The 57,671-nt window shown below is 35.7% G+C and carries 60 protein-coding genes, 2 pseudogenes and 1 riboswitch (2 of these 63 running past the window's edge); of the genes and pseudogenes, 44 read left to right on the top strand and 18 right to left on the bottom strand.

Annotation, left to right across the window (positions count from 1 at the left end):
- A pseudogene (locus MKX66_RS18785) lies at positions 1-185 on the top strand (hypothetical protein) (it extends 28 nt beyond the left edge of the window).
- 45 nt (positions 186-230) lie between these two features.
- On the opposite strand, the gene MKX66_RS18780 reads toward MKX66_RS18785, so the two are convergent.
- The 4 genes from MKX66_RS18780 to proC all read right to left on the bottom strand — a co-directional run bounded on the left by MKX66_RS18780 (position 231) and on the right by proC (position 6,044).
- Positions 231-1,871, bottom strand: a complete 1,641-nt coding sequence (locus tag MKX66_RS18780; protein ID WP_341086907.1) for a peptide ABC transporter substrate-binding protein — start codon at positions 1,869-1,871, stop codon at positions 231-233.
- Between the two features lie 505 nt (positions 1,872-2,376).
- On the bottom strand, positions 2,377-4,017 hold the full coding sequence (locus tag MKX66_RS18775) for a peptide ABC transporter substrate-binding protein (RefSeq protein WP_341086905.1): 1,641 nt from the start codon (positions 4,015-4,017) through the stop codon (positions 2,377-2,379).
- Positions 4,018-4,152: 135 nt separating this feature from the next.
- A riboswitch (SAM riboswitch) is annotated at positions 4,153-4,257 on the bottom strand.
- Positions 4,258-4,405: 148 nt separating this feature from the next.
- Positions 4,406-5,239 carry an aldo/keto reductase gene (locus MKX66_RS18770; protein ID WP_002063472.1) on the bottom strand — a complete coding sequence of 278 codons (834 nt, stop codon included), beginning with the start codon at positions 5,237-5,239 and terminating at the stop codon, positions 4,406-4,408.
- Position 5,240: 1 nt separating this feature from the next.
- Positions 5,241-6,044, bottom strand: coding sequence for a pyrroline-5-carboxylate reductase (gene proC / locus MKX66_RS18765; protein WP_002091431.1), 804 nt, complete (start codon positions 6,042-6,044; stop codon positions 5,241-5,243).
- A gap of 196 nt (positions 6,045-6,240) precedes the next feature.
- On the opposite strand from proC, the gene pnuC reads away from it, so the two are divergent.
- Positions 6,241-6,891, top strand: a complete 651-nt coding sequence (gene pnuC, locus MKX66_RS18760; protein WP_088038181.1) for a nicotinamide riboside transporter PnuC — start codon at positions 6,241-6,243, stop codon at positions 6,889-6,891.
- 66 nt (positions 6,892-6,957) lie between these two features.
- On the opposite strand, the gene MKX66_RS18755 is transcribed toward pnuC, so the two are convergent.
- From MKX66_RS18755 to modA, 3 genes are all read right to left on the bottom strand, one after another.
- On the bottom strand, positions 6,958-7,809 hold the full coding sequence (locus MKX66_RS18755) for a GRP family sugar transporter (RefSeq protein WP_002140141.1): 852 nt from the start codon (positions 7,807-7,809) through the stop codon (positions 6,958-6,960).
- A gap of 297 nt (positions 7,810-8,106) precedes the next feature.
- Positions 8,107-8,781 (bottom strand): molybdate ABC transporter permease subunit, encoded by a 675-nt coding sequence (gene modB / locus MKX66_RS18750; RefSeq protein WP_002029397.1) that lies wholly within the window; start codon positions 8,779-8,781, stop codon positions 8,107-8,109.
- Positions 8,782-8,786: 5 nt separating this feature from the next.
- Positions 8,787-9,584: a molybdate ABC transporter substrate-binding protein gene (gene modA / locus MKX66_RS18745; RefSeq protein ID WP_002140142.1), complete on the bottom strand. Its 798-nt coding sequence runs from the start codon at positions 9,582-9,584 to the stop codon at positions 8,787-8,789.
- 131 nt (positions 9,585-9,715) lie between these two features.
- Between modA and MKX66_RS18740 the strand changes: the two genes are divergently transcribed.
- Positions 9,716-10,663, top strand: a complete 948-nt coding sequence (locus tag MKX66_RS18740) for a substrate-binding domain-containing protein (RefSeq protein WP_061674536.1) — start codon at positions 9,716-9,718, stop codon at positions 10,661-10,663.
- 65 nt (positions 10,664-10,728) lie between these two features.
- Here the strand turns inward: MKX66_RS18740 and MKX66_RS18735 are convergent.
- Together MKX66_RS18735 and MKX66_RS18730 are read right to left on the bottom strand one after the other, a co-directional pair.
- Positions 10,729-10,809, bottom strand: a pseudogene (locus MKX66_RS18735) (DUF3948 family protein); the annotation flags it as partial.
- 427 nt (positions 10,810-11,236) lie between these two features.
- A complete protein-coding gene (locus MKX66_RS18730; protein ID WP_002063480.1) occupies positions 11,237-12,103 on the bottom strand; it encodes a LysR family transcriptional regulator in 867 nt (288 codons plus the stop codon).
- A gap of 127 nt (positions 12,104-12,230) precedes the next feature.
- Between MKX66_RS18730 and MKX66_RS18725 the strand changes: the two genes are divergently transcribed.
- Together MKX66_RS18725 and MKX66_RS18720 are read left to right on the top strand one after the other, a co-directional pair.
- Positions 12,231-13,199, top strand: coding sequence for a DMT family transporter (locus MKX66_RS18725; protein ID WP_098635040.1), 969 nt, complete (start codon positions 12,231-12,233; stop codon positions 13,197-13,199).
- Positions 13,200-13,220: 21 nt separating this feature from the next.
- Positions 13,221-13,361 carry a YrzO family protein gene (locus MKX66_RS18720; RefSeq protein ID WP_002063481.1) on the top strand — a complete coding sequence of 47 codons (141 nt, stop codon included), beginning with the start codon at positions 13,221-13,223 and terminating at the stop codon, positions 13,359-13,361.
- 69 nt (positions 13,362-13,430) lie between these two features.
- Here the strand turns inward: MKX66_RS18720 and MKX66_RS18715 are convergent, their stop codons facing one another.
- Positions 13,431-13,526: a DUF3948 family protein gene (locus tag MKX66_RS18715; protein WP_002124767.1), complete on the bottom strand. Its 96-nt coding sequence runs from the start codon at positions 13,524-13,526 to the stop codon at positions 13,431-13,433.
- Between the two features lie 336 nt (positions 13,527-13,862).
- Here MKX66_RS18715 and MKX66_RS18710 point away from each other — a divergent pair, with 336 nt between their 5' ends.
- The gene (locus MKX66_RS18710) at positions 13,863-14,468 is read left to right on the top strand and encodes a lysophospholipid acyltransferase family protein (RefSeq protein WP_002091412.1); all 606 of its coding nucleotides are present in this window, start codon (positions 13,863-13,865) and stop codon (positions 14,466-14,468) included.
- A 165-nt stretch (positions 14,469-14,633) separates the two neighbouring features.
- Here the strand turns inward: MKX66_RS18710 and MKX66_RS18705 are convergent, their stop codons facing one another.
- A complete protein-coding gene (locus tag MKX66_RS18705) occupies positions 14,634-14,726 on the bottom strand; it encodes a DUF3948 family protein (RefSeq protein ID WP_012260201.1) in 93 nt (30 codons plus the stop codon).
- Positions 14,727-15,031: 305 nt separating this feature from the next.
- Here MKX66_RS18705 and MKX66_RS18700 point away from each other — a divergent pair, with 305 nt between their 5' ends.
- From MKX66_RS18700 to MKX66_RS18680, 5 genes are all read left to right on the top strand, one after another.
- The gene (locus MKX66_RS18700; RefSeq protein ID WP_341086901.1) at positions 15,032-16,009 is read left to right on the top strand and encodes a LacI family DNA-binding transcriptional regulator; all 978 of its coding nucleotides are present in this window, start codon (positions 15,032-15,034) and stop codon (positions 16,007-16,009) included.
- Positions 16,010-16,169: 160 nt separating this feature from the next.
- Positions 16,170-16,499 carry a PH domain-containing protein gene (locus MKX66_RS18695; protein WP_341086899.1) on the top strand — a complete coding sequence of 110 codons (330 nt, stop codon included), beginning with the start codon at positions 16,170-16,172 and terminating at the stop codon, positions 16,497-16,499.
- 117 nt (positions 16,500-16,616) lie between these two features.
- Entirely contained in the window at positions 16,617-17,453 is an 837-nt protein-coding gene (locus MKX66_RS18690) for a YitT family protein (RefSeq protein ID WP_002009911.1), read from the top strand.
- Positions 17,454-17,713: 260 nt separating this feature from the next.
- Positions 17,714-18,070: a YxeA family protein gene (locus MKX66_RS18685; RefSeq protein WP_002029403.1), complete on the top strand. Its 357-nt coding sequence runs from the start codon at positions 17,714-17,716 to the stop codon at positions 18,068-18,070.
- 745 nt (positions 18,071-18,815) lie between these two features.
- Positions 18,816-19,586, top strand: coding sequence for a TatD family hydrolase (locus tag MKX66_RS18680; RefSeq protein ID WP_002140148.1), 771 nt, complete (start codon positions 18,816-18,818; stop codon positions 19,584-19,586).
- A 31-nt stretch (positions 19,587-19,617) separates the two neighbouring features.
- Here the strand turns inward: MKX66_RS18680 and MKX66_RS18675 are convergent, their stop codons facing one another.
- Positions 19,618-21,267, bottom strand: coding sequence for a polysaccharide deacetylase family protein (locus MKX66_RS18675; protein ID WP_341086898.1), 1,650 nt, complete (start codon positions 21,265-21,267; stop codon positions 19,618-19,620).
- A 248-nt stretch (positions 21,268-21,515) separates the two neighbouring features.
- Here MKX66_RS18675 and MKX66_RS18670 point away from each other — a divergent pair, with 248 nt between their 5' ends.
- Positions 21,516-22,049 carry a transglycosylase SLT domain-containing protein gene (locus MKX66_RS18670; RefSeq protein ID WP_000713256.1) on the top strand — a complete coding sequence of 178 codons (534 nt, stop codon included), beginning with the start codon at positions 21,516-21,518 and terminating at the stop codon, positions 22,047-22,049.
- An 11-nt stretch (positions 22,050-22,060) separates the two neighbouring features.
- On the opposite strand, the gene MKX66_RS18665 is transcribed toward MKX66_RS18670, so the two are convergent.
- Together MKX66_RS18665 and MKX66_RS18660 are read right to left on the bottom strand one after the other, a co-directional pair.
- On the bottom strand, positions 22,061-22,855 hold the full coding sequence (locus MKX66_RS18665) for a DUF4931 domain-containing protein (RefSeq protein ID WP_434087980.1): 795 nt from the start codon (positions 22,853-22,855) through the stop codon (positions 22,061-22,063).
- A 135-nt stretch (positions 22,856-22,990) separates the two neighbouring features.
- Positions 22,991-23,119: a hypothetical protein gene (locus MKX66_RS18660; protein WP_002029408.1), complete on the bottom strand. Its 129-nt coding sequence runs from the start codon at positions 23,117-23,119 to the stop codon at positions 22,991-22,993.
- Positions 23,120-23,539: 420 nt separating this feature from the next.
- Here MKX66_RS18660 and MKX66_RS18655 point away from each other — a divergent pair, with 420 nt between their 5' ends.
- From MKX66_RS18655 to MKX66_RS18625, 7 genes are all read left to right on the top strand, one after another.
- Positions 23,540-23,674: an RAxF-45 family protein gene (locus MKX66_RS18655; protein ID WP_002139888.1), complete on the top strand. Its 135-nt coding sequence runs from the start codon at positions 23,540-23,542 to the stop codon at positions 23,672-23,674.
- Between the two features lie 124 nt (positions 23,675-23,798).
- Complete coding sequence (gene abc-f, locus MKX66_RS18650) at positions 23,799-25,685, top strand: ribosomal protection-like ABC-F family protein (protein WP_002140152.1); 1,887 nt, start codon at positions 23,799-23,801, stop codon at positions 25,683-25,685.
- Between the two features lie 153 nt (positions 25,686-25,838).
- Positions 25,839-27,032 (top strand): sensor histidine kinase, encoded by a 1,194-nt coding sequence (locus tag MKX66_RS18645; RefSeq protein WP_000902013.1) that lies wholly within the window; start codon positions 25,839-25,841, stop codon positions 27,030-27,032.
- The gene (locus MKX66_RS18640; RefSeq protein ID WP_326997238.1) at positions 27,029-27,685 is read left to right on the top strand and encodes a response regulator transcription factor; all 657 of its coding nucleotides are present in this window, start codon (positions 27,029-27,031) and stop codon (positions 27,683-27,685) included. The genes MKX66_RS18645 and MKX66_RS18640 overlap by 4 nt, the downstream gene beginning before the upstream one ends.
- Before the next feature lie 138 nt (positions 27,686-27,823).
- Entirely contained in the window at positions 27,824-28,756 is a 933-nt protein-coding gene (locus MKX66_RS18635) for an ABC transporter ATP-binding protein (RefSeq protein ID WP_000960163.1), read from the top strand.
- 15 nt (positions 28,757-28,771) lie between these two features.
- The gene (locus MKX66_RS18630) at positions 28,772-29,968 is read left to right on the top strand and encodes an ABC transporter permease (RefSeq protein ID WP_113770469.1); all 1,197 of its coding nucleotides are present in this window, start codon (positions 28,772-28,774) and stop codon (positions 29,966-29,968) included.
- Positions 29,969-29,979: 11 nt separating this feature from the next.
- Positions 29,980-31,125, top strand: coding sequence for an ABC transporter permease (locus MKX66_RS18625; protein WP_326997237.1), 1,146 nt, complete (start codon positions 29,980-29,982; stop codon positions 31,123-31,125).
- Positions 31,126-31,140: 15 nt separating this feature from the next.
- Here MKX66_RS18625 and MKX66_RS18620 read toward each other — a convergent pair whose 3' ends face one another.
- Complete coding sequence (locus tag MKX66_RS18620; RefSeq protein WP_000369259.1) at positions 31,141-31,338, bottom strand: hypothetical protein; 198 nt, start codon at positions 31,336-31,338, stop codon at positions 31,141-31,143.
- A 347-nt stretch (positions 31,339-31,685) separates the two neighbouring features.
- Here MKX66_RS18620 and MKX66_RS18615 point away from each other — a divergent pair, with 347 nt between their 5' ends.
- The 5 genes from MKX66_RS18615 to MKX66_RS18595 all read left to right on the top strand — a co-directional run bounded on the left by MKX66_RS18615 (position 31,686) and on the right by MKX66_RS18595 (position 37,363).
- A complete protein-coding gene (locus MKX66_RS18615; protein WP_061689744.1) occupies positions 31,686-33,413 on the top strand; it encodes an ABC transporter substrate-binding protein in 1,728 nt (575 codons plus the stop codon).
- 107 nt (positions 33,414-33,520) lie between these two features.
- Complete coding sequence (locus tag MKX66_RS18610; RefSeq protein ID WP_061689743.1) at positions 33,521-34,477, top strand: ABC transporter permease; 957 nt, start codon at positions 33,521-33,523, stop codon at positions 34,475-34,477.
- Positions 34,478-34,489: 12 nt separating this feature from the next.
- Positions 34,490-35,410: an oligopeptide ABC transporter permease gene (opp4C, locus tag MKX66_RS18605; protein WP_078176781.1), complete on the top strand. Its 921-nt coding sequence runs from the start codon at positions 34,490-34,492 to the stop codon at positions 35,408-35,410.
- A gap of 10 nt (positions 35,411-35,420) precedes the next feature.
- Positions 35,421-36,401 carry an ABC transporter ATP-binding protein gene (locus MKX66_RS18600; protein WP_326997235.1) on the top strand — a complete coding sequence of 327 codons (981 nt, stop codon included), beginning with the start codon at positions 35,421-35,423 and terminating at the stop codon, positions 36,399-36,401.
- Positions 36,398-37,363: an ABC transporter ATP-binding protein gene (locus tag MKX66_RS18595; RefSeq protein WP_341086893.1), complete on the top strand. Its 966-nt coding sequence runs from the start codon at positions 36,398-36,400 to the stop codon at positions 37,361-37,363. Before MKX66_RS18600 ends, MKX66_RS18595 begins: the two co-directional genes overlap by 4 nt.
- 182 nt (positions 37,364-37,545) lie before the next feature.
- Here MKX66_RS18595 and MKX66_RS18590 read toward each other — a convergent pair whose 3' ends face one another.
- Positions 37,546-38,418, bottom strand: coding sequence for a Cof-type HAD-IIB family hydrolase (locus tag MKX66_RS18590; RefSeq protein WP_000766416.1), 873 nt, complete (start codon positions 38,416-38,418; stop codon positions 37,546-37,548).
- Positions 38,419-38,891: 473 nt separating this feature from the next.
- On the opposite strand from MKX66_RS18590, the gene MKX66_RS18585 reads away from it, so the two are divergent.
- The 13 genes from MKX66_RS18585 (at position 38,892) to uvsE (ending at position 50,520) form a co-directional block, all read left to right on the top strand.
- Positions 38,892-39,002 carry a DUF3948 family protein gene (locus MKX66_RS18585; protein ID WP_001058532.1) on the top strand — a complete coding sequence of 37 codons (111 nt, stop codon included), beginning with the start codon at positions 38,892-38,894 and terminating at the stop codon, positions 39,000-39,002.
- Positions 39,003-39,045: 43 nt separating this feature from the next.
- The gene (locus MKX66_RS18580) at positions 39,046-39,156 is read left to right on the top strand and encodes a DUF3948 family protein (protein WP_001058534.1); all 111 of its coding nucleotides are present in this window, start codon (positions 39,046-39,048) and stop codon (positions 39,154-39,156) included.
- Positions 39,157-39,191: 35 nt separating this feature from the next.
- Positions 39,192-39,308 (top strand): DUF3948 family protein, encoded by a 117-nt coding sequence (locus MKX66_RS18575; protein ID WP_000654250.1) that lies wholly within the window; start codon positions 39,192-39,194, stop codon positions 39,306-39,308.
- A gap of 44 nt (positions 39,309-39,352) precedes the next feature.
- A complete protein-coding gene (locus MKX66_RS18570) occupies positions 39,353-39,460 on the top strand; it encodes a DUF3948 family protein (RefSeq protein WP_000664237.1) in 108 nt (35 codons plus the stop codon).
- Between the two features lie 42 nt (positions 39,461-39,502).
- Positions 39,503-39,613 carry a DUF3948 family protein gene (locus MKX66_RS18565; protein ID WP_001083697.1) on the top strand — a complete coding sequence of 37 codons (111 nt, stop codon included), beginning with the start codon at positions 39,503-39,505 and terminating at the stop codon, positions 39,611-39,613.
- 310 nt (positions 39,614-39,923) lie between these two features.
- Complete coding sequence (gene hppD, locus MKX66_RS18560) at positions 39,924-41,042, top strand: 4-hydroxyphenylpyruvate dioxygenase (protein WP_002140158.1); 1,119 nt, start codon at positions 39,924-39,926, stop codon at positions 41,040-41,042.
- 66 nt (positions 41,043-41,108) lie between these two features.
- The gene (locus MKX66_RS18555; protein WP_002140160.1) at positions 41,109-42,065 is read left to right on the top strand and encodes a fumarylacetoacetate hydrolase family protein; all 957 of its coding nucleotides are present in this window, start codon (positions 41,109-41,111) and stop codon (positions 42,063-42,065) included.
- Positions 42,031-43,203, top strand: coding sequence for a homogentisate 1,2-dioxygenase (locus tag MKX66_RS18550; protein ID WP_002140161.1), 1,173 nt, complete (start codon positions 42,031-42,033; stop codon positions 43,201-43,203). Before MKX66_RS18555 ends, MKX66_RS18550 begins: the two co-directional genes overlap by 35 nt.
- Before the next feature lie 232 nt (positions 43,204-43,435).
- Positions 43,436-44,710 carry an MDR family MFS transporter gene (locus MKX66_RS18545; protein ID WP_088293680.1) on the top strand — a complete coding sequence of 425 codons (1,275 nt, stop codon included), beginning with the start codon at positions 43,436-43,438 and terminating at the stop codon, positions 44,708-44,710.
- 300 nt (positions 44,711-45,010) lie between these two features.
- Complete coding sequence (locus tag MKX66_RS18540; protein ID WP_326997234.1) at positions 45,011-46,099, top strand: D-alanine--D-alanine ligase; 1,089 nt, start codon at positions 45,011-45,013, stop codon at positions 46,097-46,099.
- Between the two features lie 60 nt (positions 46,100-46,159).
- Positions 46,160-47,536, top strand: a complete 1,377-nt coding sequence (gene murF, locus MKX66_RS18535; protein ID WP_044440768.1) for a UDP-N-acetylmuramoyl-tripeptide--D-alanyl-D-alanine ligase — start codon at positions 46,160-46,162, stop codon at positions 47,534-47,536.
- A 306-nt stretch (positions 47,537-47,842) separates the two neighbouring features.
- Complete coding sequence (locus tag MKX66_RS18530; protein WP_341086890.1) at positions 47,843-49,465, top strand: DEAD/DEAH box helicase; 1,623 nt, start codon at positions 47,843-47,845, stop codon at positions 49,463-49,465.
- Positions 49,466-49,557: 92 nt separating this feature from the next.
- Positions 49,558-50,520: a UV DNA damage repair endonuclease UvsE gene (uvsE, locus tag MKX66_RS18525; RefSeq protein WP_326997233.1), complete on the top strand. Its 963-nt coding sequence runs from the start codon at positions 49,558-49,560 to the stop codon at positions 50,518-50,520.
- Here the strand turns inward: uvsE and MKX66_RS18520 are convergent.
- The gene (locus MKX66_RS18520; protein ID WP_002167128.1) at positions 50,513-51,085 is read right to left on the bottom strand and encodes a rhomboid family intramembrane serine protease; all 573 of its coding nucleotides are present in this window, start codon (positions 51,083-51,085) and stop codon (positions 50,513-50,515) included. The genes uvsE and MKX66_RS18520 overlap by 8 nt on opposite strands.
- 92 nt (positions 51,086-51,177) lie before the next feature.
- Between MKX66_RS18520 and acpS the strand changes: the two genes are divergently transcribed.
- From acpS to MKX66_RS18490, 6 genes are all read left to right on the top strand, one after another.
- Entirely contained in the window at positions 51,178-51,537 is a 360-nt protein-coding gene (acpS, locus tag MKX66_RS18515) for a holo-ACP synthase (RefSeq protein ID WP_088034763.1), read from the top strand.
- 156 nt (positions 51,538-51,693) lie between these two features.
- On the top strand, positions 51,694-52,644 hold the full coding sequence (locus MKX66_RS18510) for a LolA family protein (protein WP_002124820.1): 951 nt from the start codon (positions 51,694-51,696) through the stop codon (positions 52,642-52,644).
- A gap of 117 nt (positions 52,645-52,761) precedes the next feature.
- The gene (gene alr, locus MKX66_RS18505; protein ID WP_215590580.1) at positions 52,762-53,931 is read left to right on the top strand and encodes an alanine racemase; all 1,170 of its coding nucleotides are present in this window, start codon (positions 52,762-52,764) and stop codon (positions 53,929-53,931) included.
- Between the two features lie 311 nt (positions 53,932-54,242).
- The gene (locus tag MKX66_RS18500) at positions 54,243-54,530 is read left to right on the top strand and encodes an antitoxin EndoAI (protein ID WP_000004570.1); all 288 of its coding nucleotides are present in this window, start codon (positions 54,243-54,245) and stop codon (positions 54,528-54,530) included.
- A gap of 4 nt (positions 54,531-54,534) precedes the next feature.
- Entirely contained in the window at positions 54,535-54,885 is a 351-nt protein-coding gene (gene ndoA / locus MKX66_RS18495) for a type II toxin-antitoxin system endoribonuclease NdoA (protein WP_000635965.1), read from the top strand.
- 68 nt (positions 54,886-54,953) lie between these two features.
- Positions 54,954-57,122: a Tex family protein gene (locus MKX66_RS18490; protein ID WP_002029442.1), complete on the top strand. Its 2,169-nt coding sequence runs from the start codon at positions 54,954-54,956 to the stop codon at positions 57,120-57,122.
- 58 nt (positions 57,123-57,180) lie between these two features.
- Here the strand turns inward: MKX66_RS18490 and cmpA are convergent, their stop codons facing one another.
- A complete protein-coding gene (cmpA, locus tag MKX66_RS18485; RefSeq protein ID WP_001143642.1) occupies positions 57,181-57,297 on the bottom strand; it encodes a cortex morphogenetic protein CmpA in 117 nt (38 codons plus the stop codon).
- 210 nt (positions 57,298-57,507) lie between these two features.
- Between cmpA and MKX66_RS18480 the strand changes: the two genes are divergently transcribed.
- A protein-coding gene (locus MKX66_RS18480; RefSeq protein WP_016095131.1) for a SprT family protein crosses the window boundary here: on the top strand, positions 57,508-57,671 show its beginning. It continues 292 nt past the right edge of the window; only the first 164 of its 456 coding nucleotides appear in the window; its start codon is at positions 57,508-57,510; its stop codon lies beyond the right edge, outside the window.

Raw genomic sequence — 57,671 nt, 5'->3', positions numbered from 1 at the left:
GTGGATTATTTCCCGCAACATATGCAGCGAATGGTTATTACACAATAATATTTAGTGGAGTTAATTTAGTGGAAAATATTATTTCGTTATTACTTATTATACTAGTTACACAATTGGTAGCGGGAATCACTATAGGTATAAAAGGAATAGTAAAGAGGAGAAGTTCTGTAGTTAAAGAAGCATAAAGTAAAAAGGTATCCTTCGTGGGATACCTTTTTTACTAGCGTTTATTATTTTGCAACTTCTGTCCACTTGTAGTTAAACTCACCGCCGAAGTCTGTTGTTACAAGTCCTTTAATAAATCCGCGTTGTAAGTAAGAACGGCCTTGTTGGTATAAAGGAGCGACAGCACCATCTTGTAATAAGGTTTTTTCAGCTTGCTTCATTGCCTCCCAGCGACCTTTTTCATCACCAGCCAAATCAGTTTTCACTTTACGAATAAGCTCGTCGTACTCTTTGTTAGAGTATTTATCGAAGTTATAAGCACTATCTGTTGTGAATAGATCTAAGAATGTAATAGGATCTGCGAAGTCAGGGCCCCAGCCATCGATTCCAATTTCGTAATCACCACTTAATAGTAGTTTTAACTGTTGTTTACGTGGTTGAGGTTTTAAATTCACTGTTAATCCATCTAGATTCTTTTCTAATTCACCTTTTAAATATTCACCAGTTTTCTTAGCTAAAGCATTATCACTTGTTAATAGTTCAATTGTTACTTTGTCAGTACCAAGTTCTTGTTTCGCTTTTTTCCAGTTTTCTTTTGCAGATTTCACATCATCTTTGACTAGATTTCCATTCTCTTTACGGAAGTCATTACCGTCGGGACTTTTTGCGAATTTCGCAGGAACCATTCCTTCTGCTGGGATTGCACCGTTATTTAAAATTGTTTCTACGTACGCTTTTTTATTCATTGCTTCGTTAATAGCGAGGCGTGCATGTTGATTTTTTAATACTGCATTTTTCTGATTTAGTCGTAAGAATTGGATACCGACTTCAGCGCGTTCCTTGAAGTTGGAATCGTTCTTATACTTATCAACAAACTCCGCAGTTAAAGCAACACGATCAATTTGTCCTGAATCATATAAGTTAACTTCTGTAGATTTATCTTTAACGACATTGAAGTTGATTTCTTCTAGTTTTACAGTTTTAGCATCCCAATAGTTAGGGTTCTTCTTCAATTGGAAGCTTTGTTCATGTTTCCAGTTATCTAATGTGAAAGCACCATTGTAAATTAAATGATTTGTTTCTAAACCGTATTTATCGCCTTGAGATTTTAAATACTCTTCATTGATTGGTAAGAATGTTGCAAATGTCGTTAAGCTTAAGAAGTAGGGAACAGGGCGGTCCAGTTGTACTTCTAAAGTTTTATCGTCAAGAGCTTTAACGCCTAATTGATCGATTGCTACTTCTTTTTGGTTTATTTGTTTCGCATTTTTTATATCAAAGAATAAGAATGCATATTCAGCAGCTGTTTCAGGGTTAACGGCACGTTGCCAAGCGAAAATAAAATCTTTTGCTGTAACAGGAGTACCGTTTGACCATTTTGAATCACGAAGATGGAAAGTATACTTTGTTTTATCCGGACTAATGTCAACCGATTCAGCAACACCAGGGATCGGTTTATTATCTTCTCCTATAGCATATAAACCTTCAAAAACATTTCTCATTACATTCATGGATTCCCCATCCGTCGCTTTTGCAACATCCATTGTTGGAATTTCTGAAGCAAATGATAAGTTAATCGCTTGTTTATCAGGTGCTTTATCGTTCGCTTTTGCTCCGCCTGCATTATCTTTATTTCCCCCGCAAGCAGTTAGTAGTAGACTTGCCCCTAAAACAGATGCAACAACAGGTACAACTTTTTTCTTCATTGTTCTTTCCTCCCTAAATGTGTTGTTCGTAACGTCATAATGTCCATGTCTTGAAGTGTAGCTATAGAAGGAGAGAAAACCTATTATAAATATGTGTATATAGGTAATCAGGTATTCTATATGTATATACATGTTGAACTATAATCTATCGTTATATGTTTCAACTTAGTAGACATTACATTTTGATGGTAAAATATTTTGTTTCTTTGATTATTTAGAATATTAACACTGGAAAGAACTATATGTCAATAATAAAAAGTGGAGTGTTAATTTCTTGGAATAATATATTGAAAAAGCAGATTTCCTCATATTAGGGAATCTGCTTTTAATATATTTTGCTAAAAAAACAATGGGTGTGGGTGAGAACACGATGATCTAAGTTGCATTTTATCCCGCATTAACGGGCAGTAAGATCCTCACCTCAAAATTCAGTGAAAGCAAAGAAGTTAGGGGGGATCAACTGCCCGTAAAAGCCCGATTGGTGAGGGCTGATTAAAGTTTCACTTTATTTTTCAATTTTTGCCCATTTGAAGTTTAATTGACCTGCAAAGTCTACTTGTACAATGCCTTTCACATAAGAACGCTCTAAATAAGATTCTCCTTTTTGGTAAAGAGGAGCAATAACAGAGTCCTTAAATAAGATTTTTTCTGATGCTAGTAACGCTTCCCAGCGAGCTTTTTCATCACCAGCCAAAGTAGTTTTAACTTTTTCAATTGTGTCATCAAACTCTTTATTAGAGTAATGATCTAAATTGTAAGGGTTATTCGTCGTAAATAGTTCAAGGAATGTAATTGGATCAGCAAAGTCAGGGCTCCAACCGTCAATTCCAATCTCGTAGTCACCTTTTAATAAGAGTGAAACTTGTTGTTTACGTGGTTGCGGTTTTATATTTACCGTTAAGCCATCTAAATTCTTTTCTAGTTGTCCTTTTAGAAACTCACCAGTTTTCTTCTCAAGGTCACCATCACTTGTTAATAATTCTAATGTTATCTTTTCAGAACCAAGTTCTTTTTTTGCTTTCTTCCATAATTCTTGTGCAGATGTTGTATCAACTTTTGTTAAATCACCGTTTGCAGTACGGAAGTCTTTTCCATCAGGCCCTTTTGCAAAGTTTTTCGGCACGAGACTAAAGGTTGGTGTAGAGCCATCATTTAATAACGTATTTACAAAAGATTTTCGATCAATTGTTTGATCGATTGCTTGGCGTGCAGAAACGTTTTGAAGTACTTTGTTTTGCTGATTCATACGTAAAAACTGTACCCCTACGTTCGGACGTTCTTTAAAGTTAGCATCCTTTTTATATTTATCAACGAAGTCAGATGTTAGTTTTATACGGTCTAATTGTTTGGATTCGAATAAATTTACTTCTGTTGATTTCTCTTTCACAACGTTGAAATTGATTTCTTCGAGTTTGACATTATCTTTATCCCAATAGTTAGGGTTTTTCTTGAATTTAAAGCTTTGTTCATGCTTCCAATCACTTAGTGTAAAAGCTCCGTTGTACAAGATTTTGTTATCTTCTAAAGCGTACTTATCACCTTGTGCTTTAAAGAATTCCTCGTTGATTGGTAGAAATGTTGGGAACGCCGTTAAGCTAATAAAATACGGAACAGGGCGCTCTAATTCTACTTCAAACGTATGGTCATCAACTGCTTTTATACCAAGTTGATCGGATGGGAGTTCTTTGCTATTAATTTTTTTAGCGTTTTTAATATCCAGGAATAAAAAAGCATATTCAGAAGCTGTTGCTGGATCGACAGCTCTTTGCCAAGCGAAGACAAAATCTTTCGCTGTTACAGTTGTGCCGTTCGACCATTTTGAATCTCGTAAATGGAATGTGTATTTCGTTTTATCAGCACTTACTTCATGAGATTTCGCAACGCCAGGAACAGGTTTATTACCTTCACCAAGATTGTATAAACCTTCAAATACGTTTCTCATTACTTGACCAGAATCAGTATCTGTAGCACGAGCCGTATCCATTGTTCGAATCTCAGTAGGTGAAGATAAGTTTAAAACTTGCTTACTAGGTGCCTCATCTTTTGCATTTGCTCCGCTCGCTTCGTTTTTATAACTACCGCAACCAGATAATAAAATACTTACTCCTACAACTGATGCAATACCGGGTACAAACTTCTTTTTCATTTGATTTTCCTCCTAAATAGTTAATAAGATTGGATGATGATGAGGGAAATGAAAAACAAAAAATCCCTCTTTTCGTATTGAGAAAGAGGGATTTTTACGTACAAGTTATGCACCCGTATATAAACGAAGTCCCTCATTCTATCTTTCAAGCACAAAGCTTGCAGGAAGTGGCACAGTATTCAAAATGAACCTGCTGCCGAGGTTTCAAAGGGCCAGTCCCTCCACCTCTCTTGATACAATGAGAATAAATTTTATTAATTTTTGTGTTTCTTTGATAATTCAAAATCTTACACCTTAGATAATGAAGTGTCAATCAAATGGAATATAGTTCAAATTTTCAGTTTTATTAAAAATAAAAAAACCACTGCATATGGCAGTGGTTTCCCTACTAGAAGTTAAAGTTATCTGGATCTGGACCAACGCGATGATTTTCGTTTAAAGCCTGAATTGCTTTCATATCATCCGAGCTTAATTCAAAGTCAAAGATGTTTGCATTTTCAATAATGCGGTGTTCTTTAATAGACTTAGGGATTGTTACAACTTCATTTTGTAGATCCCAACGTAAAATAACTTGTGCAGTCGATTTATTATATTTCGTAGCGATTTCTTGTAATGTTGGGTGATTAAGTAGCTGCCCCTGCATTAATGGTGACCAAGCTTCAAGCTGGATGTTATGTTCTTTACAGAAGGCATGTAATTCTTCTTGTGCTAAACGTGGGTGGTATTCCACTTGGTTAACCATTGGTTTAATTTCTGCAATTTCAAATACGTCTTGCAAATGGTGAATATGGAAATTACTCACACCGATAGCACGAACACGACCATCTTTATAAAGCTGCTCTAAAGCTTTCCATGATTCAGTGTATTTTCCTTTTACAGGCCAATGTACTAAATATAGATCTAAATATTCTAGACCTAATTTTTCTAATGTAGTTTCAAATGCTTGTAGTGTTGACTCGTAACCTTGATCACTATTCCACACTTTTGAAGTGATGAATAACTCTTCACGAGGAATACCAGATTCTTGAATTGCCTGTCCAACGCCTTCTTCGTTTTTATATATCGCAGCAGTATCGATACTACGGTATCCATTTTTTATAGCTGCTTTTACAGAATCAATTACTTCTGTACCATCTTCAACTTTAAAAACACCCAAGCCGAACCAAGGCATTTTCACGCCGTTATGTAATGTTGTATAGTCGTTTAAACTTGTTAAAGTCATATTAATTCCCCCTAGCTTTTTTATTGGTCGCTTCAACTGCTTGTTGAATGACTTCTGAAAAATTATTTTCATATAGAACTTTTAAGCCTTCAGCCGTTGAACCTCCTGGTGTTGTTACTTGTTCGCGGAGCATAGCTGGATCCTGATTTTGCTGGAGCATAGCGGCAGAGCCAGCAATCATTTGAATGACAAGGTGTTTTGCTGTTTCCTCATCAATACCATAGCTTTTCGTTGCTTCAATTAAACCTTCAGCAAAGTGATAGAGAAAAGCGGGTGCACTACCAGTAACTGCGGTAAGTTGGTGAACTTCCTCTTCGGTACAAAACTGTGAGGTACCGATACCTTTTAAAAGAAGTTGTAACGTTTCTTGATGTGTTTCATCTACGGAATGTCCCGTCGTATATAAGGAGATAGACTTTCCAATCCCAGCAGCTGTATTTGGCATAATCCAAGCAACAGGTGTCCCTTGGGGAAGTCTTTCTTCTAGATAAGATGGTCCGATTCCGGCAGCAACTGTCACGACAAATTGATTAGTTAGAAGAGGGGATAAATCCGCTAATAGCTGTTCATGTGCGACAGGCGGCATTGCTAAAACGATTGTATCTACAGATTTAATATGCTGTTTCCAATCTGTTGTAATCGATAGATCATATTGAGTTTGTAATTGCGTTAGTTTTTCTATGTTACTTCGGTTGGAAACAATAATTTCTTCGATGTATTCTTTACTTGTTGTAAGTAGTCCAGCAAATATAGCTTCTGCCATACGACCGGCACCAATAAATAAAATTCGATGTTTATTAGGCATATCCTTTATTCCTTTCTGATGAGAATATGTTATAAAAAACGATAACATTTTTAAGAGAATTTTGTAAAAAGAAACGGCTTATCGTAAGTGGAATAGATGAGTGGGGAGTTTTACAGGAGAAAATTTATAGTAAGTATAAGAGTTATTTCTTATACTGTTGATAGGGAGTTTATTACATATCTGGGGAGAGATAAATATGGTTAGAAGTCCACTTTTTTTACTCATTTCTAGTATTATTTGCATATTAGTTGGGTTCTATATCCGATCAAGTTATATTGAAATTTTCGCATCGGTTATGGGGATTATTAATGTTTGGTTACTTGCAAGGGAAAAGGTATCAAACTTTTTATTTGGGATGATTACAGTTGCGGTATTTCTGTATATTTTCACTACACAAGGCTTATACGCAATGGCAGTATTAGCAGCCTTCCAATTTATATTTAATGTGTACGGTTGGTATTACTGGATTGCGCGTAGTGGGGAGGAGAAGGTAAAACCGACAGTTCGCTTAGATTTGAAAGGATGGATTATTTATATATTTTTTATTTTAGTTGCTTGGATTGGTTGGGGATATTATCAAGTCCGTTATTTAGAATCGACAAGTCCATATTTAGATGCTTTAAACGCTGTATTAGGATTAGTAGCTCAATTTATGCTGAGCCGAAAAATCTTAGAAAATTGGCATTTATGGATTTTGTATAACATAGTTAGCATTGTGATTTATATTTCAACGGGCTTATACGTCATGTTAGTATTAGCTATTATTAATCTATTTTTATGTATCGATGGCTTGCTAGAATGGAAGAAAAACCATAAAGAGCGAGAACGTGTAAAAAATTATATTTAGAAAATAATTGTAATCAAAAACCCCCTGAAGCATATACGTTTCAGGGGGTTTAAATATAGTGTGAATTTATGCTTTTGTCATACCAAGCAATACAGCGCCGCCGATAATTAAAACACTACCTAGGGCAATAAAGATCAATTGACGTTTTGTTTTCTTTTCACCTAAGAAGACAATCGCACCGAATGTTGAGATAACGATTCCAGTTTGAGATAATGGGAAGCTTGTCGCTACTCCGACACGTGGTAATGAAAGAAGTAAGAATAAGTTTCCTGTTCCCCAAAGTAAACCAGATACAGCATTACGAATTGCATATTTGTTAAATGGTTTATGTTTAGACGTCAGTACAACCGCACCAACGAACATACCAACTGCCTGTGGTAAAATAGCAGACCAACCATCGATATTATACCAACGAATAATAATTACATATACAAGATAGCCGAAAGTAGAAACAATTAAAGTAAGAAGTCCCTTTTTCAATTGTCCTGGTGGCTGTGCATTTTCTTTATCATCTAGTGATGTGAATACTACACCAATTACGATTAATAGGATTGCAATCGTTCCCAGAACAATCGTTGTAGTAGTAGTCCACTCACGAAAAGCGATAACTCCAAAGATAGAAGTTGCAACAAGTTGCATACCAGTAGAAATAGTTACAGTAGTTGAAACACCTAGTTTTTCAACTGTTTTTAATTGGTTTACTTGTCCTAAAGCCCAGAATAAACCTGAAATAAAGCCAACAATCAAGACTGTCATTGTTAAAGTTGGTTGAGTAAATACATACATAGTTGTTGCGAAGAATAGAGCACCGATTGTCATACCTACCGTTTGGCTATATGCACCACCGCCCATTTTTACGCTTACTAATAAGATGTTTCCCCATGCGATTGCAGGAAGAAGCGCTAATAAAATGTCCATTACAAGACTCCCTTCGGTTTTCTATACCAATATAATTACATAGCGTTCTAACGATCGGTAATGCCCCACTAATAGAGTAGAAGATTACCGATCGCTAAAACAGGATGAAGAATTTACGATATAAATGCGTTTTCATTTCTTCATTTTTTGAAACACTTTCATATAATAACAGGAAATTACCTATTTTAGAAAGTGAATTCAAATAAAATGTATATTTAAATAAGATAAAAAATTCAGTTATTAATCAAATCATTTTATTTTCCGGGAAATAAAAAGCAACTTTTGTCGAAAGTTGCTTTAAGAAGTAGTAATTCTTCTATTAATGAGTTGAATGCATAGTAAGAATAGAAGGGACATACTAATCGTTATGATTACAAGCGTCCAAGCTAGTTGCATATTACTCGCATCAATAGCCATATAAATCGCCGTTGGAATCGTCTGAGTTTTGCCAGGTATATTTCCTGCAAACATTAAAGTTGCACCAAATTCACCGAGTGCGCGAACAAAGCTTAAAATCATACCGCTAAGTAGTGCGGGGAATGCAAGCGGGAGTGTAACATGTAGAAAAACTTGATATTCACTTGCACCAAGATCGCGCGCGCCATCTTCAATTTGTACATTTGCGATAGAAAATCCTGTTTTTGCTGATTGGTACATGAGCGGAAATGCAACGACTGTAGAAGCAATGATAGCAGCAGTAGATGTAAACATAATGGACTGCTGAAATAATGATTCAATCCACTTTCCAATGGGACTGTTATTTCCAAAAATGATAATTAGAAAAAAGCCGATAACAGTTGGTGGAAGCACCATTGGTAATAAGAAAATAGTTTCTAGTAGTACTTTATATCGCCACGAGGAGCGCGCTAATGCTCGTCCAATAATCGTTCCTAAGATCGTAACGATTATTGTGGCGCACGCAGCTACTCGCAAGGATAGAAAGACAGGTGACAAAATTGCATCAAAGCTCATAGCGATTATGGCAGGATTGTAAATCCATATTTCTTAAAGATAGATTGTGCATCTTTTGATTGTAAATACTCATAGAATGAAGTCGCCTCTTTCTTATGCTTAGATTCCTTTATAACACCTAAAGGATAGTGGATTGGCTCATGAGAATTAGCTGCTACCGCTTCTACAATTTTTACCTTGTCTGAAACGAGAGCGTCTGTTTTATATACAATACCAGCATCAACATTACCTGTTTCTACATATGTTAACACTTGGCGAACATCTTTTGTAAATACGATTTTATTTTGAACGTCATTCCAAAGATTTTCATATGTGAGAGAAGCTTTTGCATATTTTCCTGCAGGTACAGATTCGGGTGTACCAAGTGCGATTTTCTTGATTTTCTCATCCTTTAAATCTTGAAGTTTTGTAAGAGCACTATCTTTTGGAATGACTAGAACTAGTTCATTTCCAAGAAGGTTTTTCCCTTCTTTTTCATTAATAAATCCTTTTTTAACAAGAGTTTGGAATTTATCCTCTGCTGCAGAGAAGAATAAATCAGCAGGTGCACCTTGCTCAATTTGTTGTTGAAGTGCACCAGAAGCACCGAAGTTAAAAGAAAGTTGAATAGTTGGTTCTTTCTCTTTATATTGCTTTTCAATTTCTTTTAATGCATCTTGTAAACTTGCAGCAGCTGATATAGTCAGCTCCACTGATTCTCCCTCTTTAGCAGCTGACTTTTCTTCACTTGAACAAGCTACACTGAATATAAGAAGAAAAGAAAGTATAAGTACCCCAATGGATCGTAAAGTAAATTTGTTCATAAAAAATCTCCCTTCGTTTACTAAAATAATTATAACTAATTATAACTAAATATAACTAGTTATAATTGAATATAATTTGAACGATATAGTTGTTTTTAAAAACTAGGAGAAATATTCTTTTCTTTGTTACAATGAAGGAAGAAAGTGAGGAATCGTCTATGGATCATCATTCCTACACAACGGAAGAAGTAGCAAAGCGATTAAAAGTATCAAAATTAACTGTATACGACCTAATTAAAAAAGGAGAACTTCCTTCTTATAGGGTTGGTAGACAAATGCGCATTGATGCAGCTGATTTAGAACAATATATAAAGCAAATGAAAACAGGGAAGGTACAATTTACTCCTGTAAAGAAGGACGAAATTAGTAGTTCGAATACACGTATCATTAGTGGTCAAGAACTAACGTTAGATATGTTGGCAAAGCATATAGAAAATCGATTGCCAAATTCTAATATATTGAGAGCGTATCAAGGTAGTTTAACGAGTTTAGTGAAGATGTACCAAGGAGAAGGAAGCGTCGTTAGTTTACACTTATTTGATGGTGAAACGGGTACATATAATGTTCCTTACGTAAAACGTATTTTAGTTGGACAACCATATATTATGATGAATTTATTAGCAAGAAATGTTGGGTTTTATGTGCAAAAAGGGAATCCACAAAATATAAAAACATGGGCTGATTTAGCTCAGTCATCTATACGATTTGTAAATCGAGAAAAAGGTTCTGGTATTAGAGTGTTAGTGGATGAGCAATTGCGAATTCAAAAATTAAGTAAAGAAGATATTAACGGGTATGAATGGGAAGAATCGAATCACCTTGGCGTTGCCTCGCAAGTCGCGAATGGAAAAGCTGATATTGGGGTAGGATCAGAAAAGTTTTCCCAAATTGTGAACGTAGACTTTATTCCAATAATGAAAGAACAGTATGATTTAGTACTTCTGAAGAATAAAGAAAATGATGAACTTATTGAGGTTATAAAAGGAATTTTGCAATCTGAAGAGTTTCACAATGAATTAAAAGCAATTGGTGGATATGATATAAGCAAAACAGGCCAAATTATATATGAAACAAACTAAAAAGCTGCTTGTCTATAAGACGAGCAGCCTTTTCTATATATAAAGGGGTTGGGGGAAACAAAGTGTTAAATAAGACTTTGAGCAAGTGCATAAATGAATGCAGTAAGAAGAGTAGCTCCACTTGCAAGTCCGATAAAGTGAAACTTTAATCAGTGAGGGCGGGGTATCCCTCGCTGATTATTAGCCCTCACCAATCGGGCTTTTACGGGCAGTTGATCCCAAACCTAACTTCTTTGATTTCGCTGAATTTTGAAGTGGGAGTCTTACTGCCCGTTAATGCGGGATAAAGTCTGATTTGTTGAAAGTAATGTTGTTCATTATAATCTCTCCTTATTTGTTTAATGTAGTTGCGACTGCTTTTGCATCGACAAGTGCGGATAGCACCATGCCCATTGTATTGAAAAATTTGTTTGATTTCATTTTGTTCATCATGCGTATCCGCTCCTTTTCGAATTGTTGTTGCCCTGCTTTCTGTCTTAATTATATGAAATATAGCAGCCTGCAACTATCGAATTGGCTTACGTAAGACTTACACTTTTGTAAGAAAAAAAGACATTCGTGTAAGAATGTCCTTCAAAGCATATTGATATGATGGTGCTCTTTAATTGTTTTTAAAAAGCTGCGCATCGAATTGGTCATGTAACTATCTTTACGGCGTATGAAAACAGTTGAAATACTGCCGTATTTCTCCGGAATTGGATGGCAGTGGACTTTACCTGCTGTAGAAAGGTGCTGCACCGCAGACTGGGGGACGAGTGTAATCCCAAGACCGAGCGCTACGCTATTTAATATAGTTTCTAATATGTTAAATTCCATAATTCTTTTTGGTAGCAAACCTTCATCTTTAAGCCATCGTTCAAGTTTGGAACGGTATCCACATCCTTGATTAAAAACGAGTAGGGGCGTCGTAGTGAATTCTTCTATATGAAAAGCTTTATTTTGTGTAACAAGCATTAATTTCTCAGTACTAACATCGTATTGTTCAATTAGTGGATGTTTAATAGGACCTGATATAAAGGCGCCATCTAATTGATGATCAAGTACTTCTCTAATAAGTTCTTCCGTTAGACCGGCTTGTAATGATAAATCGACATTTGGATAGCTTTTATAGTAAGAAGACAAGATGGTAGGTAATGTACTGACTGTTTCGACTGTACCGATTTTTAATATACCAGATGGTGTTTCACTATCTAAAAACACTTGTTTTAGCTCTTCAACATCTTGCAAAATTTTATGAACGTAAACGAGCATTTTTCTTCCTTCAGCTGTTAAAGTCATGCCTCGCTTATGACGGTAAAAGAGAGGTGTTTTCAGCTCGTTTTCTAATTGTTTAATACGTGCGGTTACATTTGATTGTACGTAATTTAATTCCTTTGCTGCGCCGCTTACACTACCGCGGTCGGCAACGCTCTGGAAGATTTGTAAGTCTCGTAATTCCATTTTATGCTCCTCCTTGATGTTAACTATCATTATAAATGATAGTTAACATCATTTTGAATCATTTTACGTGATATATTTTTTCTTTTACAATTCTCTTTGTGCAAATAGAAAGAAGTGGGGGATTGTGGTGAGAAAAGGTCAAATGATAATAGGTGCTTTGGCATGTTTAATTGCAAGTATGTCATGGGGAGCGATGTTTCCGGTTGCTGATCATGCTCTAGAATACATAGATCCATTTTATTTTTCGTTTATTCGTTATGGTGCGGTAGCAATTGTATTGATTGTATTATTGCTAATGAAAGAAGGAAAGAAGGCATTTCGCTTAGAAGGAAGAGGGAAGTTACTCGTCTTTTTTGGAACAATGGCTTTTACCGTATATAATGTATTAATTTTTCTAGGACAAATGTTAATGGGAAAATCAGGTGTAATGGTAGCTTCTATTATGGAGGCGCTTATGCCAATGATTTCAATTTGTATTTTATGGGGATATAAAAATATAAAGCCGAAGAAATATATGATAACGAGCATGATTATCGCGTTTGTAGGGGCTATATTTGTTATTACGAAAGGTGATATGAGTTTCTTTTTAACATTGAAAGATAACATGTTTTCGCTAGCATTTATATTTGTTGGTGTTGTAGGATGGGTTATTTATACGATGGGTGGTCAAACGTGTAGCGATTGGTCAACATTACGCTATTCTACTTTGACATGTGTATTGGGTACAACTGTCACAGGGATTATAACTGTGGTCATTACAGTGCTTGGATATGTATCTGTTCCAAGTATGGAAACGATTTCTATTGTGAAGTATGATTTGTTATTTATGATGACATTACCAGGTATTGTAGCGCTACTTGCTTGGAACTACGGTGTGAAAATCTTATCATCCATTAATGGTATTTTATTTATTAACTTTGTGCCAATTACTACTTTAGTTATTATGATGATGCAAGGATATAAAATAACGACATTTGATGTATTAGGAACATTATTTGTTATTGCAGCGCTTATTCGTAATAATGTTTGTCAGAGAAAAGAAGAAAATATAAATAAACAAATTTTGCAAGAAAAGCAATTGCGTCAAGCTGTTTAATAGGCAACTGGAGGATTTTATATGTTAGAAAGTTTATTGTTTTTCTTTGCTGCTGGAGTTGCCTGCGAGCTTGCAGCAATTAATCGAAACGGTCGTAAAAATATAAAACAACAAGCTGAACTGATACAGCTTTTAAAAGACTTGAAGGAAAGAAAAAATTAAAAAGACGACCGGGCATAGACGGTCGTCTTTTCTATTATTATTTATATAAAGGGGAAAGGGGACACAAAGTTATATAAGCGTAGCAGCGTAAATGAAAGCAGTAAGAAGAATCGAGCCGCTAGCTAGTCCTAAAAAATCTAATTTATTAAAAGTCATGTTATTCATTATAAATTCTCCTTACGTGTTTAATATAGAAGCAACAGCTTTTGCATCGATAAGAGCGGAGAATACCATGCACATTGTATTTAAGAAATTGTTCGTTTTCATTTTGTTCATCATATAGATCCGCTCCTTTTCAAATGGTTGTTGTTACTTTCTGACTTAATTGTATAAGATAGTGGAGGGAGTCACTATCGAATTAGCTTACAAGAAAATTACACTTTTGTAAGAATTGAAATTTAACAATAAATACTTATTTTTATTACCAACTCCTAAAACTTAGTGTTATAATCGTTGTAAGAAAATAATTATACTTCGGATATTCAGAAAGGAACGAAACAAATGTATAAACCAATTACATTTTCGTTGAAATATATATTTAAAATGGCTGGGAAGGTAGAAGTACAAGGGAGAGAGAAATTACCGGAAGATGGCCCTTACGTTGTTGCGTGTACACATACAAGTTTTATGGATGTTTTAATGTTAGCGGCAGGAATGTACCCAACCCAAATTCATTACATGGCAAAAAAAGAACTGTTTGAAGGGAAATTTAAAAATTGGTTTTTTAAAAATGTAAATGCATTCCCTGTAGACCGTGCGAATCCAGGGCCAAGCACATTAAAAATTCCATCACGTTTATTAAAAGAAGGAAAAGTAGTAGGGATTTTCCCGAGTGGGACGAGGTCATCAGAAGACGTTTCACTAAAGGCTGGGGCTGTTACGATTGCAATGCGTTCTAACGTTCCGTTAATACCGGCAGCCTATGTTGGTCCATCAAGTATAAAAGAATTGATAAAAGGAAAAAAAGCGCGATTAGTTTTTGGAGACCCAATTCAAATCGATGCTGAAGAACAAATAGACCGAAAAACGGCTATGAAAATGATGACAGATGAATTAAATGCAAAGTTTGAAGAACTAAAGGAAGTTTTGCAGCCAAATCAAAAATAAGAAAAGACGATCGTGCATAGACGGTCGTCTTTTCTATTATTAGTTGAACCAATCGGGCTTTTACAGGCAGTTGATCTCCCGCCTAACTTCCTCGCATTCGCCGAATTCTGAGGTGGGAGTCTTACTGCCCGTTAAAGCGGGATAAAGGGGAAAGGGGACACGAAGTTATAGTGTAGCAGCGTAAATGAAAGCAGTAAGAAGAACGGTGCCGCTAGCTAGTCCTAAAAAATCTAATTTATTAAAAGTGATGTTGTTCATAATGCATTCTCCTTACTTGTTTAATGTAGAAGCAACAGCTTTTGCATCGATAAGAGCGGAAAATACCAAGCTCATTGTATTTAAGAAATTGTTCGTTTTCATTTTGTTCATCATATAGATCCGCTCCTTTTCAAATGGTTGTTGCCCTGTTTCTGACTTAATTATATGGAATGTTGCGGAGAGTCACTATCGAATTAGCTTACAGGAAAATTACACTTTTGTAAGAAAAACGAATGAAAGTGTCATGATGAGAAGATTTGACATATGTTCATGTGATTCATTAAGTTAAAAGTAGAGGTGAGTGTATGGCTAATATTAAAGATATTGCAAAGATGGCTGGGGTTTCAGTTACGACTGTTTCGAGGGTATTAAATGATCATCCATATGTAAGTAAAGAAAAAAGGAAAGTTGTTTTAGAAATAGTTGAGAAATTGAATTACTCGCAAAATGCAAATGCTGTTCATTTATCAAAAGGGAAGACGAATATTGTTGGCGTGATTTTACCTTATATTAATCATCCGTCTTTTGATGCGATGGTGGGTGGAATGATGGAAGTTGCGTTAGCTCATAATTACAGGGTGCTTCTTTGTCAAACGAACTACAATAAAAAAGAAGAAATGAAAAGTTTACATATGTTGAAAACAAAGCAACTAGACGGTCTTATCATTTGTTCTCGTGCCAATGAGTGGGAAACTATAGAGCCTTATGCAGCGTATGGGGCGGTTATTGCTTGTGAGGATAATGATATTGAAAGCATATCGAGTGTATATACAGATCATTTTAATGCCTTTCAATTAGGGATGAGTTACCTTATTGAAAAAGGTTATAAGAAGATTGGATATTGTACGGGAAGAAAGTTAGGGCCAAGTAGTAAGAAACGTTTTGATGCTTATAAACAACAGCTACAATTAATAGATGAAGAAGTGATGGAAGATCGGATTTTCACAGAATGTTTTACGTTAGAAGATGGTGTAAGAGTTGCACATCAATTCAAGGAGATGGAGAATCCTCCTGAAGCATTAATAGTGGCAGGAGATGAAGTTGCTATTGGGATCATGACAGAAGTTAAAAAATTAGGTATTGAAGTTCCTGAGGATTTAGCGATTATTGGTTTTGATAATCAACCGATTTCTCAAGTTTTACAACTGACAACCATTGACCAAAATTTAAAGGGAATAGGTAAGACGGCTTTTGAAATGTTTTATAGGCAAGTAAGTGATGAGAGTTCTAAACAAGAAAAGATGGAAATTCCATATAAACTTGTAGAACGCTCGACGGTTTAGTATTTATCCGTTATGTGTATAATCACATAACGGATTATTTTTTGAAATGTCTTTGACAGGAAACGCGTTTCATACTTTATAAAAGAGTTACACCGGTCTGTAATAATCCATGGATTCTTTTCAAGTGTTAAAACAATGAATAGAATTTGGAGGGATATGCATGAATGAGCTTTTATTAAGTATGAAAAAATATGTAGAGGATGACGAAAAGATTTTAGCGTTTGTCGTAGGGATATTTGAAAAGGATGACTTTACTTTATGTTATCAACATGGGGTTTTTGTTGCCACTACTAGACGTCTTCTATTTTACGGGAAATTTCCGTGCTATCCTGCGATATTTGAAGAGTATTCGTATTTGCATATAGATGACATAGATTTCCGTCCATATTTCGAATGTACTTGTAATCGTGAAACCATTAGAGCTAAGTATATTCAGAGTGGGAATGTGGAGCGCTTTGTCCGTACAGTTAGAGCGAATATGAATAATTAATCACCCCTTTGTTTAAACATAATATCTTGGTCTTTGTGAGGGGAAATGCGGAATAAAAACAACTTCTAAACCTCTAGGAGATAGTGATACAATGTCAAATGGGGGGAGGTATGAACTATGGTTAATCAACGTATAAAGGAAATAACACTAATTACAATTGGTTCATTATTATTCGCAATTGGTATTAATTACTTTGCAATTCCAAACCGTTTATCAGAGGGTGGAATTATTGGTTTAACAGTTGTTACGTACTATTTATTTGATTGGTCACCGGGAATTGTGAATTTTGGTTTGAATGCAATTTTATTAGCTGTAGGTTATAAATTTTTTGATAAGAAAACGATGGTTTACACAATTATAGGTATTGTGGAAACATCTTTGTTTTTATATGTTACAGAACATATCGAATATCAAGTAAATAGTGATACGTTACTAGCAGCTTTATTTGCTGGTGTATTTGTAGGTATCGGATTAGGCTGTATGTTCAAAGCTGGAGGTACATCAGGAGGATCGGCAATTTTAGCTCGACTAGCAAATCAATATTTAGGTTGGAGCGTTGGTAAAGGCGTACTTATTATTGATATCGTTGTAATTGCTGGCTCTGTATTTATAATAGGACAAGAAAAGGCAATGTATACACTTGTAGCTGTATTTGTCGGAGCGAAAGTAATTGATTTCATCGTGGAAGGTATGGATACAAAAACAGCTGTTACGATTATTTCGAATCAACCAGACTTAATTCGAGAGACTATTACGAAAAACATGACGCGCGGTGTCACTGTATTAGAAGGACGCGGCGGATATACTGGTAAAAATAAAGAAGTTTTATATATCGTTATTAATAAACAAGAGCTTGTTAAGTTAAAGCAAGTTATTAGTAGAGTTGATGAAGATGCCTTCGTTGTCATTCACGATGTGCGTGATGTACTTGGTGGTGGCTTTAAAGCAAGCTAAAAGGTGAACGAGAAAATTCGTTCATCTTTTTTTATCCCGCATTAACGGGCAGTAGAATTCCCACCTCGAAATTCAGCTGGAGCAAAGAAGTTAGGTGGGAGATCAACTGCCCGTAAACGCCCGATTGGTGAGGGCTGATTAAAGTTTCACTTTATTCTTACAAAAATGTAAGGGTAATGTAATGGGATTGAATGGTAGATTAAATTCCTGCTCTTTAGAATGGATGTATAAGTATCCTGCAGAGGAGGGAGATCAGTATTATGAAGAAAAAAATAATTACTACTGTAATAGCTATGGTAGTGATAGTAGTAGTATTACTACCTACGAAACTTGGACCAGTTATTGATAAATATAATCCGCTTTATACGACGAAAGAATACTATACAATTGTGGATGCGATTGGTCAGCATGTCGGTGATGAATGGTATGAATATGAATTTATTGCATTTGATGAACGTGGAAGAGAACAAAAAATAAAGAAGACTGTTAAGCATATGTTAAAGAGAGATGAAGCATTAAAGGTGTACGCAAAAGGACGCTACGGCGAGGCAATTGAAGAAATTGAAGCTGTAAATATTCCTATTAATGCGAAGAGTAAACTTTTAACGATGAGATAGCGAATTATACCCCCGCCTATTTTTTGTCGAAAATAAAAATACTAGGTAGGGGTATTTTAGGTTCGTGAAAAAGCCTTAGTCCATATGGACTAAGGCTTTTCTTATTATATAAAGGGGAAGGGGGTACATTGTAGTAGCATGAGTGAAAGGTATAAGAAGAGTCGGCTACTAGCAATGTAATTTGGTTATGTGAGTGTTCTTCTTATTTGGCTTACTTTCTAACTTTATTGTACGAAATATAGGTAAGGGAAACTATCGAATTACATTACACATAGCTTACAAACATGTAAGCCTTCTGTAATGTAATTCGATGGTTAAAATATAGTAAATTTCATATAGTGTAACTAGAAAGTCTCACTGTATCACTTTCTGTTTGTAATGTTAATGAAGAATGAAAAACCAACTAATTTTTAATAGCCCTCATCTCTATTTAGATGAGGCTCTTTTTCAAACCTTACAACATTGTAAGGTTTACGTAAGTTAATTCGATAGTAAATTTGTCATATTTTTTGCATAATAGATACAAATAGATAAAAAATAATTAGGGATATATTAAGAAGGGAGAAAACTGGGATGCGTAAAGAAGAAGTAGTGAAGTTTCCAATTAAAGATTTCTGTAGCTACTTTACTGTTGCCGTAGTATGTATTGGATTATTTGATATAATAACAAATTTAATTGTTAACTAATATAGATGATAAAACAAGAAGGAAGACCCTTTCTTGTTTTTTTTATGGGGGCATAAAGATGAAATTGATTGATAGTCATATACATGTTGATCAATATGAGAATGAAGAGAAAAGTAGATTATTTATAGATGTGGAAAACAGTAAAGAGATACAAGGGCTTATTGCAGTATCTATGAATTATCAATCATGTCTAGAAACTTTATCTTTAGCAAAGCGATATCCTTTTGTACATCCAGCAATAGGTTTTCATCCGGAGCAGCCGATTCATAAAGAGGAATGTGAGCAAATTTATAAATTAATTGAAGATCATGTAGAGGAAATCGTTGCGATTGGTGAAGTGGGCTTGCCATATTATTTAAGGAAAGAAGATGAAAATATTGCTATTGATCCATACATAGCGGTGTTAAAAAAGTTTGTGGAACTAGCTAGTAAATACGATTTACCAATTATATTGCATGCGGTTTATGAAGATACTGACACTGTATGTGATTTACTTGAAGAATATAAAGTTTCGCGTGCACACTTTCATTGGTTTAAAGGAAGTGAAGAGACAATGAAACGGATGATGAGGAACGGTTATTATATTTCTATCACACCGGATGTTTTACATAAGGAGAAAATTAGAAAAATAGTTTCGTATTATCCGCTTGAATATATGATGGTAGAAACAGATGGGCCGTGGGAATTTCAGAAGGATACGATGACACATCCTTATATGATAAAAGATGTATTACAAGAAATTAGTATAATAAAAAAAATATCAGTAGAGAAAGTTACTGAGCAAATATATGCGAATACGGTGCGATTTTATAAAGTTAGTGAGTCATAAAAAAACACCAAGCATCTCGCTTGGTGTTTTTTTATGACTCTAATTTTTTCGCACGTCTTAATAATAAAAGAAAGACAATTATAATGAACCCAATTATAAGGAAGAACCCATATTGTTTTATATAATCAATTATGTCATTCGCACTTGTTGGTTTTTCAACGTGAATGCCTTCTTTATTAGTAGTAATATGAATATCTTTCATTTTTACTTCATTCATGTCTTTTTGTAAATCAATCCACTCTATGTTTGGAATACTTTCTAGTTCTTTTAATATTTCTTTTAATGGTTCAACGCCCAAGTAAGGATGATAAAATGCACCGATAATTCCATCAGATAGTTTAGTGATAGATAAAGCACGTTCTTTCATTTTTGCTATAGCTTGTGGCTTACCTTCTTCAATAAAGCCAACAGTTTCAGGAATTAATTTCATCCCATGTAAAAATGACGGTGTACTTATATAAGCCGGTGAGTGCATTGATTTCCAAGTTGTATCGTTTAGTTGTATTTGTCCTACATAAGTTGAAAAATATTGTGATAGTATTTCATATCCTTTTTGAGACATTGTATAGTGCGGAGCTTCAAAGGCAACTGGATATAATTTAGCTTCTACAAGCTCTGTAATCCCTTTTTCAATATGATCTTTAATATATTTTTCTTCGAAGGCTTTCCCGTTTTTTACGTATTTATTATAGTCTTCTGTAGACTGAAAATCTTTTTTTGTTTTTGATTTTTCATGGTTTGGTTGGCGAATTGGTTGATCTGTTTTTACATCCCAAAATTCAAAACCTTCGCCAGTTTCACTATCATAAAACTGATGTGTGTAACCATGCATAACGATAGAGCCACCATTATCTTGCATAAAGTGTAAAACATCGATTAATTCAGAGTTATCCTTTAAATGTACTGTTTTTCCTGTGTCTGGATCTTTGTAAACAGGGATAACGGTAATCATATAAGGGAGCTTTTTCTCTTTTAGTAATTCAGCGATTTCTTTTAATTGCTTTACATCTACAGCTGGATGAACGTCTTCAAGACGTAAATAAGCTGAAGTTTTATTTGTTTCAGGTTTTTGTCCGAAATAAGAAAATAACATTTCACCGACGTAATGAGACATCCAATCGAAAAGGTTTGGAGTTGCAACATAATAGGATGTTCCTTGCTGAATGATTAACGGATGAGTTCCATCAGCACTCAAGGCGTAAGCAAGAGTTGTTCCTTTTGTTTCAATTTTCTTCATTAAGCGTTCTTCATGTAATTCATTTTTTAACTGGTTAGTCGGATATTCTATAGTGTGAATTCGTATATCGGTTTCTTTCGAGGTAATGAAAGAAAAACGATTAGATAATTGTTCAACATTTTGTCCTAAAACTAATATGGGACCTGAGAAGTTTTCTAGAAATTGTTTTGCTGCAATAGAAAAATCTTCTTTTTTCTCTCCGATATAAACAATATGTGTATAAGAAGATGATTCAGTACTTTCCTTTATTTCCTTTAAGCTTTTTACTGTTATATCTTTTGTAAAGTGCCCTAACTGAGTATTAAGGATTTGTACATTGTTTGTAATTTTGTTGTCTTCTGTACTATACAAAACGAGTACTTTTGATTTTGGTGATGTTTGTGCAGAGGTATGTATAGGAATGAGTAGTAAAATGCTGAAAAAGATTAGTAGAGTTCTTTTCATTTATTTATGCTCCTATTCTATATATGGAATTCAATTTACAATTATATACAAGAAAAAAGTTATAGTCCATGTAAGTTACATTTTTGCACGTATTTACCATATGTTTTTTCGCAAAATCGGTCTAAAGCATGATGATAATATGTATAGTAATTTGCTATGATTGAAAGGTAAGAGAATGATAGAGTGTTGGTAATTGTAAAAGAAAGGCTGAAAGGGGACAAATTTCAGCGGAGAAAGAGGTAGAGGTAGTGAAGAAATTCTTTGTAGGATTTTTAGTTGTTCTTGGAGTGTATTTATATTTCCAAGGAAAGTCTGAAGGAATGGGTAAGCTAATGAATGAGACAAGCTATGTTGATTCAGAAGAAGCAAAACAGATGAAACAAATCATTATAGAGGAAGCAAAGAAAGTAAACCTTCCGGAATGGATACCTCTTACAATTGCCGAACACGAAAGTAGGTTAAATCCAAGAAGTGTTGGAGATAACGGAACTTCATTCGGATTGTTTCAATTACACCGCGGTGGTGGGCTTGCGCCAGATCATTTAACTGATGAAGAGCTGAAAGATCCACGTACAAATGCGCAAATTGCAATGCCGCATTTAATGAAAGGTTATAAGCGCGGGGTGCAAAAAGGTTTGACTGATTTTGCATTACTGAAATATATAGCGAATACATCTGGATGGCCAGGGAATTTAGGACCAGAGTGGACGGATAACAATATGAAGTATAACATCGGATTAGAGGATGTATACTATCGAAATAAAGGTGTAATCAAAGAGTAGGTTTTCTATACCTACTCTGTTTTTTTGTGAATAATTTTGTCTTCGTGCTTCATGAAATACTGCGCTAGTTGTATTTTCACATCTTCTAGTTTTGTAGAAACTTGTGGTATTTTATATCCTACATACAACGGTGAAACGACAAACCTAGGAACAACTTTACAAATGATTTTTCCATTTAGATGATAGAAGAATAAGTTATAACTACTACATCCTTTATGGAAATCTGTCAGTATGTAACGTACAGTTTGCTGAATATAATTTGCCATTTCATCTATAAATGCAATATCTTCAATGACTATGTTAAATTCAGTAAAGCCAATAATAGGACGCTCTGAAATGTTGAGTTCAATGCGTTCATTTTTTTGAACAATTACCCCTTGGAAATTTGCTTCCTCAATATTTTCAAGATAGTCTACATGTTTCATTCCGATAATTTGCATATGTGCATGATGCAAACTTCCGCCTGAAAATGGACCATGATTTTTGTATAAAATCACAGAAGTGAATTCTTCATTTTCCTGTAAGTTTAACCAATGGAGAATAGAGAAGCGAATTAGTTTTCTCATATGTTTTTCTGTATATGTTGCGATATGGTCTTCGCAATTATCTGTTTCGATTAGCACGGTTTGAAAGGTATCCTGTAATGTAGGGAATTTATTTTTTAACCAAATAATAGAGCCCTCAGTTGCTAAAATATCCGTTAAATTTTCTCTGTCACAAAAAGGACATGCAGTGTTTCTGTTCCGAATACTTTCTGGTTTTTGTTTACCGATATCGTTTAAAAAATATAGTTGTTGTGTATCCATTTGTATATATGCCCCTTTAAAATATATGTAAAAATCCCGCTTAATACATTCGGGAAAAGGAGAAGGAAATCCTTTAAAGGGAATAGGGAAAAATAAAAGACAAGATATCCTCATTGCAATAGGGTACCTTGTCTTTTATTTTTTCTTTAATAGTGTGTATGGATAATATAGAGCATTTTCATTTTGTTTCTTTTTTCTATTTTTTATTGTGTATAAGGCAATTGCTGTACTTGCGATTACAATAATGGCTTTCTTCATATTCATATACCCCTTTTTATTGTTGGTTTAATTCTTGGCTAACTGCTTTCGCATCAACTAAAGCATGTAAGATCATTTTTACCATGTTCATCATAGTTCTTTCCTCCCTTTTATAGTTCGTTTAGTTCTTTTACAACTGCTTGTCCGTTCACTAATACCTCAAAGATTGCTTTTACGATTTCTTTCATCATGATTGTTTCCTCCTTGTTTTTGTCTCTCTTGTTTACATCTTTATTGTATAGGGAGGTATCTTTTCGTACTATCGCTTTCCATTACGTGAACATAACAGTTTTGTAAGATTTGATGTCACTTATTGAAATGTTTAGTCTATCTTTATTATTTTCAGAAAAATGACTATTCAAACATAAATCGGGGAAGTATAATAAAGAAGTAAGTATTAAATTCCGTACGAAAGGAGTGAATGAGATGAAATGTTCTTTAGCTACGCGCGCAAAATTTTTAGATTATATCTATATTTGTCGTGCGATTTTTCATGATGTAGTTGTTAACGGGATACGTATGCCCTTTTTTAACAATTGCATAGTAGCTATTGAACGATAGAAGTCTCTTCACCCATTTTTGATAAACGTGTGAAAAGGGAGCTATTTGGCTTCCTTTTTCTATGACAAAAACCATGGGGAATGTTTCTTTCCCATGGTTTTTTATATTGAAAGGAGTACGGAAAATGACAATTTGTAGTGTAAATAATGTAAAGAAATCTTTTGGTGGAAACATCATATTTGAAAATATATCGCTTGAAATAAAGAATGGAGAACGTATTGGATTAGTTGGTCGTAACGGTAGTGGGAAGACAACTATCTTTCAGCTTTTAACAGGAATTGAGGGTTTGGATGCGGGAGCTATTCATGTGAAGAAAGGTACGCGCATTGGTCATGTAGCACAAATTCCAAAATTTAATAATGAAATGAATGTATATGATGTATTAAGCTCCGCTTTTAAAAAGGAAAAAGAGTTGGAGATAGAAATGCATGCTTTAGAAAAAAATATGGCGGAAGAACAGGAAGCATCTGCTTTACAAAAATTGATGGAGAGATACGGAGTAATTCAAGAAAGATACGCGTTTCTCGGTGGCTATGAAATAGAAGCGAATATTATGAAGGTAGCAAATGGTCTACAGGTGACGGAACTATTTCCCCGATCATTTATGGAGTTAAGTGGTGGAGAACAAACAAAAGTAAGTCTTGCGTATATGCTATTGCAGAAACCAGATCTACTTTTGTTAGATGAACCAACAAATCATTTGGACTTATTTGCAGTCGAGTGGTTAGAGCAATTTCTAAAAGAATATACAGGAACAGTTATGGTCATTTCGCATGATCGCTATTTCCTTGATGAAGTTGTAACGAAAATTTTTGATTTAGAAGATGGAGAAATTCACGTATATCATACGAACTATTCACAGTTTGTTGAGGAAAAGGAAGAAAGGCTGCTTCAAGAATTTCAAGCGTATCAAGAACAGCAAAAGAAAATAAAGAAAATGAAAGAAGCAATTAAGCGTCTACGTGAATGGGCAAATCAAGCGAATCCGCCGAATGAAGGATTGCATAAGAGAGCCAGAAATATGGAACGTGCATTAGAGCGCATAGAGAAACTAAAGAGACCCATTTTGGATAGAAAACAGATGGGACTTCAGTTTGAAGGGCAAGAGAGAAGCGGGAAAGATGTTGTTGTAATGAAAGAAGTGAGTAAAGGATTTGATGAACGATCTTTATTCGAGAAAGTAAATTTGCATATTCGTTTTCAGGAGCGAGCAGCTATCGTTGGACGTAATGGTACAGGAAAGACTACGTTATTAAAACTATTACTAAAAGAAATGCAGCAAGATGCTGGAGAAATTCGGATTGGTAGTAGTGTGAAAATCGGTTATTTATCGCAACATGCGTACGGGAATATGAAGAACAATGTATTGGAAGCTTTCAGAGATTGCGTGGCTGTAACAGAGGGAGAAGCAAGACATATATTAGCTCGTTTCTTATTTTATGGTCCAGCTGTTTTTAAGAAAGTAACACAACTTAGCGGTGGAGAAAAAATGAGGTTAAGGCTCGCGCAACTTATGTATCAAGATGTTAACTTTCTTATTTTAGATGAACCGACGAATCATCTTGATATTGAATCAAGGGAAGTTTTAGAGGAGGCCCTTGAACAATATAACGGGACGATTTTAGCTGTTTCACATGATCGTTATTTCTTAAATAAATTGTTTGAAAAGACATATTGGATTGATGAGCACAAATTATTTGAGTTTGCAGGGAACTATGCATGGGCTCGTCAAAAGTGGGAAGAAAGAATTGAGAAACAAGTAGTAAAACAGAAGCAGCAACAGCAAGGGAATAAAGCGTTAGAAGTAATGCCTATAAAAAAGAAGAAGTCTAGGGATTTAGAGGCAGTTGAAAACGAGTTAATGCATATAGAAGAAGATATATATGCACTCGAATGTAAAATGGAACATGTAGTTGATGTTGAAATGCTTGAACAATTATATGAAGAAAAAACGAAAAAAGAGTTTTTACGAGCGGAGTTATATAATGAGTTAGAGAATATTGTGGAGTAAAGAAAATAGAATGAAAAAGAGCAAGTTGTTTCCTCATATTTTGAGGGAGGGCTTGCTCTTTTTAGTATAATGAAAGTAGAAAAATTGGTATAATTTTCTTGCTGCTGTGATAATAGAATGAACTTTAGGTCACTAAAACGTGGGGAGAATTTTATGTTAGGATATGCGCGGATTGCTACAATCGTCATGATTTGCTTAGTTTACGCAAATCATGTTTCACGTGAAACAGAAAATTTACAAATTTTTGTCGGTATTGCACTTTTTATTTATATTGTGAATCATATTTTGCTTGTAAAAGCAAAAGGGAGTAGGAAACTTGTTTTTTATACCTTGCTCACAAACGGTATTGTCACAGCGTTATTAGGGTTTTTATTTCCCGAGACATGTTTGTATTTAATTATATTTGGAATTGATGCGGTAGGATTATTTATTCATGATTGGCGTAAAAGGATGACTTATTTTTTTATCGCTTTTTTCTTTCTTTGTTGGTTTATAAATATACTACATACGTATCAACATACAGAGAGTCTGGAATTGGAGAGTAATGCAATTAACTTTATGTTTATCATTTTCAGTGCTTTAGCTGGAAACTTAATAAAAAAACTTACAGCTGCTCGGCAAATGGTAGATGAGCAATATGGGGAATTAGCATTATCTCATACAGCTTTAAAAGAAGCACATGAGCAATTACGTCTATATGCAAAAGAGGTAGAAGAATTGACAGCTGTTCGGGAGCGAAATGATATTGCCCGAGAAATTCATGATACTGTTGGTCATAATATGACAGCATTACTTGTTCAGTTACAACTGGCGGAGGTTTTATGGAAACAAAAATCGGACGCTACAGAAGAGGTTTTACATACATGCCATGGGTTAGCTAGAAAATCACTTCAAGAAGTGAGAGCTTCTGTGCATGCCTTAAAAGAGGAAAGTAAACTAGGGAACATAATAGAGAATATGCGTGAAATGTTACATGGATATTCTAAAGTGACGAAAGTACAAGTATCTTTTCAATTACAAGGAGATCCGGTTTTGATTCCGTTGTCACTACAGCCTACGTTGCTTCGTATTATGCAAGAGTCTTTAACGAATGCAAAACGTCACGGAAAAGCTAGTTTATGCGAAGTAAGTTTAGTTTGTTCAGTGGAACAAGTTAAGTTATGTATTTTGGATAATGGTATGGGAGTCAATGAAGTAAGCCCTGGATTTGGCTTACTTAATATGAAAGAACGTGTAGAGGAGCATGGTGGAATCATTCAATTTGAGAGTGAAATAGAAAAAGGTTTTCGCCTAAAAATCGAATTTCCACTCCGAGAAAAAACATGGGTAATAGGGGGAGCGTTATGATTCGAATTATGATTGTTGATGATCAATCACTGATTCGTGATGGACTGGCAATGATATTAAATTTACGTCCGGAACTGGAAGTGGTAGGGACGGCTAGTGATGGGGATGAAGTCGTACAAAAGGTGAAACAATTACAGCCTGAAATTATTTTGATGGATATTCGGATGCCTCGTATGAATGGTGTTGAAGGAACTCGTTTAGTTAGAGAAAAGTTTCCTTATATAAAGGTTCTTATGTTAACAACTTTTAGTGATAGTGAGCTTATTTTTGAGGCATTAGAGCAAGGAGCGAGTGGTTATTTATTGAAGGATATGGAGACAGATGCAATCGCGCAAGCAATTTTAACGGTGCATAGTGGCGGGGTTGTGCTTCCTCAGGATATAACAGCGCAAATTATAGAGGAATTAAAAAAGACGAAAGTGGCAGTAGAGTGTAACACACCAGAACAACTAAAACAATTAACTGAGCGAGAAGTAGATGTTTTAAGAGCAATTGGACTGGGGTTAAATAATAAAGAGATTGCCGAAAAGCTATTTATTACAGAGGGAACTGTTAAGAATCATGTTTCTAATTTGATTAGTAAGCTAGAACTGAGAGATCGAACACAAGCAGCAATATACGCAGTAAGGTATGGTGTTACGACATACACATGACTTTTGGCATATATAAGTGTGAAAAAGCAGCGGAATTTGCTGCTTTTTTATTTTGTATTTCTATCTTAAGGGTGATGGAGAGAAGAAGAAATTTTTCTACAATGAAAGTGTAGATGAATACAAAGGGGCTGAATCAATATGTTAGTCATAGATCATATTACGAAATCATTTGGCAAGAAGGAAATCGTAAAGAATGTTTCTTTTGAAGTGAAAAAAGGTGAAACATTTGGATTGCTTGGACCAAACGGAGCGGGAAAATCAACGACGATATCAATGATTTGCGGGTTAATTCCATACGATAGTGGTGATATAAAAGTTGGTGGGAAATCTGTAAAAGAGTATCCATTAGAAGCGAAAAAGAAAATCGGTATTGTCCCGCAAGACATTGCGCTGTATCCGACACTTTCAGCAAAGGAAAATTTAATCTTCTGGGGAAAGATGTACGGTTTAAATGGAAAAGTTGCAAAAGAGCGGGCAGAGGAAGTGTTAGCTTACGTCGGTTTACAGGATCGGGGAAAAGATAAAATTGAAACATTTTCAGGTGGAATGAAAAGGCGTATTAATATTGGTGCAGCACTTATGCACGAACCAGAGTTATTAATTATGGATGAACCGACAGTCGGGATTGATCCGCAATCGAGAAATCATATTTTAGAGACTGTTAAAAAGTTAAATGAAAAAGGTATGACGGTCATTTATACGAGTCATTACATGGAAGAAGTTGAGTATTTATGTGAGCGAATTGCCATCGTTGATCATGGAAAGGTAATTGCACTAGGAACGAAAAGAGAGCTATGTAATCGTCTAACAGATGGGTTTATGGTGAAATTGCAATTAAATCGCTACAGTACGGAACTGCTACAAAAGTTGAAGGCACTACCTGTTGTTGAGCGGATTATTTTTGACGAAGATAGTAGCACGATTGATATTGGACTAAATGGTGGCGAGGCAATTGGCATAGTTGTTTCAGAAGTTGTTGAAAACAAAGCTCAAATTTTAAAACTGGAAGTAAAAGAACCGAATTTAGAGGCACTTTTTTTACAATTAACAGGACGTTCACTTCGTGATTAAGGGGGTTAGTACGAGATGAGAAGTTTCATTATTGCATGGAAAGATTTAAAAATCCGTTTAATTGATCGGCGCGGATTTATGATGATGTTAATTATGCCACTTGTATTAACGGCCATTTTAGGTTCAGCATTAAGTAATGTATTTGAGAGTGGTGGACTACCGAAAACAGTAATTGGCTATTATCAAGAGGGAACGGATGAGTTTGCAGATGTCTTTCAAAAAGATGTATTGCAATCTAAAGAAATAAAAGATGATGTGAAAGTAAAGGTAGTTAACTCTCGGGAAGAGCTTGAAGATATGTTAAAGGAAAAGAAAATAGATGTAGGAATTGTCATCCCAAATAAATGGAGCGAACAAGTACAAGATGGAAAATTAAAAGAACCAAAGGTGCTTATAGACCCATCAAAAGATATACAAGCAAAAATTGCTGAGTCAATGATCCGCTCTTTTTCAGAACGTGTTCAAACAGTCGCAGTATCTACTAAAAGTGTTGTAACAGAATTAGCAAAATCTCAGCAGAGTGATGTAGCACAAGTTGCAAAAGAGGTAAGTGGAAGTCTACAGACGATAGCAACTGCAAGTGTGGGTAACATCCAAAAAGGAACGGTAGGCAAAAAAACAGTTGCAGCGATGCAATATTATGCAGCAGCAATGTTAGTCATGTTTTTACTATATAACATAACAGTAGGTGCAAAGTCAGTTGTAACAGAGCAACGAACTGAAACGTTGGCGCGTTTGTTCAGTACACCGACGAGCTCATTTTCAATTTTATTCGGGAAGTTTTTAGGTACATTACTATTTGCCTGTATACAATTTGGAATATTTATAGTTGCTACACGCTTTATGTTTCATGTGGAATGGGGCGAAGATGTGTCTCAAATAGTAGTGTTGGGAATTTCTTATGCAATTTGTGTTTCTGGTTTATCTATGTTAATCGCCGCTTTTATTCGTGAGGAAAAAACGGCAGATTTAATGGGGGGAATCGGTATTCAAATACTAGCTATATTAGGAGGATCAATGTTACCGATTTACGTATTTCCCGATACACTTCAAACAGTTGCGAATATTGCTCCGAATAAATGGGCACTTACGAGCTTTTTAAATATTATGTCGGGAACATCTTGGGATGTGCTATTCCCTGTCATTTTAAGTTTATGTAGTGCAGGAATTATCTCCGTTATGATTGGAACGTTACGTTTACGTACGAGATAGGAGGGGAAATGATGAAGAAAGTTTGGGCGCTTTGTTGGCTAGAATTAAAACAAATTTTAATTAAGCCACAAAGTTATATACTCATGTTTGGAATGCCTATTATTTTTACACTCATTTTCGGTGGACTTTTAGGCGGAAGTGGGAATGAGAAAGTAAATATTAGTTTAGTAGATAAAGATGGTTCTGTATTATCTGGCAAGTATTATGAGGAAATAAAGAAAAGTGATTTAATTTCTATAGAAAAGGTAACGTATAGGGAAGGGACACAGAGGATCGAAGATAAGAAATCATCTGGTATAATCATCATTCAGAAAGATTTTCAAAAGAGTATGCTAGATGGAAAAGTAGAAAATATTCAATTTCAAGCCAGTGCTGATTTTACGGGTGGAACTTCTGTAGAGCAAGTATTAGCAAGTGCATTAAAAAAGATGGAGATAGAAGTTAGTGCAGCAAGAGATTTTGAGAAGAAAAGTAACACTTCGTGGGAAACGATGTATGAAACAATTTATACAAAAATAGATCCTGTTTCGATTCAAAAAGAATTGATTTTACACGATGATCAAAAGTTAAATAACGTTACAGGTCGAGCGGCAGGTTTTTCAATTCTATTCGTCATGATTGTCATGTTAAGTGCGACGGGAACTATTTTGAAAGCTAGACAACTTGGGGTTTGGTCTCGTTTATTAGGGGCACCAGTTTCAAAAGTTCAAATACTAGCAGGATATATCCTTTCCTTCTTTTTAATAGGGTGGATTCAATTTGGTGTTTTAATGATATTAACGCATTCATTATTTGATGTGCAGTGGGGAAATTTATTAGGGGTTATTACACTCGTTTCAGTATTGCTATTAACGGTTATTGGTCTAGCTTTATTATTGGCAAGTATCGTGAAAACAACAGAACAGCAGTCCGCACTAGGGAATATCGTTGTAATTTCAACGTGTATGATTGGTGGTCTTTATTGGCCAATTGAAATTGAGCCTTCATGGATGCAAACGGCGGCAAATTTTGTTCCGCAAACGTGGGCGATGCGTGGCTTTACTGAGTTAATTGTAAGGGGAGGTACATTAGCAGATATAGGAGGATATATTGGTATACTCATTTTATTTGCAGGAGTATTTTTCGTAATTGGTTTAACAAGAATACGTTATGACTGAAAAAAGAAAGCAGAGTTACAGCTTTACGCGCTGAACTCTGCTTTCTTTTTGTGTGGTATCTTCCCTTGTTGAAATTATAATAGCGATCCCGAGCATAATAAAAAAAGCTAAAAAGAGGACGAACTTTGGGAAGAAAGGGAATAGTAATAACGCCCCGACTATCATGATTGTTAATAATACATAGTGCAGGACATATTGGAATAGGTTGTCCATATTTTCGCCCCCTTTTTGGTAGTTGATTGTTATTATTCTATGTGGGGCTATTAGGTAATAGAATGAATTTTTTGCTAATCTTACTTAAATTAAAGATTGATCAATAATTTTTAAAAAATTCTTAAAATATTTATATAGAAATAATTGACAAAATATACTGAAAGATATAAGCTAATAACCATAAAGTCTACCGGAAAGGTCGGAATAAGATTGTTACCCCTCAAAAATATCTTTTTTTACGTTTAAAACCGACTTTTCCGATTGGCTATAAAATGTTGCTGTGGGAGGCATACATTAGGCAAGCAGTTCATAAGGTGTAATTATTAAAAAAAGTTAGGGTGGGGACAATGAAGAAAAAGACAAAAAAATGGGCTGGTGTATTTTCGGTATTACTGAGTAGTTCGCTTGTGTTATCTGCTTGTGGGGGACAGGAGGATACGGCTTCTACAGAACCAGTGCAAAAACAGGATTTAAAAGACTCTAAGATTGAAACAATTCCAGCTACAGATAAGAAGAAAAGTCCAGAAAAAGCAAATCAGCGGAAGGACACTTTTATCACGGCTATTTCTAAGCCAGGAGGCGTTTTCTTACCATATTTCCAAGAGAATGGTTGGGATGGAAACGTAACGTCTGTTATTTTTGCATCATTAGTAACAACAGACAAACAAGGTAAACCTGCTCCAGACCTTGCAGAAAAATGGGATATTTCTGCTGATCAGTTAACATATACATTCCATTTACGTAAAGATTTAAAGTTTAGTGATGGTTCCCCTTTAACAGCGGATGACGTAGCATTCACATTAACACTACTCCATGATAAAGCATATGAAGGTGGGGTGGATATTGCTCAGTATGCCATTAAAGGTGGGAAAGAATATAAAGAAGGAAAAGCAACTTCTATTGAAGGGATTCAAGTTGTTAATCCACAAACAATTAAAATTGTAACTGAAAAAGTTAATTCTCAGGCATTAACTGCTTTAGGTGGGTCAGTGTTATCAAAAGCTTATTATGGAAAAGATTATAAACAAAATACAAGTTTAGACTATTTAAAAGCATTATATGGGCAACCAATTGCTGCGGGACCATATAAATTTGAGAAATATGTTCCAGGTCAAGAAGTTCGCTTTGTTGCCAATGAACATTATTATGCAGGAAAACCGAAAATCAAAAACTTTATTTACAAAATAACATCAGGTGATACTGGGTTCCAATTATTCCAAACAGGTGAACTGGATTATAGTGGATTTAGAGCAAATCCTGAAAATATAGAACAATTAAAAGGATTAGGTTTTGCGAATATTAATCTCGAGTCTTCTAGTGATATCGCTTATATTTATGTGAATAATAAGAAGCCATATTTGAAAGATAAGAAAGTCCGCCAAGCACTTACTTATGGGTTAGATCGTAAGAAGTATGTTGATACAGCTTTACAAGGATATGGTTCTGTTGCTAACGTACCAATTGCTCCAGTTTCGTGGGCATATACGGAAGAAGGAATTAATAAATATCCATACGACGTAGAAAAGGCTAAAAAATTATTGGATGAAGCTGGTTGGAAAGTAGGTTCTGACGGGGTTCGTGAAAAAGATGGTCAAAAATTAAAATTAACATACTACGCATCAAATACAGGAAAAACAAATGATATCTTTATTCCAATTGCAAAAGAAAGCTACAAAGCAATCGGTGTTGAAATAAATCCAGAGCTAATGGACTTTAATACGATGCTTTCAAAAGTGGGAAAAGGTGACTATGATTTAGCAGCGGTTTCAACACCAGGAATTAGTGATCCAAGTGAAGTGGTAAGTGACTACTTATCAACTAACCCAAAAAGTGATACAGGTTATAGTAATCCGAAAGTTGATGAATTAATTGTAAAAGGCATAGAGACGACAGATATTGAAAAACGTAAAGCAGTTTATAAAGAACTGTATAAAGAGTTAAGCGATGATCCACCGGTTATTTTACTAAACTATCGTAAACTACTTTACGCTCACAATGCACGTATACAAGGCATCAATCCAGAAAAATATGATGGTATTAGTTCTAACTTACCAGTGCTATCAGTTGAAAAATAAAGATTAACTGAAATAATAGAAGACATTTTTTCATACAGCAAGGAATAAACGCTGCTTTGAAAAAATGTTCTTCTATTTTTAAGTAAATAGGATTGGGGAGACAAAAGGTGAAAACATACATCATTCGTAGGTTTCTACAAATGATTCCTACATTGTTTGGTACGTCCATTATTATCTTTTTCTTATTTGCACTCTTGCCAGGTGATTATATTGATTCAAATCCAAAGTTAACACCAGAGAGAGCTCAAGAATTAAGGGAACTGTATGGTTTAAATAAGCCGATTATTGAAAGATACTTTCACTGGCTAGGTAACGCATTGCACGGTGATTTTGGTTTCTCATTACAATATCAAGAACCAGTAACATCATTACTTAATAAGTTCATTTGGAATACATTTATTGTTGCAGTTGCAGCTTTATTTTTCACTTGGATTATTGCTCTTATAATTGGTGTTGTTTCAGCAACAAAACAGCATTCATGGTTTGATAGACTTGTAACAATTGGTGTTTTTGCTGCAATGTCATTCCCATCATTTTTTATAGGATTGTTCTTAATTAAATTATTGGCAGTTGATTTAAATTTATTACCAATTGGCGGCATGATTGATATTGGAAGTAATTCGACAGGTATCACATACATATTGGAAGTACTACGTCATATGATTCTGCCTGTATTTATTTTAACGCTTCTCGGTGTAGGGTCATTAACACGATATTTTAGAACAGGTATGTTGGATGTTGTAAGACAAGACTATATTCGTACTGCACGTGCAAAAGGGTTGAAAGAAAGAAAAGTTATTTATAAGCATGCATTGAAAAATGCAATTTTACCAGCGATTACTTTACTTGCGTTTGAATTACCAGGCTTATTTTCTGGCGCAATTATTATTGAACAAATCTTTAACTGGCCAGGGATTGGAAGTATTCAATTAGAAGCATTGAACTTTCGTGATTATACAGTATTAATGGCATTTACGATGTTTCTTTCTTGTTTAACAATTATGGCGAACTTTTTTGCAGATATTGTATATGGGCTTGTTGATCCACGAATTCGACTGAAGTAAGGGGGGGAAGATATGGAGACTATTACAACAATAAAGAAAAAGAAAGAACCGAAAAAAAGAAACGAATCATCACCATGGCGTCAAGCCTATAAAAAAATAAAGCAAAATAAGATGGCATTGTTTGGTTTATACGTTTTAATATTTATGTTTTTATTTAGTTTCATTGGTCCAATCTTTTCACCATATGCTTCGGGGACAGTACAAGTAACGCAAATTAATAAACCACCTAATCTTTCACATTGGCTCGGAACAGACCAATTAGGACGAGACATTTTAACTAGGCTTATGCAAGCAGGACGTATTTCATTAACAATCGGTTTAGCATCGATGTTACTATCTGTTATACTCGGTGCTTTGTTAGGAGCCATTGCTGGTTTTTATCGTGGCATTGTAGACCATCTAATTATGCGTATTGCAGATGTGTTAATGTCCATTCCAGGATTACCGTTGCTTATTATAATGGGGGCAATTTTATCAGAATGGAAACTACCATCAGAATACCGGTTATATGTCGTAATGATTATTTTAAGTTTAGTAGGATGGCCAGGACTTGCTCGTCTTGTGCGAGGGCAGATTTTAACGCTGCGGGAGCAAGCATTTATGCAGGCTGCGGACGTCTTGGGATTAAAAGATTCTCGTAAAATTCTCCATCATTTAATTCCAAACGTTTTTCCAATATTAATTGTTGTAGCGACATTAGGTGTGGCAGGATCTATTTTAAGTGAATCTGCACTAAGTTACCTAGGACTTGGCGTTGTCCCGCCTACACCATCGTGGGGAAATATGATTAGTGCAGCAAACTCATTAATCGATTTCCAAAAGCGTCCGTGGTTATGGATCCCGCCTGGTTTTGCAATCTTTATAACAGTTGTATCAATTAATTTACTTGGCGATGCACTTCGTGATGCATTAGATCCAAAGATGAAGCGGTAGGTGAGGAAGCATGAGTAAAGCAGTAGTAGAGCTAAAGGATTTACAAACACACTTTCAGACGGAAGAAGGTACAGTAAAGGCTGTCAATCATGTTAGCTTTTCAGTTCGAGAAGGTGAAACAGTTTGTGTAGTAGGCGAATCGGGTTGCGGGAAAAGTGTAACGGCTTTATCTATTATGGGACTTATTGCTGAATCTGGCGGCATCGTTGGTGGTGATATTCTTTATGAAGGAAAAAGTCTTTTAGGAATGAAAGAGAAAGAACTTCGTAGTTTAAGAGGAAATGATATCGCGATGATTTTCCAGGAACCGATGACATCACTTAATCCGGTCTTTACTGTTGGAGAGCAAATTGTTGAGACGTTAAGAGAGCATGAACTACTTAGCAAAAACGAAGCATACAAAAAAGCAATTGAATTAATTCGTAAAGTTGGTATTGCTCGTGCTGATGAAATTGTCCATTCTTATCCGCACGAATTAAGCGGTGGTATGTTACAACGTATTATGATTGCTATTGCACTTAGTTGTAATCCAAAGTTATTAATTGCAGATGAACCGACAACAGCTCTAGACGTTACGATTCAAGCGCAAATATTAGACTTACTAAGACAAGTAAAAGAGGAATTTAAAACGTCCATTTTATTAATTACACATGATCTAGGTGTTGTAGCGGAAATGGCCGATTATGTTGTCGTTATGTATGGTGGAAAAGTTATTGAAGAGGCACCGGTACTAGAAATATTTCAAAATCCGAAACATCCATATACGCAAGGGTTGCTAAAATCAAAACCAGTAATGGGGAAACGAACAGATAAACTTTATTCTATTCCAGGGCAAGTTCCAAATTTAGTTGGCTTAGATGAGTTTTGCTACTTTAGTGGTCGCTGTGAACATTGCATGAAAATATGCAAAAATGAAGCGCCAAATCTTAATGTGCATGACGAGGATCATAAAGTAGCTTGTTGGTTATATGAGGAGCGTGCTGGGCAATGAGTGAACCATTATTAGAAGTGAAGAACTTAAAAACGTATTTTCCAATTAAGGGCGGCGTATTTAGTAGAACGATTGGACATGTGAAAGCGGTAGATGGGGTAAGCTTTACAATTGATAAAGGAGAAGTGTTTGGCCTTGTAGGAGAGTCTGGAAGTGGGAAAACGACGATAGGAAAAACAATTCTCCGTCTCGTTCAAAAAACAGAAGGCGAAGTGAAATTTAAAGGTCAAGATGTTCATGCTTTATCAAAAGAAGAGCTGAGAAAGCATCGTCCTAATATGCAGCTCGTCTTTCAAGATCCATTTAGCTCATTAAATCCAAGAATGAGAATTGGAGAAGCGCTTGGTGAGCCAATGTTGGCTCACGGACTAGCGACGAAAGAAAATGTCCGTGCAAAGGTGATAGAAGTATTGGAGTTATGTGGTTTAGCGCCGTATCATATTGACCGGTACCCTCATGAGTTTTCCGGTGGGCAACGTCAACGTATCGTTATTGCAAGGGCGATGGTATTAGATCCAGAATTTATTGTAGCTGATGAGCCTGTTGCGGCATTAGATGTATCTATTCAAGCGCAAATCATTAATTTGTTTAGTGAATTACAGGAGAAAAAGGGATTATCCTATTTATTTATTTCACATGATTTAAGTGTTGTGGAGCACTTATGTACGAAAATTGGAATTATGTATTTAGGAACTATTGTGGAAACAGCACCACGTGATGAGTTATTTGCGAATCCGCTTCATCCATATACAAAAGCATTGTTATCAGCAGTGCCAATACCGGATCCAACGGTTAAGCGAGAACGGATTATTCTAGAAGGGGATATTCCAAGTCCTGCAAATCCACCATCAGGTTGCCGTTTTCATACACGTTGCCCTGTTGCTACAGATATTTGTAAAACGAATGTACCAGAATTCCGTAATGTGGGTGAAGATCATTTTGTTGCTTGTCATCATGCGTAAAAGAAAAGGACTCTTTCAAAATGTGAAAGAGTCCTTTTTTTACCCCGCATTAACGGGCAGTAAGACTCCCACCTAAAAATTCGACACATGCGGGGAAGTTAGGTGGGAGATTAACTGCCCGTAAAAGCCCGATTGGTTCAACTAATAATCAGAGGAACCCCGCCTCTGATTAAAGTTGAACTTTATTTACTAGATGAAGTTTGTTTCAATACAAATTGCTCGATTGCATGAGCAACACCATGTTCATTGTTTGTTAATGTTACAACGTCACATAGTTTTTTGACATCTTCTTCGGCATTTCCCATTGCAACTGATAAGCCAGCTACTTGTAACATTGGCACATCATTAAAGTTATCGCCGATTGCAACAGTATCTTCAATTGGTATATTGAAATAAGCTGCCATTTCTTGCAAACCATTACCTTTATGGCCATGCTTATCCATAATTTCTACATTAGTAGGAGCTGATGCCGTAACTGAAATGTCCGTATCTTCTTGTAAAGTTTGTAATAGCTGTGAACGATGAGCAGCATTAAATGTTAAAATGAAGAATTTAGATATTTCTAATTCTGGATTATTTACGACATCTTCGATTTTTTGGAAATCAGTAATTAAGTTTGATTTCTTTTGTTTTTCTGTAATTCTTTCAAGTTCCTCAAGTGTAACATCTAGTGTATGCTTGTTTTCTTCGAATGCCTGCATAACTTGATCTTGCCATGTATAAGGAGAGTAAACCCCTTTATTTGTGTACAACTTATATGGAAAACCTTCAGATTCTAGTAATTTTGCAAGCTTGTATACTTTATCATTTTGTAAACAACGCGAGTTAATTACTTTTCCGTCCACATAAACAATTGCCCCATTGCTTGCTCCAACTGGAAGAGATAGTTTATATTCTTCCAATAATTTCAAAGCATCCTCTTTCGCGCGGCCAGAACAAATCATTACAATATGACCAGCCTCTTTTGCGGTTTGGATAGCTTGTAAGTTCTCTTTGGAGATTTCAAGATTAGATGATAGTAGTGTACCATCCATATCTAGTGCGATTAATTTCAAAATGACCACCTCTTTGTTTCCATTATACATAGTTATATAGAGGAAACATATAAACTTATCTTGGAAAGATAGTATTTTATCCCGCATTAATTTCTAGTAAAAGTGCGATTGGTGAGGGGAATAATTAGTAGGGAATGGAACTCTCGTTGATTAAAGTTTCACTTTGGTTTTTAACAAAATAGAGATGAATAATATTATATTTCGCTTTATGACCTTAATGTTACACTAGTGTTACAAATATGATTGTAGTAGAAAACGCATTAAAACAAGGTTTTTGAGTGTTAATTTAAAAAAACGTAAAAAAAGTGTAATAAAATTTACGTAATTATATTGCAACGTAATAATAGTTATGTTACATTAGTGTTACAAACGTTACGTAATTAATTTCAATGTAACGTTAACATGAAAACTATGAACTAATCATTTCTTAGTAATTACATATAGATAACTTATAAAAAAGGAGAATGAATGATATGAACAACGAGCAAGTATTAAACGTAACAAAAGGTGACTTCTTAGGATCAGCAAGCGGAGCAGTAGTATTAACAGCATTAATCGTATTTCTATCAAGCGTATTAGTATAATAGAAGTTTTGTAACAAAAATAAGAGAAGGGAGAATGAAAATTATGAACAACGAGCAAGTATTACAAGTAACAAAAGGTGACTTCGTAGGATCAGCAAGTGGAGCGGTAGTATTAACAGCATTAATCGTATTTCTATCAAGCGTATTAGTATAATAGAAGTTTTGTAACAAACGATAAATGAAGGGAGAATGAAAGATATGAAAGAGCAAGTATTACAAGTAACAAAAGGTGACTTCGTAGGGTCAGCAAGTGGAGCGGTAGTATTAACAGCATTAATCGTATTTCTATCAAGCGTATTAGTATAATAGAAGTTTTGTAACAAAAGATAAATGAAGGGAGAATGAAAGATATGAAAGAGCAAGTATTACAAGTAACAAAAGGTGACTTCGTAGGATCAGCAAGCGGAGCAGTAGTATTAACAGCATTAATCGTATTTCTATCAAGCGTATTAGTATAATAAAAGTTTTAAATTGTACAAAATGAAAGGAGAATGAGGAATATGAACAGTGAACAAGTGTTACAAGTAACAAAAACAGATTTATTAGGATCATTAGGCGGAGCGGTAATATTAACATCATTTATTCTATTCCTTGCAAATATATTAGTATGAAAAATATAAATACAATCATTCAAAAAAAATAAAGACTCTAACGTATTAGTAAGTAGTTAATATGTTGGAGTCTTTTTTGTTTTCCTCTCATATATACCTTCAAGTATTAATATTTTCCCCTTACTTTAAAGAGAAAAAAGTCGAATTTTATATGTAAGAAAAAAAGAGGAATTTGACAGAAAAGATAGAAAATTTTAAAGGTCGGAAATTGTTAGCTTGCTAACTAATTTCTATTAATTGATGTTGGAAGCGTTTTCGGTTGGTTTTAAGTATGGACCATTTAATCTATTTACAGGGGGATGAAGATATTATGAAACAAAAATCTATGGATACGCTAGCTGCACAAATGGAGGACTTTTTTCCGGTACGTGATGTAGATCATTTGGAATTTTACGTAGGGAATGCAAAGCAATCAAGTTATTATCTTGCGAGAGCGTTTGGATTCAAAATTGTAGCTTATTCTGGATTAGAAACAGGAAACCGTGAAAAGGTATCTTATGTTCTTGTGCAAAAAAATATGCGTTTTGTTGTGTCTGGAGCTTTAAGTAGCGATAGCCGTATTGCAGAGTTTGTAAAGACTCATGGTGATGGAGTGAAAGATGTGGCTTTACTTGTTGATGACGTTGATAAAGCCTACTCTGAAGCTGTAAAACGTGGCGCTGTTGCGATTGCTCCTCCTGAAGAGTTAACAGATGAGGAAGGTACCTTGAAGAAAGCGGTTATTGGTACGTATGGTGATACAATTCATACGCTTGTAGAGCGTAAAAATTATAAAGGAACATTCATGCCAGGATTCCAAAAGGTTGAATTTAATATTCCATTTGAAGAGTCTGGTTTAATTGCTGTAGACCATGTAGTTGGTAACGTTGAGAAAATGGAAGAGTGGGTTAGTTATTACGAGAATGTTATGGGCTTTAAACAAATGATCCATTTCGACGATGATGATATTAGTACAGAGTATTCGGCATTAATGTCAAAAGTTATGACGAATGGAAGCCGTATTAAGTTTCCGATTAATGAACCAGCGGATGGAAAAAGAAAATCACAAATTCAAGAATATCTAGAGTTCTATAACGGAGCAGGTGTACAGCATCTCGCTTTATTAACAAGTGATATTGTAAAAACAATTGAAGTACTTCGTGCAAATGGCGTGGAGTTTTTAGATACGCCAGATACGTATTACGATGAGTTAACTGCACGTGTTGGAAAAATTGATGAAGAAATTGATAGATTAAAAGAATTGAAGATTCTAGTAGACCGTGACGAAGAAGGTTATTTATTACAAATCTTTACGAAACCAATTGTAGATCGTCCAACTCTATTTATTGAAATCATCCAACGTAAAGGTTCTCGTGGATTTGGCGAAGGGAACTTTAAAGCGTTATTCGAATCAATTGAAAGAGAACAAGAGCGTCGCGGAAATTTATAAAATTTGTATCCACCAGCAAGAGTTCCTTTGTTGGTGGAAATTTCATTTTCATAGGGAGGAATCACGATGAAATTTGTTACATTTCGTCTCCCATCGAAAGAAATGCGAGCTGGATGGCTTGAAGGTGACAAAGTAATCGATATGAATCTTGCAAGTAATGGACAATTACCTTCTTCTATGTTCGCCTTTTTAGAGAAAGCAGATGAGTATGTAGAAGTATTGCGTAATATTAAGAATCCTGAAAAGGGTATATATTCCTTAGAGGAAGTTCAATTAGCAGCGGCAATTCCTAATCCGAGTAGCATTCGAGATTTTTATGCATTTGAGCAGCATGTAAAAACAGCTCGCGGGAGAAGAGGGCTAGATGTTGTACCTGAATGGTATGATATCCCGGTTTTTTATTTTACTAACCACCGTGCTGTTATTGGTCCAGATGATTTTGTTATTGGTCCGAAGAAGTCTAAAAAGCTTGATTATGAGTTAGAGATTGCTTGCGTAATTGGGAAAGAGGGACGAAACATTTCTCGTGAACAAGCAGAGGAATATATTTTTGGTTACTGCATTATGAACGACTGGAGTGCAAGGGACTTACAAGCAACAGAAATGAAAGTGGGACTCGGTCCAGCGAAAGGAAAAGATTTTGCAACTTCATTAGGAGCATATCTCGTTACGAAAGAGGAATTAGACGTTTATCGTAACGGTGATCGTTATGATTTAGAGATGACTGCTCATGTAAATGGAAAGATATTATCAAAGGGAAACTTCCAAGATATTTACTATACATTTGCTGAAATGATTGAACGTGCTTCGGAAGACGTTACGTTATATCCAGGAGATGTGATTGGTTCTGGGACAGTAGGAACAGGATGTATTTTAGAACTTGGTACAGAAGAGTGGCTACAAGATGGAGATGTTGTAGAGCTGTCGATTACTGGTTTAGGCACGTTACGTAATACGGTCAAAAAAGACATGAAAGCAGGTGATGGGCATGTTTTATCGTCACATGGGGGAGCTACCTCATAAACGACATGTACAATTTCGTAAAAAAGATGGATCGCTTTATCGTGAGCAGGTAATGGGGACAAAAGGTTTCTCTGGTACCCAGTCTATTTTGTATCATCATTATATGCCAACAGAAGTAGGGCATGCGGCATTATCGCATTCTTGTCAGTTACAGTATGAAGAGGATGCCCTTCTTGCTCATCGCCACTTCCGTACGAAAGAAAATAAAAAAACTGGTGATGCAGTAAGCGGAAGAAACTTTATGCTTGGGAATGAGGATTTATTAATTGGAGTAGTGAGTCCAACAGAAAAAATGGATTATTTTTACCGTAATGGTGATGGCGATGAAATGTTATTTGTTCATTATGGAACAGGAAAAATTGAAACGATGTTTGGAACGATTCACTATAGAAAAGGTGATTATGTAACAATTCCAATTGGAACGATTTATCGTGTTATTCCAGATGAGGGAGAGACTAAGTTTCTTGTTGTAGAGGCAAATAGCCAAATTACAACACCAAGTCGCTATCGCAATGAATATGGGCAATTGTTAGAACATAGTCCGTTTTGTGAAAGAGATATGCGTGGACCGGAGAAATTGGAGACATATGATGAAAAAGGTGAGTTTGTCGTAATGACAAAGTCGAGAGGTTATATGCACAAGCATGTGTTAGGGCACCATCCGTTAGATGTTGTTGGATGGGATGGGTATTTATATCCGTGGGTCTTTAATGTGGAGGATTTTGAACCAATTACAGGTCGTATTCATCAGCCACCACCAGTACATCAAACATTCGAAGGGCATAATTTCGTCATTTGCTCTTTCGTACCGCGTTTATACGATTATCATCCAGAATCTATTCCGGCACCATATTATCATAGTAATGTGAATAGTGATGAGGTACTGTACTATGTAGAAGGTAATTTTATGAGCCGAAAAGGTGTAGAAGAAGGTTCTATTACACTTCATCCAAGCGGGATCCCGCATGGGCCACATCCAGGGAAAACAGAAGCGAGTATAGGGAAGAAAGAGACACTTGAACTGGCTGTTATGATAGATACATTCCGTCCGCTTCGTATTGTAAAACAAGCACATGAGACGGAAGATGAAAAATATATGTATAGCTGGATTGAAGAGGGTTCATATACTGTGAAATAAGTAAAAAGAGGCATGCTCACTACGGGAGCATGCCTCTTTTATGGAATCGACATGTATAATAATACCAAAAAAGTTATAGAAAGATATATAGAAAGAGTGATAAAGATCGTGCATATTCAGAAGAATTTCTACTTATTTCGACAGGGATTGTTATGGCTGGATTTTGTGTTTGAAAATTTACATTTTTCTAATTATATATAATATAATTGTTGGGGAACTAAGGGGGGAATTTATGAAAAATACATGGCGTGAGTTAAGAGAGATGGATCGTAACGTATGGATTCGATTTATCGGTGAGACTTTGAACGGAATTGCGATGATGATGTTAATGCCTTTTTTTGCACTATATTTAAAAGATAAGGTAGATTCTTTATTACAAGTTGGGATTATTATGGCGCTTTCTCCAATTGCTGCAAGCTTTGGCTCGCTTATAGGCGGAAGAATAGCTGATATATATGGAAGAAAGCCAATTATGATATTTTCAATGGCGAGTAATGCGTTATTAATGCTCGGTTTTTTATTTATCGAAGGATTTATTCCATACGCTATTTTATCTATTTTTTTAGGGTTAAGTAATTCTTTATTTCATCCAGCAGCATCAGCGATGGTTGCAGATGTGACGGCGCCAGAAAAAAGAACAGAAGCATATGGTTTATTGCGAATGGGACACAATATTGGTGCTGCAATTGGACCGATAATGGGAGCATCAGTAGTTGTTTTATCAAAGAACCTCGTGTTTATTATTGCTTCATCCGCTATGTTGTTTTATGCGCTACTAGTGTTAGTACTTATTAAAGAAACAATGCCAAAAATTACGGATATGACGGAAAAAAATAAAGAGCAGGAATCCGGAGCAGTTTGGAAAATTTTAATGAGAGATAAGGCGTTAATGATTTATTTGTTAGCGGGGATCATTATTTCTATGGGGTTTTCTCAAACAGAAGGCATGTTACCGCTTCACTTTGATAACGAAATGAAGGATATTTTTGGAGTCAACAATCCATACCCATATTTAATGGCATTAAATGGTCTATTAGTTGTTTTATTTCAATTTCAAATTTCAAAATGGGCGACAGATAAACCTGTTGGAAAGACGATGCTATACGGTGCGTGTTTGTTCGGAATTGGTTTGTTTTTTATAGGATGGTTACCGAAGTGGTTTGGAGAATATGATACAAATGCTACAATTATTTTAATGACGTTAATGTTTGTTTATGCCATATATACGTTAGGCGAGATGATTATGTCGCCTGTACAGATGACGTTTGTAGCGAATCTGGCCCCTGAGCATTTGAGAGGAACCTATATGGGGGCGGCGAGTTTGCAGTGGATTACAGGAAGTGCATTCGGTCCACTTCTTGGTGGTTTTTTATTGGATCGTTTGCTTGGTCACTACTTATTTACAATTTTAAGTGTAGGGTGTGTAGTTGCAGGCTTTGTATATGTTTCTTTAGATCGTCTTGTTGAGCAGAGGCAAAAAGATACGCCTACAAAACAGTCTTCTTAATAAAATGAAACTTTAATCAGTGTTTTTTCATTCTCCACAAATGGTAGGGTAATATAGATGACATACACACAAAGTGGATTTCTACATATTTTAGGTACATAACTAGATTAGATAGCAATTTTGCTCTAAAGTTTAATTTTGTTTAGCTGTGTAGAAATTAAAGGGAAAAAGTGTAGAAAACCAATAAGTGGTGTCTTTTAATTATTTGTGGAAGTTACATTTTATTTCAAATAGGAACTACCTATTTTTATAAAAAGTGCTAAAATAGAAAAATGAAAACAATTGGTTAGGGTGATTTCAGTGACAAAAATTAAATTAGGTTTATTATACGGTGGAAAATCAGCTGAGCATCAAGTTTCGTTACAAACGGCTCTTGCTGCTATTAAAGCATTAAATCAAGATAAATTCGAGATTCATCCAATTTATATTACAGAACAAGGCCAATGGATGCGTGGAGAGCGTATTGAAGGCGAAGTAACAAATGTTGAGGCATTACAAATGAGTGGGGAAGAGAATACAATTTCTCCTGTATCATTAAGTACAGAAATTATCCCAACGGCAACTTCTAAACAAGAAGATGCAATTGATGTCATTTTCCCATTATTACATGGACCGAATGGCGAAGATGGAACAGTACAAGGGTTATTAGAATTACTAAACATTCCATATGTAGGTAACGGTGTATTAGCATCATCTGCTGGTATGGATAAAGTTGTTATGAAAAATATCTTTGCAGAAGCTGGATTGAAACAAGCGGAATATGCATCTTTCATTCGTAGCGCATGGGAAAAAGATCGTGAAAAAGCGTATGAAAAAGTAGAAGAAGTATTAGGATATCCTTGCTTCGTAAAACCAGCAAACCTTGGTTCAAGTGTTGGTATTAATAAGTGTAACGATCGTGAAGAGCTTGAGAATGCATTCGAAGAGGCATTCCAATTTGACCGTAAAATTATTGTAGAAGAAAATATTGTAGGTCGTGAAGTAGAAGTTGGTGTATTAGGTAATGATGAGCCGAAATGTTCAGTTGTAGGTGAAATTGTACCGAAAAAAGATTTTTATGATTACAAATCGAAATACATCGATGGTGATACAGCGTTAATTATTCCAGCTGAAATGACAGAAGAAGAGTCTAATGTAATTAAGCGAGATGCAATTATCGCATTCCAATCATTAGATGGTTCGGGCTTAACACGAGCTGATTTCTTCTTAACAAAAGATGGAGAAGTATATATTAACGAAGTAAACACAATGCCAGGATTCACGCCGTTTAGTATGTTCCCTCTATTATGGCAACATACAGGGTTACCGTATCCGGAATTAATTGAAGAGCTAATTCGCTTAGCGATTGAGCGTCACGAAGAAAAACAAAAAATTAAATATACAATCTAACAAAAAAGGAGGAAGCACTATTCGAAGGAATAGTGCTTCCTCTATGTAAGGAGTGTTTTCATGATAAATCGAACGTTAAAACAAGTAGAGCAGATGATAAATGGTACTGGATTAGCAGAGCAGTATGAGGGAATTACTATACAAGGAGTGTCTATTGATACGAGGAAAATTGAAAATGGAAATTTATATGTTCCAATTCAAGGTGAACGTTTCGATGGACATGCTTTTGTAGACAAAGCTGTTGAAAATGGGGCGATTGCTACATTATGGATGAAAGATGTAGAAAACCCACCTGAAAATCTTCCGGTTATTTTTGTAGAAGATACACTAGCAGCATTGCAAATGTTAGCGAAAAACTATCGTGATCAATTGGATGTAAAAGTTGTTGGTGTAACGGGTAGTAATGGTAAAACATCTACGAAAGATATTGTAACAAGTATTCTTGCAACTAAATTTAAAGTTCAAAAAACAGAAGGTAATTTCAACAACCACATCGGTTTACCTCTTACTATTTTAAATTTAGAGGAAAATACAGATGTAGCTGTATTAGAAATGGGCATGTCAAGCCGAGGAGAAATTGAATTTCTATCTAAGTTAGCTCGTCCTAATGCAGCTATTATTACGAACATTGGTGAGGCGCACTTAATGGATTTAGGCTCTCGTGAGGCGATTGCTGAAGCGAAGTTAGAAATTGTTACAGGTTTACAAAAGGGTGGCGTGTTCGTATATAATGGAGATGAGCCGCTATTAACGAATCGTGTTCCAGAAATGAATTTAGCAGCTGAAACAGTTACATTTGGTGATGCGAGAGCAAATGATTACTATCCAACTACTGTAACATTGCAGGCTACTGGGACACACTTTAAGATGAACAGGGATGAAACTTTGTCATTCTATTTGCCAGTACTAGGAAAGCATAATGTATATAATACGCTTGCTTCAATGGCAATTGCAAAACATTTTGGTGTAACGTGGGAAGAAATGAAACAAGGTTTAGTAACACTTCAAATGACAGGTATGCGTATGGAAATTGTAAAAACAGATAGTGGTTTAACAATTATCAATGATGCTTATAATGCTAGTCCAACAGCTATGGAAGCTGCGTTCCACCTAATGAATGGTTTAGATGGATTTGCTAAAAAAATTGTTGTGCTTGGTGATATGTTAGAACTTGGAAATCAAGAAGTGCAATTTCATTATGAAGTAGGTAAATTAATTGATCCAGCAAAAATTTCATATGTATTCACATATGGTAAATTAGGGGCTCAAATTGCTGAAGGTGCAAAAATTAATTTCCCTAAAGACCGTGTAAAAGCGTATGATAGTAAAGAAGAGTTAATAAAAGAGTTGCAAGCAGTAGTCGGTACGAAAGATGTTGTATTAGTAAAAGCATCTCGCGGAATGAAATTAGAAGAAGTAATTACGATGTTGAAATAATTGGTGTATATAAATAGGGATGATAGCCACGAAAATAGTGGAAACTTATAATAAGCGCTTACAGTAAACGATAAAAAAATAAAAGTAAAGAAAAAAGCTCTGAATATGAAATAAGGTAACAGTTGGGGTTTGCTTTTTACACCTACAAAACTTATAATTGATAAAGTGTAATAACGTTTAGAAGTATTTTCGTGAAGAATATACGCCCGGTTATATACGTAAGTATTCAGGAAAATGGCTTTTCCGCAAGTTCGGAAAACGCCTTTTTTTAAATGATAAGTATAGGATAGAAAAGGAGAAGTAACATTGACAACATTTCGAGAACTAGGATTAAGTGAGTCTTTACTACAATCTGTTGAAAGTATGGGCTTTGAAGAGGCTACGCCGATTCAAGCTGAAACAATTCCACATGCATTGCAAGGTAAGGATATTATTGGGCAAGCGCAAACAGGTACAGGGAAAACAGCAGCATTCGGATTACCACTATTAGATAAAGTGGATACAAATAAAGAAGCAGTTCAAGGTATTGTTATCGCGCCAACGCGTGAATTAGCAATTCAAGTTGGAGAAGAGCTATACAAAATTGGTAAACATAAACGTGTTCGTATTCTACCAATTTATGGTGGTCAAGATATTAACCGCCAAATTCGTGCTCTAAAAAAACACCCACACATTATTGTAGGTACGCCGGGTCGTATTTTAGATCATATCAACCGTAAAACACTTCGCTTACAAAACGTAGAGACTGTTGTTCTTGACGAAGCGGATGAAATGTTAAACATGGGCTTCATTGAAGATATTGAAGCGATTTTAACAGATGTGCCAGAAACACATCAAACATTATTATTCTCAGCGACAATGCCAGATCCAATCCGTCGTATTGCTGAGCGTTTCATGACTGAGCCTCAACACATTAAAGTAAAAGCAAAAGAAGTAACAATGCCAAACATTCAGCAGTTCTATTTAGAAGTGCAAGAAAAGAAAAAGTTTGACGTGTTAACACGCTTACTAGATATTCAATCTCCAGAGCTTGCAATCATATTCGGTCGTACAAAGCGTCGTGTTGATGAATTATCAGAAGCATTAAACTTACGTGGTTATGCAGCAGAAGGTATTCACGGTGACTTAACACAAGCGAAGCGTATGTCTGTATTACGTAAATTTAAAGAAGGTACTATTGAAGTTCTTGTTGCAACAGACGTTGCTGCACGTGGTCTTGATATTTCAGGCGTAACACACGTATACAACTTCGATATCCCACAAGATCCAGAATCATACGTTCACCGTATCGGTCGTACTGGCCGTGCTGGTAAAAAAGGTATTGCAATGTTATTTGTAACACCACGTGAATCAGGACAATTAAAAAATATCGAGCGTACAACAAAACGTAAGGTTGATCGTATGGACGCACCGACACTTGACGAGGCGTTAGAAGGTCAACAACGTTTAATCGCTGAAAAACTTCAAAGCACAATTGAAAATGATAACTTATCATACTACAAGCGTATTGCAGAAGAAATGTTAGAAGAGAATGATTCTGTAACAGTAGTAGCTGCTGCTTTAAAAATGATGACAAAAGAGCCGGATACAACTCCGATCGCTTTAACATCAGAACCACCAGTTGTTTCAAGAGGTGGCGGTGGCGGTTCTAAAAAACGCGGTGGTAACGGAAGTGGATACCGTGATGGTAACCGTGATCGTAATCGTAGTCGTGATGGACGCGGCGGTGGCGATGGTCGTAACCGTGATCGCAATCGTGATGGACGTGGAAGCGGAAGTGGCGATGGTCGTAACCGTGATCGTAATCGTGATGGCGGTAGCCGTGATGCTGGTAGCCGTGATGCTAACCGTAGTCGTAAAGGTGAAGGTCGCCCTGGATCTTCAACTGGACGTGGCGAAAGAAAACATCATAGCCGTCCACAAGCTTAATAAAAAAGAGAATGCCCTTTGCGGGCATTCTCTTTTTTTATTTCTGTAATTGTGCATACTACATAGTAACTCGTATAGAAATGAGGTGCTATATGCTTGTAAGACTTGGGTATGTTGCGATGAGTGTGCATTTGAAGAATGCTTCTCCATCTCAAACGATGACGTATGCACAGTTTCAGCGGATTGATGATCGAGAGGCTGCGATTCGTAAACTTGAAAGAATTGCTAATTCGAATTTGGAAAATTGCTTACGGTTATTAAAACATAATAAAGGGCATGATATATCTTTCTTTCGACTTAGTTCTAAACTTATTCCTTTAGCGAATCATGAGGAGTTGTTAGATTGGAACTATATTCGTCCGTTAAAAGAAAATCTGAAAGAATTAGGTGAATATGCAATTCGTATGAATATGCGAATTGACTTCCATCCAGATCACTTTGTTGTACTAAATTCACCTGAGGAGAGTATTTTCAAACAATCTGTAAAGACATTGCAGATGCACAAAAAATTGTTAAAGGGTATGGGAATTGAACATAAGCAACGATGTGTATTACATGTGGGAGGAGGTTATAAAGATAAGGAGCTTGCATTAGAACGCTTTATAGAAAATTGGTCAACTGTTCCAAGAGGTATTCAAGAGATGATTATATTAGAAAATGATGACACGACCTTTTCTTTAGAAGAAACATTGTATTTAGGTGAGAAATTAGACATTCCAGTCGTGTTTGATTTGCACCATCATATGATGAATAATGACCAGGAAGATTGGCATGAAGATTGGGCGCGTGTTGTACATACGTGGGAATGGTCTTTGTTACCGGTTAAAATGCACATCTCCAGTCCTAGAGATGGAAAAAACCCGAGAGCACATGCAGATTTTATTGATGTAGATACTTTCTTATTTTTTTTGAAAAAGATAAAGGGGAGTGTTCCGCGAATTGATTGTATGATTGAGGCGAAGAAAAAGGACGAGTCTTTATTTCAACTAATGAGAGAGTTAAGTAAACAAACAGATGTGGAAATTATCGATGGTGCGAGCTTCTATATTAAATAAGCTCTGCGCCATCGTTTTTTTTTGTTAAAAAAGGGGTGCACATGCCGCCGATGATCAGTCCTGTTAAATGGCTTATAGGATTGGCAGAGGGATTAAAGAAAGTAAATAGTAGTAATATAAGTATCATTATTGAAAAAATAGCGATGTCTCTTGGTTTTGAAGAACGATATCGACTATACAATAAAAATAATTGGGCGCCTAGTAATCCGAAAATACCACCAGATGCTCCGGCGTGAATATATTCAAGAGGCATAATAATATAAGAAGAAATATTCCCGAGAATGCCAGAAAGGAAAAAAATAATGATGAAAGAAAAGTGTCCTAGTTGTTTTTCGATAGAAGAACCAAATACGAATAAACAAATACTATTAGAAAGGAAATGTTGTAAGTCTACGTGTACAAGTAAGGAAGTTATGACACGCCACCATTCTCCTTTAGCAATATATTCATTGTAGGCTGCCAGGTGAAAGAGGGAAAAGTCGCTCAATATAATCATGACTAATTGTATAAGAAGTAAAGAAATGATAATCGGTTGTAAGGAAATGCGAGTGGATGGTATTAGCATGTTGTTAGTATCACTCCTTTTGCATCAGAAAGATTCTCTGTTATTCTTACAATATGAATGAAGAAAGCTAAATAGAAGAAGGGGATTTTGAAATGATTGTAGGGATTGGAATCGATATTATTGAGTTAAATCGAATTGAAAAAATGCTAGATGGAAAGCTTAAATTTATGGAACGTATTTTAACTGAAAGGGAACGTGGTGTTGCCGAGGGGTTGAAAGGAAGTCGTCTTATAGAATTCGTAGCTGGAAGATTTGCAGCAAAAGAGGCGTATTCTAAAGCGGTAGGGACCGGTATCGGGAAAGAAGTGAGTTTTTTAGATATTGAAGTAAGGAATGATGATAGAGGTAAGCCGATTATCATTACAAATACAGAGCATATTGTTCATTTATCAATTAGTCATAGTAAAGAATTTGCCGTTGCTCAAGTTGTTTTGGAAAGCTCGTCACGCTAGTCTGCATATTTTATATCTTTGTCTCATATATTTGAGGTAGCGATAAGGAAGGCATATCTTCCATTCATTTATAGGGGCAAAGGGGCTGAAGTGATGAAAAGGCGTCTGTTTTTAGTTCTTGTCGGTTTATTGACCGTTTTTGTGTTGGCGGGTTGTATGGAAAAGAAACAGGAAGATGTTGTGAGAGATTTAGAAACGAAAGTTAAAAGTATGAAGAGTTATCAAGCTGAAGCGAAATTATCTATTAAAACAGGAAATGAACCTCAAGAGTACAATGTAGAAATTTGGCATAAAGAACCTTCGTATTATCGTGTGAATTTGCAGAATGCGAAAAAGGATCAGAGTCAAATTATTTTAAGGAATGATGAAGGTGTATTTGTATTAACACCGGCACTTAATAAGAGTTTCCGTTTTCAAAGTGATTGGCCGCAAAATAGTAGCCAGGCTTATTTATATGAATCACTTGTAAGAGATATTTTGCAAGATAAGAAAAATCTCTCTTTCGAGAAAACAGATAAGTATTATGTGTTTAAAACAAAAACAAATTATCAACATCAAAATATGTTGCCGAAACAAGAAATTAAGCTGAATAAAAGTGATTTAACACCAGTTTCTGTGAAACTGATGGATAATGATCAAAATGTCCTTGTAAAAGTAGATTTCACTAAAGTAAAGTTTGATGCAAAGTTTGATAAAGGTGCATTTGATACGAAACAAAATATGTCTAGAGCACAAGTGGATGTTCAGACGGCAGCGAAAGAAGACAAACCGTTTGCTATTTTGTATCCACGTGATACACCGCAAGGTATGACTTTGAAAGAGGAAGAAGAGTTGAAGACAGACAGTGGCAAGCGTGCAATACTCACATACACTGGAAGTAAGAAATCCTTTACTTTAATACAAGAAAAGTCAAAAGTTGCAGAGGCCTCATCGGCGGTAAGTGTAAGTGGAGAGCCGGTTGATCTTGGTTTCACGATTGGTGCATTGACGAAAGACTCTGTAACGTGGTCACATAACGGAGTAGAATATATGCTCGTGTCTAAAGGTTTAGAGACGAATGAGTTGTTGATGGTTGCTCGTTCGGTTACAGCGAAGCAGGTGAAGTGAACTTCTTAGACGTGGTGATATATGTGCACCACGTCTTTTCTTAGTTTGAAGGTGGATTTCATAAAAGAAGCATATAAAAGAATAAGCTTCGCATATCGTGTATAAGGAAGTGTATTTATGGAAGAAGCACCGTTTTACCGTGACACGTGGGTGGAAGTGGATTTAGATGCGATCTATAACAATGTTGCACATATTAAAGAGTACATTCCAAGTGATGTAGAGATTTTTGCTGTAGTTAAAGCGAATGCATATGGGCACGATTATGTACCGGTGGCTAAAACTGCATTAGAAGCAGGAGCAACAAGATTAGCAGTTGCTTTTTTAGATGAAGCTTTAGTGCTTCGGAGGGCTGGTATTACTGCACCGATTTTAGTATTAGGTCCTTCCCCGCCCCGTGATGTAAATGTAGCTGCTGAAAATGATGTAGCATTAACTGTTTTTCAAAAAGAATGGGTGGAAGAAGCGATAAAGCTCTGGGATGGTTCATCAATAATGAAATTCCATATTAATTTTGATAGTGGTATGGGGAGAATCGGAATACGTGAACGAAAAGAATTAAAAGGGTTCTTAAAGAGTTTAGAAGGTGCGCCATTTTTAGAGTTAGAAGGAGTATATACGCATTTTGCAACAGCGGATGAGGTTGAGACTTCTTACTTTGATAAGCAATATAATACATTTTTGCAGCAGTTACGTTGGTTGAAAGAATTTGTAGTGAATCCTAAATTTGTCCATACAGCCAATAGTGCCGCAACGTTAAGGTTTCAAGGGATTACATTTAATGCGGTGCGAATTGGTATTGCGATGTATGGATTATCCCCATCTGTAGAAATACGTCCTTTTTTACCATTTAAATTGGAACCGGCGTTGTCACTTCACACGAAAGTTGCTCATATTAAGCAAGTGATTAAAGGAGATGGGATTAGTTATAATGTCACATACCGAACGAGAACTGAAGAATGGATTGCGACAGTTGCAATTGGATATGGAGATGGCTGGCTTAGAAGATTGCAAGGGTTTAAGGTACTTGTAAACGGTGAAAGAGTACCGATTGTAGGGCGAGTAACAATGGATCAATTCATGATACATCTGCCTTGTGAAGTGCCACTTGGTACGAAAGTTACACTCATTGGAAGACAAGGTGATGAGTATATTAGTGCTACCGAGGTTGCTGAATATTCCGGGACTATTAATTATGAAATTATCGCAACGATAAGCTTCCGTGTACCGAGAATATTTATACGACACGGTAAAGTTGTAGAAGTAATCAATTATTTGAACGATATATAGAAGAAGGTATTATTACTCAGCATCTCGTCATTTGGAGGAGTTTCACTAATAAAGAATAGGCTCTTTTTCGCTGGGGAGCTTCTTTTTATACTTGTTATTAATATAAGTTGCAATGAAATATTACTGAAGGATTGCTTTATTTCTTGTTTGAAAGAGATAAAAAGTAAAAGAAGATGAATGTTTTATTTATGAATTGGAAAACATAAGCAAGGAATAAGGAAGTCTTTGCAACAGGCTCCATACAATGGTATTATTACAATAGGTGTCATATATATATTTGGGTGTGTAGTTGACGGTGGAGGTGTATTTTTGTGTCCGAATCAAGTGTAACTACTGAAATCGTGGTTCGGTTGCCAAAGCAAATGGTAACGGAATTGGACGGAATTGGAAAACAAGAGAATAAGAATCGCCATGAACTAATTTGCCAGGCAACACAACTGTTATTGCGTCAACATAAGACGAAGAAACGCTACCAACATGAATCAATGCGACGTGGGTACATTGAAATGGGAAAAATTAATCTTGGTATTGCATCTGAAGCTTTCTTAGCAGAGTATGAAGCAGCTCATACAGTAGAACGCTTAGTTAGCGGGGGGTAATATTTTGATTGTAAAACGCGGCGACGTGTATTTTGCAGACCTTTCCCCAGTTGTTGGTTCTGAGCAAGGAGGCGTTCGTCCGGTTCTTGTCATTCAAAATGACATCGGAAATCGTTTTAGTCCGACTGTGATTGTAGCGGCTATTACTGCACAGATTCAAAAAGCGAAATTACCCACTCATGTGGAAATTGATGCGAAAAAGTACGGTTTTGAGAGGGATTCTGTTATTTTACTTGAGCAGATTCGAACAATCGATAAGCAACGCTTAACGGACAAAATCACTCATTTGGATGAAGTGATGATGAGTCGTGTAGATGAAGCGTTACAAATTAGTTTAGGACTAATAGATTTTTAAATCGGCAGTTTAAGTTGCTCTCTTTACAGGGCAACTTTTTTTTATTATAGAGGAGGTTACGGTTGGATATGGAAATGGTAGATAATCGACAAGGGTTAATGAAAATGTTAGTGAAAGAATTAGGCTTTACAGAAAAGCAAGTTCGTCATGTTATTCAATTAACAGAAGAAGGTAACACAGTTCCATTTATCGCTCGTTACCGAAAAGAATGGACAGGGTCTCTTGATGAGGTGCAAATTCGTGCAATCTTAGAAAGATGGCAATATATGATGCAACTAGAAGATAGGAAAGAAGAGGTTCTTCGTCTTATTGGTGAAAAGGGTAAACTAACCGAAGAGTTGCGTCGTCATATTGTTGCTGCAACAAAACTTCAAGAAGTAGAAGACTTATATCGTCCATATAAAGAAAAAAGAAGAACGAAAGCTACAATTGCTAAAGAAAAGGGATTAGAACCGTTAGCTGAGTGGCTATTATTATATAAAAAAGAAAATCCAGCAGAGAAGGCTATGGAATTTGTTAATGCAGAAAAGGAAGTGGCGTCTGCAGAAGATGCGTTGCAAGGTGCGCAAGATATTATTGCGGAACTTGTTTCGGATAATGCGGCATATCGTAGTTGGATTCGCAATACTACTTTCCGAAAAGGGATTATGTCTTCATCTGTAAAAGATAAAGAAAAAGATGAAAAGAATATATATGAAATGTATTATGGCTATGAAGAACCGTTGCAAAAAGTAGTGCCGCATCGTGTACTAGCTATGAATCGTGGTGAAAAGGAAGACGTATTAAGAGTTTCTGTTATCACGCCAATTGAAGAAATTCTTCAGTTTTTACATAAAAAAATGATTCTTGATGAAGCTTCTAAAAGTGCGCATTATGTACAATTAGCGATGGAAGATGGATATAAGCGATTAATTCAACCTTCAATAGAAAGAGAAATTCGTAAAGAATTAATGGAAACGGCCGAAGAACAAGCGATTCATATTTTCTCTGAGAATTTACGTAATTTATTATTACAACCTCCGATGAAAGGGAAAGTTGTGTTAGCGGTAGATCCAGCATATAGAACCGGTTGTAAATTAGCTGTAGTAGATGATACAGGAAAAGTTCTTCACATAGATGTTATTTATCCGCATCCGCCTGCTCGTAAATATGAGGATGCAAAAACGAAAATCATTTCAATTATAGATAAATATGAAGTTGAAATGATAGCGATTGGAAATGGTACAGCTTCGAGGGAAACGGAAGAATTTATAGTAGATGTATTACAAAATGTAGAGCGAGATGTATTTTACATTATTGTAAATGAAGCGGGTGCTAGTGTGTACTCAGCATCTGATGTAGCTCGCGAGGAGTTTCCAAATTTACAGGTTGAAGAAAGAAGTGCTGTTTCAATTGGGAGACGTCTACAAGATCCACTTGCAGAGCTTGTGAAAATTGACCCTAAATCTGTTGGGGTGGGACAATATCAACATGATGTATCTCAAAAGAGATTAAATGAATCATTAACATTCGTAGTAGAGACAGCAGTTAACCGAGTTGGTGTTAATGTGAATACAGCTTCAGTTGCATTGTTGCAATATGTTTCGGGATTATCAAAAACAGTTGCGAAAAATATTGTAGCTAAGCGTGAGGAAGATGGGAAATTCACGAAGCGTACTGAATTAAAGAAAATCCCACGTTTAGGTGCAAAAACATACGAACAATGTATCGGGTTTTTACGTATATTAGAAGGGGCGAATCCGTTAGATCGCACAGGGATTCATCCGGAACAATATAAAAATGTTGAATTGCTATTGAAGAGTTTAGGGTTATCAAAGAATGATGTGGGGAAACCAAACTTGCAAAAGAGTTTCGAAGGAGTAGATATTTCTAAATTATCTCAAGAGACGGAGATTGGTGAGCCGACATTAGTTGATATTATGGATGCTTTAATTAGTCCGGAGCGAGATATGAGGGATGAGTTGCCAAAGCCACTTCTGAAAAAAGGGATTTTAAAATTAGAAGATTTAAAGCGTGGTATGGAATTAGAGGGAACGATCCGCAATGTTGTTGATTTCGGTGCCTTTGTTGATATTGGTGTGAAGCAAGATGGTTTAGTGCATATTTCTAAACTAAGCAAACAATTTGTAAAGCATCCATTAGATATTGTATCCGTGGGACAAATTGTAAAGGTATGGGTAGATGATATTGATACGAAAAAAGGTCGTGTTGCATTATCAATGCTACCGATTGAATAGTAAGAAAAGAGAGCAGATGAAACTGCTCTTTTTTTTATGAACTGGAAAGTTTAATTGATTATGAGCTTTGATGTATTTTACTATAATAAAACCAGCATTCATTTAGTAACTTGATTTGATACCGGTTTTTCTCAAAATATGCACGTTGCATTTGTTTCTTTAGCCACGTGGGCATAGGAATCCCTCCTTGTTTAATCCTGCTCTCAAAAAAAGTAGCTCCTTTTAGCTAAAGTAACTTTGATGAGAGGTTGGTGAGTGGATTTCTAGCAATGCTGCATTTTTAGAAATCACGCTTCTTGAATGAGGATGGGTATATGTACTATTTACTATATGTATAAGAAGGGAGAAAAGTGTGGAAATATTTTTTAGTTTAGGAGGAATGAGAATGGATGAGCAAGAAATTCAGCGGTTAGTGGAAGAGGTATCGTTACAATGCTTTGGAATGCCGTTTTTACATAAAGCGATGTTTAATAGTAGGTTACGTACAACTGGTGGGCGCTATCTATTGAAGAATCATAATATAGAATTGAATTATCGATATTACGAAGT

The organism is Bacillus sp. FSL R9-9530 (assembly GCF_038008145.1).
In the GTDB taxonomy this organism is placed as follows: Bacteria; Bacillota; Bacilli; order Bacillales; family Bacillaceae_G; genus Bacillus_A; species Bacillus_A mycoides.
The sequence above is the reverse complement of the archived record's forward strand: the minus strand, read 5'-3'. Positions and strand labels throughout refer to the sequence as shown.

Excerpts from the sequence above, each read along its gene's own strand:
- MKX66_RS18780 (WP_341086907.1), bottom strand. The coding sequence starts at position 1,871 with ATGAAGAAAAAAGTTGTACCTGTTGTTGCATCTGTTTTAGGGGCAAGT.
- MKX66_RS18775 (WP_341086905.1), bottom strand. The coding sequence starts at position 4,017 with ATGAAAAAGAAGTTTGTACCCGGTATTGCATCAGTTGTAGGAGTAAGT.
- MKX66_RS18770 (WP_002063472.1), bottom strand. The coding sequence starts at position 5,239 with ATGACTTTAACAAGTTTAAACGACTATACAACATTACATAACGGCGTG.
- proC (WP_002091431.1), bottom strand. The coding sequence starts at position 6,044 with ATGCCTAATAAACATCGAATTTTATTTATTGGTGCCGGTCGTATGGCA.
- pnuC (WP_088038181.1), top strand. The coding sequence starts at position 6,241 with ATGGTTAGAAGTCCACTTTTTTTACTCATTTCTAGTATTATTTGCATA.
- MKX66_RS18755 (WP_002140141.1), bottom strand. The coding sequence starts at position 7,809 with ATGGACATTTTATTAGCGCTTCTTCCTGCAATCGCATGGGGAAACATC.
- modB (WP_002029397.1), bottom strand. The coding sequence starts at position 8,781 with ATGAGCTTTGATGCAATTTTGTCACCTGTCTTTCTATCCTTGCGAGTA.
- modA (WP_002140142.1), bottom strand. The coding sequence starts at position 9,584 with ATGAACAAATTTACTTTACGATCCATTGGGGTACTTATACTTTCTTTT.
- MKX66_RS18740 (WP_061674536.1), top strand. The coding sequence starts at position 9,716 with ATGAAGGAAGAAAGTGAGGAATCGTCTATGGATCATCATTCCTACACA.
- MKX66_RS18730 (WP_002063480.1), bottom strand. The coding sequence starts at position 12,103 with ATGGAATTACGAGACTTACAAATCTTCCAGAGCGTTGCCGACCGCGGT.
- MKX66_RS18720 (WP_002063481.1), top strand. The coding sequence starts at position 13,221 with ATGTTAGAAAGTTTATTGTTTTTCTTTGCTGCTGGAGTTGCCTGCGAG.
- MKX66_RS18715 (WP_002124767.1), bottom strand. The coding sequence starts at position 13,526 with ATGAATAACATGACTTTTAATAAATTAGATTTTTTAGGACTAGCTAGC.
- MKX66_RS18710 (WP_002091412.1), top strand. The coding sequence starts at position 13,863 with ATGTATAAACCAATTACATTTTCGTTGAAATATATATTTAAAATGGCT.
- MKX66_RS18705 (WP_012260201.1), bottom strand. The coding sequence starts at position 14,726 with ATGAACAACATCACTTTTAATAAATTAGATTTTTTAGGACTAGCTAGC.
- MKX66_RS18700 (WP_341086901.1), top strand. The coding sequence starts at position 15,032 with ATGGCTAATATTAAAGATATTGCAAAGATGGCTGGGGTTTCAGTTACG.
- MKX66_RS18695 (WP_341086899.1), top strand. The coding sequence starts at position 16,170 with ATGAATGAGCTTTTATTAAGTATGAAAAAATATGTAGAGGATGACGAA.
- MKX66_RS18690 (WP_002009911.1), top strand. The coding sequence starts at position 16,617 with ATGGTTAATCAACGTATAAAGGAAATAACACTAATTACAATTGGTTCA.
- MKX66_RS18685 (WP_002029403.1), top strand. The coding sequence starts at position 17,714 with ATGAAGAAAAAAATAATTACTACTGTAATAGCTATGGTAGTGATAGTA.
- MKX66_RS18680 (WP_002140148.1), top strand. The coding sequence starts at position 18,816 with ATGAAATTGATTGATAGTCATATACATGTTGATCAATATGAGAATGAA.
- MKX66_RS18675 (WP_341086898.1), bottom strand. The coding sequence starts at position 21,267 with ATGAAAAGAACTCTACTAATCTTTTTCAGCATTTTACTACTCATTCCT.
- MKX66_RS18665 (WP_434087980.1), bottom strand. The coding sequence starts at position 22,855 with ATGGATACACAACAACTATATTTTTTAAACGATATCGGTAAACAAAAA.
- MKX66_RS18660 (WP_002029408.1), bottom strand. The coding sequence starts at position 23,119 with ATGAATATGAAGAAAGCCATTATTGTAATCGCAAGTACAGCAATTGCC.
- MKX66_RS18655 (WP_002139888.1), top strand. The coding sequence starts at position 23,540 with ATGAAATGTTCTTTAGCTACGCGCGCAAAATTTTTAGATTATATCTAT.
- abc-f (WP_002140152.1), top strand. The coding sequence starts at position 23,799 with ATGACAATTTGTAGTGTAAATAATGTAAAGAAATCTTTTGGTGGAAAC.
- MKX66_RS18645 (WP_000902013.1), top strand. The coding sequence starts at position 25,839 with ATGTTAGGATATGCGCGGATTGCTACAATCGTCATGATTTGCTTAGTT.
- MKX66_RS18640 (WP_326997238.1), top strand. The coding sequence starts at position 27,029 with ATGATTCGAATTATGATTGTTGATGATCAATCACTGATTCGTGATGGA.
- MKX66_RS18635 (WP_000960163.1), top strand. The coding sequence starts at position 27,824 with ATGTTAGTCATAGATCATATTACGAAATCATTTGGCAAGAAGGAAATC.
- MKX66_RS18630 (WP_113770469.1), top strand. The coding sequence starts at position 28,772 with ATGAGAAGTTTCATTATTGCATGGAAAGATTTAAAAATCCGTTTAATT.
- MKX66_RS18625 (WP_326997237.1), top strand. The coding sequence starts at position 29,980 with ATGAAGAAAGTTTGGGCGCTTTGTTGGCTAGAATTAAAACAAATTTTA.
- MKX66_RS18620 (WP_000369259.1), bottom strand. The coding sequence starts at position 31,338 with ATGGACAACCTATTCCAATATGTCCTGCACTATGTATTATTAACAATC.
- MKX66_RS18615 (WP_061689744.1), top strand. The coding sequence starts at position 31,686 with ATGAAGAAAAAGACAAAAAAATGGGCTGGTGTATTTTCGGTATTACTG.
- opp4C (WP_078176781.1), top strand. The coding sequence starts at position 34,490 with ATGGAGACTATTACAACAATAAAGAAAAAGAAAGAACCGAAAAAAAGA.
- MKX66_RS18600 (WP_326997235.1), top strand. The coding sequence starts at position 35,421 with ATGAGTAAAGCAGTAGTAGAGCTAAAGGATTTACAAACACACTTTCAG.
- MKX66_RS18595 (WP_341086893.1), top strand. The coding sequence starts at position 36,398 with ATGAGTGAACCATTATTAGAAGTGAAGAACTTAAAAACGTATTTTCCA.
- MKX66_RS18585 (WP_001058532.1), top strand. The coding sequence starts at position 38,892 with ATGAACAACGAGCAAGTATTAAACGTAACAAAAGGTGACTTCTTAGGA.
- MKX66_RS18580 (WP_001058534.1), top strand. The coding sequence starts at position 39,046 with ATGAACAACGAGCAAGTATTACAAGTAACAAAAGGTGACTTCGTAGGA.
- MKX66_RS18575 (WP_000654250.1), top strand. The coding sequence starts at position 39,192 with ATGAAAGATATGAAAGAGCAAGTATTACAAGTAACAAAAGGTGACTTC.
- MKX66_RS18570 (WP_000664237.1), top strand. The coding sequence starts at position 39,353 with ATGAAAGAGCAAGTATTACAAGTAACAAAAGGTGACTTCGTAGGATCA.
- MKX66_RS18565 (WP_001083697.1), top strand. The coding sequence starts at position 39,503 with ATGAACAGTGAACAAGTGTTACAAGTAACAAAAACAGATTTATTAGGA.
- hppD (WP_002140158.1), top strand. The coding sequence starts at position 39,924 with ATGAAACAAAAATCTATGGATACGCTAGCTGCACAAATGGAGGACTTT.
- MKX66_RS18555 (WP_002140160.1), top strand. The coding sequence starts at position 41,109 with ATGAAATTTGTTACATTTCGTCTCCCATCGAAAGAAATGCGAGCTGGA.
- MKX66_RS18550 (WP_002140161.1), top strand. The coding sequence starts at position 42,031 with ATGTTTTATCGTCACATGGGGGAGCTACCTCATAAACGACATGTACAA.
- MKX66_RS18545 (WP_088293680.1), top strand. The coding sequence starts at position 43,436 with ATGAAAAATACATGGCGTGAGTTAAGAGAGATGGATCGTAACGTATGG.
- murF (WP_044440768.1), top strand. The coding sequence starts at position 46,160 with ATGATAAATCGAACGTTAAAACAAGTAGAGCAGATGATAAATGGTACT.
- uvsE (WP_326997233.1), top strand. The coding sequence starts at position 49,558 with ATGCTTGTAAGACTTGGGTATGTTGCGATGAGTGTGCATTTGAAGAAT.
- MKX66_RS18520 (WP_002167128.1), bottom strand. The coding sequence starts at position 51,085 with ATGCTAATACCATCCACTCGCATTTCCTTACAACCGATTATCATTTCT.
- acpS (WP_088034763.1), top strand. The coding sequence starts at position 51,178 with ATGATTGTAGGGATTGGAATCGATATTATTGAGTTAAATCGAATTGAA.
- MKX66_RS18510 (WP_002124820.1), top strand. The coding sequence starts at position 51,694 with ATGGAAAAGAAACAGGAAGATGTTGTGAGAGATTTAGAAACGAAAGTT.
- alr (WP_215590580.1), top strand. The coding sequence starts at position 52,762 with ATGGAAGAAGCACCGTTTTACCGTGACACGTGGGTGGAAGTGGATTTA.
- MKX66_RS18490 (WP_002029442.1), top strand. The coding sequence starts at position 54,954 with ATGGAAATGGTAGATAATCGACAAGGGTTAATGAAAATGTTAGTGAAA.
- cmpA (WP_001143642.1), bottom strand. The coding sequence starts at position 57,297 with ATGCCCACGTGGCTAAAGAAACAAATGCAACGTGCATATTTTGAGAAA.